Origin of the sequence: uncultured Maribacter sp. (assembly GCF_963975365.1) — a bacterium.
Lineage (GTDB): Bacteria > Bacteroidota > Bacteroidia > Flavobacteriales > Flavobacteriaceae > Maribacter.
This window is the reverse complement of the sequence record NZ_CAXBGF010000018.1, coordinates 1-57671: the sequence shown is the minus strand read 5'-3', so window position 1 is coordinate 57671 and position 57671 is coordinate 1. Positions and strand designations below refer to the sequence as shown.

The window sequence follows — 57671 nt, the reverse complement described above, 5'->3', positions numbered from 1 at the left end:
ATTACCGGTACCTTGGTCGATGTTCGATTGGTAATGAAACAAACTTTAGAACTTGGGGCAGTTGCCATTATTTTAGCACATAACCATCCTTCGGGTACTTTACGCCCTAGTGCTGCGGATAAACAGATAACCCAAAAGATAAAAACAGCTAGTGAAACTTTAGATGTTAAGGTATTGGATCATTTGATTATTACTCAGAAAAGTTATTATAGCTTTGCCGATGAAAAAATTCTATAAATGCTACTGATTTACACGCATAAGATAACACCGCGCCTTACCTATGTCATGAGGCATATCTTTGTGAATATTTTGGGTGTTGAGTTAGATTTTACAACTAAAGTTGAGGAATTTATAAAACATACCGGACCGAAAATAACCTATACTAAACAGCCATTGCATAACGAATTTTTTATACGAAGCAATGAGCTGTTGTTCGAACAGGGTATTAATGATATTCAATTGAGTATCGCAGATTGGGAGGGTACGCCCTGCTTTTTTCCAACAGGTGAGCGCAGTAATCTTCCCTATGATATTTTTGCAGCTAGTTTTTTTCTAATTTCTAGGTACGAGGAGTATTTGCCTCATGTAAAAGATATTCACGGTAGATTCTCACCAAAAGACAGTATCGCTTATCAAAATGGCTTTCTTCAAAAGCCTGTAGTCGATATTTGGGCCTACAAACTATTGGAGGCGTTAAAAGGACGTTTCGATGATTTTGAATATAAAATTAAAGGCTTTGATTTTGTTTCGGTTTTAGATGTAGCTACTTCACATTGTTATGCGAATAGAGGAATAGTGCGTGGCTTGGCTGGGTTGTTAATGGACTTTGGCACTCTTAAATTTAAGCGTGTTGCTGATCGAATATCTGTTGGTCTAAATAGGATGAAGGATCCTTTTGACAATTATGAAGCGTTAATAGCTTTGCATAAAAAGTACAACGTAAAGTGTAATTTCTTTTTTCAGTTTGCAGATTATTCGAAATACGACAAAAACGTTTCTACCAATAGCATGAAATTTAAGTCGTTAATAAAATATGTCGCGGATTATGCACCGGTATCTCTGGCGACTTCTTATAGTTCTTTTACGGACCTTGAATTATTGAGAAAGGAAAAGGCCAATTTAGAAGAGGTGATCAATAGGCCTGTCAATAGTTCTAAAATGCGCTATAATAGGGTAGATGTGCCCGAAACTTACCGAAATTTAATTACGGCAGAATTTACTGATGACTATACCATGGGGTACACCTATGAATTGGGGTTTAGAGCTGGTACATGTACCTCGTTTCAGTTTTATGATATTCCCCTAGAAGTAAAACAACCTATAAAAGTACACCCTTTTGCTATTCATGATTATGCCTTGTCAAAAATTAAGAAAGATGAGGTTATATTACAACAAGTGAAAAAAATAACGGATGAGGTAAACCAAGTTAATGGCACCACGTTTGTAATGTTCTCAAATGAACTTTTAGGGAATAAGGAAGAGAGAGATTGGATGTCTTTGTACGCTAAAATATTAAAAGAGCAACATGTTTAAAAATAAGGTTACCGATATTTTTTTCGATTTAGATCATACGCTCTGGGATTTTGATAAAAACTCGGCATTCACTTTTCAAAAGATTTTTAGTGAGCAGCAAATAAATTTGGAGATTGAAGATTTTTTAGAAGTCTATGTGCCTTCGAATCTGAAATTTTGGAAAATGTATCGTGAGGAAAAAATAACGAAGTCAGAATTGCGATATCAAAGGTTAAAGTCGGTTTTTGATACTATAGGTTATCCTGTTTCAGACCAGCTAATCAATATTTTATCCGATGAATATATAAATAATCTTTCAACATTTAATAATCTTTTTCCCAATGCCATTGAGGTGCTAGACTATTTGCAACCAAATTATAAACTGCATATTATTACCAATGGGTTTCAGGAAATACAAGATAAGAAATTAAGAAATTCAGGTATTCATAGTTATTTTAATCACATTATTGATTCTGAAATGGCAGGGGTAAAAAAACCCAATCCAATCATATTTAATCTTGCTTTGAACCGGGCCAATGCCAAACCTCAGACTTCTTTAATGATTGGCGATAGTTTAGAAGCAGATATTCTTGGTGCAAAAGCCGTTGGTCTGCATACCATTCATTTTAACGCTCATAAAGAAGAAATTCATGATGAAGCTCCCATTATTTACAATTTACAAGAAATAAAATCCTTTTTATAGAGTTAATAGTTCTACAGGGTTCTGTCTTGTAATGTTTAATCTATAAAGTAATAATGAAAGGCTTTCGTATTTTAATATGGGTGGTTTTTGGCCTTCTAATGGTTTTATCTTGTTCTGAAAAGCAAGATTTCGACCAGCTAGATGCTTTAGAGATTACGCCTACTTATGAGACAAGTGTTTTCTATGTTAAGGTTCAAGAAAGCCTTATAAATAGAGTTTCGGGACTCAGTTTTTTTACACAGGATTTTAATTTCGATGCTTTTGAAGAACCTTTTTTTGCAGAAAGAGTACTTTCAGGCGTGATACGTTATGAGCTTGAAAATACGACAAGTAAACCGATAGAAATAAGCCTTGAATTTCTTGATGAAAATGAAAATATTTTAGATACGGAAGAATTTAGAATGGATGCTGCGCCTACTTCTACTTTAATAAGAGATGTTGCTTATGGCCCTACCGGTAAAAGTCTTGATATCATTAGAAATACTTCTAAAATAAGATTGGTTGCCTCTAATTTGGGAGATGGTAGTAGTACTTCAAGTTTTTTAAATCCCGCCATCGTGCTTCGTTCTAGCGCTAAATTTACATTAGAATTAAAATGAGGTTACCCCATTATTTACTGCTTGGGAGTCTAATACTTACCTTGGGTGTTTATGCCCAGAATAAGCAAATACTTTATGATTTTAATGAGATTCCTCAATCACTATCATTAAACCCTGGTATGGAAACAGATTTTAAATGGTATGTTGGAGTGCCACTATTATCGGGTGTTTCAGGATATGTGGGTGCAAATGGAATATCTGTGAACGATATTTTCGCTGAAGATGGTGTTGATATTAATATAAAAGTGCGAGAAAGAGCTTTAGATGTATTAGAGCCACGTGATGAATTTAGTTCTACTGTACAATTAGAATATTTTAATGGAGGATTTAGAAGTAACGATCCTAGTGTGTTTTATTCGTTTGGCGGTTATTTGGAAATAGATAATATTACTTTTTGGCCGCAAGATTATGCCTATTTAGTCTTTGATGGTAATGCAGACCAATTGAATAGAGAATTTGACCTGGGCGACTTAAAGTCTAGAGGTTCTATGGTAAATGTGTTTCATTTTGGAATTAATAAAAAAGTAGATAGAAATGTAACGGTAGGTGCTAGGGGAAAACTGTATTCTGGTATTGTAGATTATAGCACTACCTCGAATAAAGGTTATTTGGTAAATACGGAAGGACAAAATAATCGAATAGCAACAACATTAGATGCAGATTTAATGTTGCATACTTCTGGATTTCAAGCTTTAGATGAAGCCAGTGATTCTGATACGGCTGCAGGTCAATTTGTAAAAAGAGCTTTTTTCGGAGGTGATTTAGGTTTAGGAATTGATGTTGGTTTTACATATCATTTGAATGAAAGAACAACTATAACCGGCAGTGTTCTTGATTTAGGTTTTATATATCATGGTAACGATGCTAAAAGTTATAGTCTAAATGGAAAAGCAACTGTAGAAGGTATAGAGATTGATATTTTAGAAAATTTCGCAAATTTGAATAGAGATTTTTGGCAAGATTTAGTAGATGAGGTAGAAGGTTTAATTCCTTTTGAAACTGACACAGATAGTTATGTCACATTTAGGCCAACAAAGCTATACGCATCTATTCGAAACGATTTTGGAGAGCCTGTTGATAATAGCGGAGGGCAATTGGATTGTAATTGCACCGCAGGATCTTCTGGTGGCGGTGAACTTCGCGTAAAATATAGAAATTCTATCGGTGGACAGTTATATATGATTAATAGACCTAGAGGACCACAAATAGCTCTTACAGGTTTCTATACTCGTAGGTTGGGTAATTTTTTAGCATTAAAAGGAACATATACTATAGATAAATTCAGTTACACGAATTTAGGTCTGGGTATCAACTTACAAGCAGGTCCTGTAAATTTTTACGTAATGGCAGATAATTTGCTTTCTTATAAGAATATAGCTGCAACTAACTATGCTTCATTTCAACTTGGAATGAATATTATTTCTTGGGGACGCAACAAGTAGTTTACCTTCTTCCCTCAATTTTATTTTTTTGGCATGCTTTTTTCATATATTACCTCGAATTTAAAATTATACAAGTTTTGAAAACTATTATCGCATTATTATTTGTTTGTATAGGTTATTCCGCTAATGCTCAAACCAATTTAAATGATTATAAATATATTATCGTTCCTAAAAAGTTCGATTCATTTAAAGAAACGAATGAGTTTCAAACGAGTACATTAATAAAATATATTTTAAAAGGAAAAGGGTTCAATGTCGTTTATGATGATGCTTTGCCTAGCGATTTGAATTCAAATAGATGTTTAGGGCTAATGGTTAATTTGCAAGATGATAGTAGTTTGTTCACTACAAAGACAATCATAGTCTTAAAAGATTGTAATGATAATACCATTTTTACTTCAATGCAGGGTACCAGTAAAGCAAAACAATTTAAGGAGGCCTATACTGAGTCCATTAGAGAGGCAATGCGTTCTTTTAATGGCATTGATTATGCTTATAATGAAAAGAGTGAAAAGAACGAGACTGTTACGGTTAGTTTTAGAAATGATGTTAAAAAGCTTGATAAAGAAAAGATTGACGAAATAAGTAATGTAGAATCGGCAAAAGTGCAAGAAGAAAGTAATTCAAAAATCGTTTCAGAAGAAGCGACGGACACAACTCAATACTATAAAGATAATACGCCAGTAGATTCGAACATTAAAAAAGAGGAAAGGGAAACAACAACTTTTAAGAAGGTAGCATTGAAAAAGCTGAATGTAAATGATATCTGGTATGCCCAAGCAACCAATGTTGGCTTTCAATTGGTTGATAGTACACCTAAAGTAAGAATGAATTTATTAAGGAGCTCAGCCGATAATATATTTTTGGGTAAAACCGATACGAAAAACGGAATTGTATATCAAAAAGAGGGTAGCTGGATTTTTGAGTATTATGAGAACGATAAATTGGTTCAAGAAGAATTGAATATAAAATTCTAAAAATCATACTTCTCTTTCCATCTATTTTTTAAAAAATCGCTTAGTGCTTTTTCACGTGCATTACTGCCTGGTTTATAAAAACTAGTGCCCGAAAGTTCATCGGGTAGAAATTCTGCATCTACAAAATTGTTTTGAAAATCATGGGCATATTTATATTCTTGTCCGTACCCTAAGTCTTTCATTAATTTAGTCGGAGCATTTCGTAGTGGTAATGGTACAGGTAAATTGCCGGTCTGTTTTACAGCCTGCTGTGCTTTACCTATAGCAAGGTAGCTAGCATTGCTTTTGGCGGAAGTCGCTAAATAAATTGCGCATTGGCTAAGTACTATACGAGCTTCAGGATAACCGATGGTTGTCACAGCTTGAAAAGTAGTGTTTGCCATTACCAATGCCGTAGGGTTGGCCAAACCTATATCCTCAGAGGCAGATATTAACATTCTACGCGCAATAAATTTCACATCTTCTCCACCCTCTATCATTCTAGCTAACCAATAAACGGCACCATTGGGATCACTGCCACGTATAGATTTGATAAAGGCAGATATAATATCATAATGTTGCTCGCCTGTTTTGTCGTATAGAACGGTATTTTTTTGAACTTTAGAGTGTACTAGTTCATTGGTTATAACAACTTCATTCCCTTCTTCAGAATTGACCACAAGCTCAAAAATATTGAGCAATTTTCTACCATCACCGCCAGATAAGCGAAGTAAGGCTTCAGTTTCTTTAAGTTCAATGTTTTTAGATTGTAGCATACGGTCTTTCTCCATTGCTCTGGTAATAAGATTTTCTAAATCTTCCTTTCCAAAAGCATTTAAAACATAAACTTGGCAACGAGATAATAGTGCGGGTATAACTTCAAAACTTGGGTTTTCGGTGGTTGCACCGATTAAAGTTACCCATCCTTTTTCTACAGCGGCTAATAGTGAATCTTGTTGAGATTTACTGAACCGGTGAATCTCATCAATAAATAGAATAGGGTTTTTAGAAGTAAATAAGCCACCGGCCTGTTTTGCTTTATCAATTACTTCACGAATATCTTTAACACCACTATTAATAGCACTAAGAACGTAAAATGGGCGTTTGCTTTCTTCGGCGATGATATTGGCCAAGGTAGTTTTACCTGTTCCAGGTGGTCCCCAAAGAATGAGTGATGGAATTATTCCTTTTTTAATTTGATGTGTTAACGAGCCCTTTTCACCTACTAAATGGTGTTGACTAATATATTCGTCCAGTGTTTTAGGGCGTACACGTTCGGCTAAAGGTTCATTCATATTACAAAAGTATGATAATCTTAAAAGAGATGATAATACTAAGTTAGTCAATCGATAACTTTACAAAAGGTGGTGTGACAATATGACCCATTTCAATAATTTGGTCGCATAATTGTAAAATCAATTCAAAAGAAAGCTCATGTCAGAAATGGGACATTTTAAATTTTCAAATAGCGTATTGGTAATTCCACTATTGGCCATGATTATTATTTGGGCAGTATATTGGGTAGAATTGGCTTTGGGAATTAATTTCAATGAAATGGGTGTAATGCCAAGAACACTCCCCGGACTTAAAGGATTGATTTTAAGTCCTTTCATACATGGGTCATTAGGACATTTGTATAATAATACGATTCCGCTAGGCATTCTGCTTACGGCATTGTGGTATTTTTATAAGAATGTGGCATGGAAAATAGTGCTTTATGGAATACTAATATCGGGTTTTCTAACATGGTTAATTGGCCGAACTTCCTATCATATTGGTGCAAGCGGACTTATTTATGTACTCGCTAGTTTTATATTTTTCAAGGGTATTTTCAGTTCTTACTATAGACTTATTGCGCTTTCTTTAATTGTGGTCTTTATTTATGGTAGTTTACTTTGGTACATCTTTCCTGTTAAGGAAGGAATTTCTTGGGAAGGGCACTTAGCTGGTTTTCTTACTGGGTTATTGTTGGCAAGTGTTGTAAATGGGACCCTTCCAAAACCTAAAAAATATGAATGGGAGAAAGAAGATTTTAAAGAGGAGGATGATTTGTTCTTAAAACATTTTGATGAGAACGGGAATTTTAGGGAACTACCTACAATAGAGGAAGTGTCCCAAGATGATAATTTTAAGGTGAATTATATCTACAGGTCTACTGATCAAAATAAAAAGAAAGAATAATGTTTTACAAACGTTGACGTACAGCTTCGTATAGAAATACTGCACATGCGACCGATACATTCAATGATTCAATTTCTCCAAGTAAAGGTAATTTAGCGCGATAATCGGAAGCTTTCAAAATTGAAGGTGTAATGCCTCGGTCTTCAGCTCCCATAACTATTGCAATAGAATCGGTAAAAGGAACATCATAAACAGAATCCTCTGTTTTTTCTGTCGCAGAAACTATTTTAATACCTGAGGCCTGTAAGTAAAAAACGGCATCTTTTAAATGGTCTACTTTTGCAATAGGCACTCTATACGCGGCTCCGGCCGAAGTTTTTATAGTGTCGGCTGTTACTGGGGCGGCACCTTTCTTTTGTACAATAATACCGTCAACACCAGTGCATTCTGCAGTTCTGATTATGGCACCGAAATTACGAACATCAGATAGTTGGTCTAAAAGTAAGAATAGGGCAGGACCCCCTTTTTCGTTAGCTTTTTCAACAAGTTCTTCTAAGGTATGAAATGAAATAGGAGAGATGTTGGCAACAGCACCTTGGTGGTTACTTTTTGTTAAGCGGTTTAGTTTTTCAACTGGTACATACACCATGTTGATTTCATTTCTACGCAATAAACCTTCTAATTCTTTCATAAGGTCTCCTTTAAGACCTTTTTGTAAAAATACCTTATCTATTTCTTCATTTGAATTTACAGCTTCTATAATGGCTCTTAAGCCATAAATCTGAGTGGTTTTTTGCATGGGACAAAGGTAAATAAAAACAGCTCAACAATTGTTGAGCTGTTTTAATATTAAATGGTAAAATAATTTAACTATTTAAAAAATCGAAAACCTTTATTAAGTCTTTCTCGTTTTTAATATTTAGGTCATTATCCTTTAAAAACTGTTTTAGGTCAGCTTTTTTTGAATCATCAATTAGTTTAAGTAATTGACCGTTTTTCAATTTAATTTCGTCCATTCTATCAATACCATCTTTTTGAAAGTAGTATTCTGTAAATTGTGAAAATCTACTTGGTACAGCTTTAACAAAAGAATTCGTAGCAGCTTTCCCTTCTGTATATTTTACGTAATTTCTTTTGTACAAGTCATAATTTTTACCATTAATGATGGTAGTTAAATAGCCATTTACTGTATTGTTTTTAGAAGTGGTAAAAGTTTTAAAGCTCATTTTTTTACCATTGGCTACTATATTTATTTTTTTATCTCTAGATAAACTTTGAATTTGAGCTTCTTCTGAGTTGGATTTTTTGATTTCAATTTCTTCATTTAAAGCATTGTATCTGTAGAAGATGTTCCCCATGTTTTCATCTCCATAAAACATTGTCGTTGGTAAAAACGTATCAGATAAATATGGAGACCCTTGGAATTCTGAATACATATCCGCATTCTTTTTACTGCGCTCACTAATAGGGCCCATTAAATCATAAATTTGGCCTGTAGCACCACCACCACCACCTGCAGACATATTAGTCGATGCTTGACCAGCATATTGGGCATACCCTGATAAAGTTGTGCAAAATATTAGAAGCACATAAATATTCTTTTTCATAAAATAAAATTTTGGGATAAACATACTAAATATAAATTAATACCCCACTTAATGAAAGTTAATTTGATGTGAAATTAAAGGGCTGTAAATAAGTATTATTATTTGTGCAAATTAAGAGCGGCTTGTTTTGGAAATTCGTAATTATCAAATCTTTAGATTCATCAGATAAGTATAGTCCAGCTTTATCATAATCTATGGCCGTATACCCATTTTTATGGTCTGATATCATTACTAAGCCTGATACGGCATCTAATCTTGGTGTTTCTACTTCAGTGCCATAAATATTGCCTATTATGATACAATCTTCAAATCCATCCTTGTTTATGTCATAAAACGCAGTATTCATGATAGGAAATTGTTGAGCCTCGATAGGCAAGTTGCTAATTTTGAAATTACCATTACCTAAATTTATCAGAAGAATTGATTCAAAAACTGTAGCGTTTTTTTTGTAAGATTTCTCTAAATTTTCACCATAGATATCGTTCATGGTAGCATTGGCAAAAGAAGAGTAACTTCCAAATTTTTCTTTTATAAAGGGCATTTGTTGAGATGAACATTCTCTTCCTCTAACAGGAACGTAATTTCCTTTATATTCTTTACTTAAAATAATATCGTTAGTTCCGTTATTGTCAAAATCGTTGGAGTAAATTTTAAAAGGTTTCTTTGTACTAGCCTTAAATTTAATATTAAGACCTACATTGCCAACTATATAATCCTTTAAGCCATCATTATTAATATCGGTCTCATTAACAGAAAACCACCAGCCTTTTTCGTTTAACATACTTCTTTTGTCAAGTTCAAAAGTTCCTTTGTTGTTTTTAAAGAGCCCTATACCAGTCCATTCGCCAACGGCTATTATATCTTCCCACCCATCGTTGTCGTAATCAGTAGCTAGTATGCTATTGATAATGCCGAAATCATTTAAGTCGGGCGCATGTTGAGAAGTGATGTCTACTAATTTTCCATCTCTATTTTCATAAAGTACAGATGAACTATGTTGAGGGTATTTATTAGGTATAGACCTATTGCCAACCAAAATATCTAAGTCCCCATCTTTATCAAAATCTATAACATCTACTGATTTGCCATTCTGAGCAAATGAAACTAAGGCAGCGTCTTTTGATTTGGTGAATTTACCTTGCCCATTATTTAAATAAATACGATCTTGATAGTATGATGAATTCTCAGTATACTCGTTACCGCCACTTACAACATAAATGTCGAGATCATTGTCATTGTCAAAATCGAAAATAATGGACTCCATATCTTCAAAAGATTTATCGATTTCAAAAACTTTTGGAATTTCTTTTTTGTATCCATTTAAGGTTTGAAAATATAGATGGGCTGGTTGATTTGAACTTCCGCCAATGAATAAATCATCAAGCCCGTCACCATTCAAATCGCCTTTAGATATAAAAGGGCCAAATGTAGATTGCTTATATGGAAGTAAAATTTCTGTACTAAAATCGTTAAAATTATTTTCTGTATGTGTATAATCTAAACCTATCGAATTAGGGTTAATTGATTCGAAAAGTGGTCCTTTTATTTTGGTTTTTTTTACCGTTTTATGTGCATTTTTAATGTTAAACTCTACTGTGGTATTTGCTGCAACATTAAATTTTTGTTCGGTTTTACCATTTAGCCAAGTAATCGATACGGTATCTACTTTTAAATTCTCACCAAGTCCAAAATGAAGTTCATTTTCCTGTGATGACATATACCCTCGAACTCTTTTTTGTTCAGCATATTGAGTTTTTCCAGCATATTTTATTTCAACATTACAATAAGGCTCTGAAGTGGCACCTATTGTTTTAATATTTAGATAATTTCCGTTACGATTATCTGAAGTCAAATTTTTATAAAGGAAGGCGTTTTCATCCATATTATTGACGATCAAATCTATATCACCGTCGTTGTCTAAATCTCCTTGCGCTACCCCATTGCTATAAGAAAAATCTCCTAATCCCCAGATATCTGCTTTTTCATTAAAGACAAGTTTACCTTCATTTTCAAATAATACATTTTGTAATTTTTCGGTAGGCATTGTTTCATAAAGTTCTTTCTTTAATTCTATGGGTACATTACGACCAAATTTTTGTTGTGTTGCAAAAACTTTTTTTTGAAGGTCATTGTCTAGTGCATATTTTCTATAGCCATTACTTATGTAAATATCATTGTCCTCGTCATTGTCAAAATCTGACATTAGAACAGACCAGCTCCAATCTGTATTGGCCGTTTTGGTAAGTTGAGCAATGTTGTTATATTTATTATTCCCTAGATTTAGTTGTAAGGAATTAAACATATATTGATAGTGAAAACCTGCGGTGTTTACTAGATAATCAAATCGTTTTGTATTCATCGATGCCATTAGAGTTTTCGCTCTTACATGGTCACTTGAAGACATATCTAATGTAAAAATATCTTCCTTAGAATCTGAATTGATATCGGCAATATCTATGCCCATACCGTAATAAGATATCTGTTGGGTATAACTTTTAATTTTCTCTGAAAAGGTACCATCCTTCTGGTTAATGTATAATGCATCTGGTATATAATAGTCACTTGTAAAATATATATCAAGCCAACCATCTTTATTAATATCACTAATACAAAGGCCTAGGCCATAAATTGGATTTTGAATACCGGAAGTAATGGTTGCATCAACAAATTTGCCATGTTCATTATTGTAAATATGGGAGCTATTGAAATATTTAACTTCTGTATTGTTATCTACTATTTTGTAAAAATTTATAGGATCTACTCCATAAATTTCATTTTCATTCATTACAACGCAGTCTAAATCACCATCATTATCATAATCGAAAAATGCTGATTGAGTTGAAATGCCCATATCTGCTAAACCATATTCCTCTGCTTTTTCAGTAAATGTTAAATCTTTGTTGTTTATGTAAAGCAGATTTTTACGATCGTTTCTGTCTTTTGGTCCTCCTTGTGAAACATAAATATCTTGATAGCCATCATTATTTATATCAACGAAGGTGATACCGTTAGACCAGTTTTTGCCAATATTTATTCCTGAGGATTCTGAAATATCTGTAAATTTCAAATCTCCATTATTGAGATATAATCTATTGGGAACTTGGTTGCCACAGAAAAAAACATCGAGTAGACCATCATTGTTCAGATCTTCTACACCAACACCTGCACCATTATAGAAATAGTCGAAACTAAATAGATTTTCAAGTGTCTCTATATTTTCGGTTATGGTGTTTGAAAATTGTAAATTGCTATATCCGCTATCTACTTTCTTGAAAACTGGAGTAATTTTAAATTCGGTGTTTTCTACTGCCGTTTCTAATGGGGTTTTTGATTCAGTTTTGTTTTTCGAATCACACGATACGATTATAAGAAGAATTAGGAGTATATATTTTTTCATTTTTTTAAGCAAGAGTATTTTTAAAAATGTAAACCATGAGTATAGAGCAGGCTTTATGAAAAAGTTAACTGCGTAGTATTCTATTCCTCATTTAAAAAAAATTGGAATATTGTCATAGCCCCAATAATTTTATTTCAGGCGAGTTCTTAGAATAGCTATATCCTCTCCAAAAAAATCCTTCAGTATTAAATTTCCAAACTACTTCATTTTCACGAGTAACTTCCCAAAATCCAAAATCACCTTCTGTTATCAAAATATTCCCGTTTTCCAAAGGTACTGCACCTGATACTTTTCCGGAATAAAGATTAGGGTCGGTAAAACTCCATGTTACCGTTGGTTCATTGTTGAAATTAGTTTGTAATGAATATGTTGAAGGAAGTTCCAGTTCATAGACCGTAGATTGTTTTATGTCATTTCCATTTGAAAATATAAGTAATTTGCCTTGATTATTATCTTCGAGTAAATTAGGAAAATGGTTGTTGTGAAAAAGACGTGTTCCTTTTGGGTTTTGATACGTGTTTGGGTTACCGAAACGGTAAATCAAATCACCTCCTTTACCGTAATTTCCTCCACTATGAACCTTGGCTTCTTCGGTTGTAGTACTGTGGTCAATTACCCAAACTTCAGAGTAGGCATTTATACTAAGAAAAATAACGTCATTTACTTTATCATAGGCTATCGCATTTGCATGCATAATATCACCTTTTACACCTGGGAGAATCTCATTTTGTGGGGTGTAATTAAGATTTATTAAATTTGGATTTTCAGAAATAACCCCATAATTCGCTTTTGTCTGGTCATAATCCTGTATTATGTGGTCCATGGAATTCCATTCCCATACGATTTCATTAGTTGAAGGATTGATTTCTATTATAGACTCTGGGTAAATATCTTCCTCTAACATAAAACCTTCTGAGATTGCTATAGCGGAGTTTATTCTCTCCCAAACCATGGCAATTATATTACCGTTTGGTAGCATTTGTACATCATGGTGGGTTTCTCCACCTTCAGAAGAGTATATAAATTCCCAAATAGTAGTATTATCAGGTTCAATTATTTGGATTTTGCCTCCTTTTCCTCCTAATGGTATTTTTGGTTCATCAGCTTCTAGCGATGCAAGTAAATTTCCATTTGAAAGTAAATATACATCATTGCCTATATTATTGGAGAAAGACCATTCATAAAGGAGTTTGGCATGTTTATTCATTATATAAACTCGGTTGGCACCTGCATCGTTGACCAGAATAAAATTGTTATCTATTTTATCGATATTTAATATCTCGATAGTTCCAATAGGAGTAAAGTTATTTTCTTCTCCCGTTTGATTGGTAGTGTCTATTTGTACAGGAGTTTCGACAATGATGTCAGAGTTGTCATAACTAGTACATGAAGTAAAAGAATGTATTAAAAATAGTAATGTTATACTATTTTTAATTGGTATAAAATACTTATAACTCACGATTTTTCTTTTTTCAAAAATACAAATTAATACGTTTAAATTTCCCATAAGGATTTCTTATAATGTGAGTAAGTTGATTTAAAAAAGAAGGTTGAATTTTGCATTTTCAGAAAGTTATATAAAAGTAAGTTTATAGATATTGTTACATAAATTTTTATTCATTAAATTTTAATATTTGTTGATGTTATCAATGTAGAGTCATTTGAACATTTTTTTAATACGTTTTATTGCCATAAATAAAAAGCCACCTCTTTATAGAGGTGGCTTTAAATTATTATTAAAAGTTTAAAACTTTTTTATTTCACTTAGTCCTTACAGAAATCTATTGTGATAGCACCAGCATCTACTCCTTGGTAGCCACCAACAATGTTTCCGTTAGGAGTAACGATTTCGAAGTCGATTTCGCCATAGGCATCTCCAGGGAAGTACCAATCAGCAGTTAGTGTGCCAGCAGGTATTGTTATAGTGCCAACTCCGGTTGAACCGTCATTAGGTACACAATCTCCGCTACCTAAAAAGGTTCCTGCGGCACTACCATAAGGAGAACAAAGTCCAACTTCTAAAACAGTACCATCATCTAAAGTAACAGTTATACCATCACCACCGCCTCCGGTGGTTGTTTGCCATCCATCACCGTATGTGTCAACCATGTTAATGGTCCAAACACCTGCAGTTGGAGCCTTAGGTGGGCATACAACCGTTGCAGAATAAAGAAATGGTGATGAGTAATATGAACCAGTCAATGTACCCGAGTTTTGAGCAAATGAATACGTTCTACCGTCAGTTAATACTAGTTCAAAACGAACTCTAAACTGGTCACTACCATCTATTTCAGAAGCGTCTATGCCAGTAGCTGAAAGTAATTCACCAAGTGAAGCAGAAAAGCTATACGTAGGTAAACCACGACTACCCGCACTAAAAGAAGATGAAGGTATAGATGTTAACAATGATTCTGCGACATCACCAGGTCCGTTGCTTGGATCTGCATCTACGAAACTTACATAAGCATCTAATGCACTTACTAAAGTGCCATTTTCTTCACTTTGTATCTCAAGATCTACAGAAAATGCTCCAGTATCAACTCCGATAGGTAATTCGTTAGAGGTAACCTCTATCGTTCTTAAAACTGCACCACGTAATGTATTCGCGGTAACTGTATCTACTACAGCATCACCTTCGTCACATGATGTAAACATCAGCGAAGTCAAAGCTAGTGCTGTAAAAACTTTATAATTTATTTTCATCATTTTAAGTTTTTTAATTAATTAATTCGCTGCTGGAAACGCAGGACCGGCTGGGTTTGTATCCCAAAATACTTGAGTGCTTAGCGACGTTCTTTGCGTTAAGTTAGGATTTGTTATAACCTCATTTTGTGGTAACAAAAATGTTCTTGGAAATGCCCCTGGAGACGGTTCCCAATTAGGAGTCAATGTTGTAGGGTATCCTGTTTTTCTGTAATAATTCCAAGATTCACCACCACCGCCGAAAAGTGCGATCCAGTATTGTTCTGCATAAACATTTTCCTTATCATCTCCTGTAGCTGTATTGTATTCTGCTACAATACCTGAAATATAAGCAGCAACTTCTGTTTCTGATGGAGCAAAAGAAGTGTCAGCACTAGAATCCAATGCACCAAAAGTTTGAACTTTTGAAATAGATTTAGTCATACCAGCTTCCATAAAGGTAGCTTTTAATGCATCACTTGCAGCCATTTCTGCTCTCCAAAAATCAACCCATGATGCTAGTAACATTGGTTCAATTCCAGCGCCAGCGCCACCTTTTCCTAGGCCAACTGTTGGATCATAATTTGGGTCATCCTCATCAACAGCAAAGTCATTATCATCAAATTTTCCACCAGCTGGATAAACTCCTAATGCAGTTCTTGTGAAACTATCTGGAGGTGTACCTTCATCATTTCCATGAGAACGACCCCAGTAACCATTGTCAACACTACAGTACGTATAACCACCATCAATATAATGTTGTGGAGGTACAACCAGTGAACAAGCTAAAGTTTCTTCATTTGGTGCTACTTCGTTACCATCAATATCAAGTGCTCCCGGAGTTCCACCAACCTGACGGTAGAAATAATAACGAATTCTTGGATCATCTTTTAGTAACATGGTTTCCATTAACCAATTTGATTGGTAAATGTTAGCCCCACTAGGCGTGTAGTCAGTCGCATAATCTGGATGACGAGTATCTGGCTGTAATACATTAGTGCCATATTTAAATTCAAGGTCATCTTCTGTACTGCTAATGAAATTATTACCGGCAATTACCGCATTAAAAGCAGAAACGTTACTAGTTTGCTTATAAGCTTTTAAACGTAAAGAGTTGATTACTTTCAACCATTTGTTTGTATCACCGTTATAATAAAAGTCAGTAGCACCTTGGGTAGCAGGTCCACTGCTTAATAATGCTTCTGCTTCAGTTAATAAACCTAGGGCAGCAGTGTAGACTGAAGCACCTTCATCTAAATTAGGTGCAGGAAACTGTATTGGATCTAATGCTTCAGTATATGCTGCATTACCAATCATATCAACTAAGATAAATAAACTATGAGCTTGCATAATTTTACCTAAACCTACGTGGAAATCATAATTAATATCAGATTCGTTATTAATTCTTTCCATTTCTTGTAAGTTGGCGAAAATATTACTGTACGTAGTATTCCAAACACCATTCATAGTTGCTCCAGCGTAGTTGTTAAAGTAATCTCTACCTCCCATAAAATCTATTCTGGTTAACTCACCACCTCTTTGGTTGAAGTTACGAACGTTGTCTTTATAACCTATTTGCATAGTATTAAGCAATAGGTTAATATCACCTGAAGTTAGAATATTGGGATTCTCAGTCAGATTTAAATCAGTGGTATCACAGGAGTTTAGAAAACTACCTGCCATCACTACCACTAGCATGTATTTGATTATTTTTTTCATAATATAAGTCTTGTTTTTTAGCAATTTTTAAAATGTCATCTTAACGCTCATACCATATCTTCTAGTGCTAGGACCGTTCAAGAAGTCAAATCCACGACCATTACCAATACCAACACCAGCAACGTTAGGATCAAAATTAGCTCCTTTTGGCGTATTGTAAGCATCATACCATAAGTTGAAACCTTGTACTGTAAATGTTAAGGTTCCAAAAGGTGTTTTTTCCAAAAACTTTTTTGGTAAAGAGTATCCTAAAGAAACTTCTTGTAAACGTATAACTGAGGCATCATAAATTTTAGCTTCTGCAGGGCCGAATAACAAGTTACTGAAATAGTATGTCGAATTGTTGATTTGAATATCATTAGGCTGACCTGTAGTTTGGTTAACACCAGGTAAGATATACGTATCTAAACGATTATCTGTTTCTGTGATAAGTCCTCTACCAAGTAACGTTCCTATGGTACTAGACATGATGTCACCACCCTTAATATGATTGATTTGGAAACCTAAGCTCCAGTTTTTATAGGATAAACTGTTGATAAAGTTCATTGTATAATCAGGAATTGCATCACCAATAATTGGAACATTACCGTCTAAGTCAGATTCAGTGATAACATAGTTACCAGCATCATTGGTTAATAAATCACCAGCTTCATTTCTTTGAAATGCAGTACCAACAATACTACCTAAAGATTCACCTTTTATAGCCGCATTACCTCCTATAAATAGTGCAGAACTACCGGCATAAATGATAATGTCTTGATCTTGTTCTTCTACAACTTCCTTATTCGCAAAGAAATTCACGCTAGATTTCCAGTTGAAACCATCAGCATTTTTGAAAAAATCAATTCCTAAATCTGCCTCATAACCTTTGTTGCTGATTTGACCAATATTACTTTGTGTAAATTGAAAACCTGTTGAAGGGGATAATGGTTCTGTTACGATCAAATCATCTGTTCTTCTATCATAATAGGTAACATCAAGAGAAATACGATTTTTAATGAATTTACTTTCAAAACCTACTTCAAATTCTTTTAATAATTCTGGTTTTAAATCAGGATTTGCTTTAAAAGAACTGATGCTGTTAAGAGTAATTGGACCAAATGCTCCACCTGGTTGTTGAGTATTTTGGTTAACACCACTAACAGTTGGATAGTCAGTTGGGAAGTTAGCAGAAGTACCCATACTAGCTCTTAATTTAAGGTAGTTAAGACCTCCTTCAGACTTAAGACCGCTAAATGCCGCGGTTGGTAGAAATGATAAACTAGCACCTGGGTATGTTAAACTTCTATTATCCTTTATAAGGTTAGAAACCCAATCCGTACGGCTACTTATGTTTAAAAACAGGAAGTTGTCATAATCAATACTTGCATCTCCAAAAACACCAACAATGTTTCTTTTTCTAGAAAATTGTAAAGGAGATTGGTTTTCATAGTTGAAGTGTCTTCTTACGCCGTAAACAATTTGACCAGTACTTGCAACACCTGAAAGGTCGAACTCATCTGATCTTGCGTTTGCACCAACGTTAAAAGTGAAACCTATTTTGTCTGATATATCATAATTACCGTTAATAGATGCTGTATGATCCCAAATAGTGTTGTTGTTGTCGTAAGTATTCAAGAAACCGAATATATCACTTTCAAATTCTACTCCACCTTTGTCAGAAAATTGAGTGTTTCTTTCGTTGTAGAAATCAAGTCCTGTTCTAAATGTTGCTCCTAAATTATCATTAATAGCGTAGTTTAATGAAGTGTTGAAGTAAAAACGGTTTGTTAATTGATTAAATTTTATGTTCTCACTAACCCATCTTGGGTTAACAATGTCATTACCATTTCTATAATATACACTACCACCTGTAACAGGATTTTCATAAGGAAGACCCATTAAATCAACACTTATAGGTGTAAATAAAACAGCTCCATAAACTGAGTTTGAGCTGATACCACCATTACCTCTACTTGCAGATACTGGAGGAGTGTCATAATCAGTTCTTGAGTAGTTCATACTACCGGCAATAGTAAATTTGTTGCTTAATTTTGAGCGTCCACCTAATGAAAAGTTCACACGTCTTAATTGGTTGCCAGGTGTAAAACCAACGTCATTTAAATGACCTAAGTTAGCATTAAACGTGGTATTTCCATCTTGTGAACCGCCAGCAAAGTTTACCGAAGTGTTAGTTACATTACCAGGTGAAAAGAAATCTTTAACAGAACTATAAGGCTTCCAATCATATCTGGCGCCTTGTAATTCTGGAAAAGCATCTCTAGTTGCAGCAATTGCTGTTGTTGAATAAGGATGTTCTAAAGTACCATTGGCATCAATAGCTGATTGTCCTCCCCAGCCTGCTGTACCATCACGGTCAAAACTTGGTCCCCAGTTACTGAAAAACCATCCGAAAGCTTGGTCAAAACCACCACCATAAGATTGTTGGTAATCTGGTAAAGATGCATATTCATTAACGAAATATGACGTATTTACAGAAATTTCACTCTTCTTAACACCACCGGTATTGGCTGCAGCTTTTGTAGTAACTAAAATTACACCGTTTTTACCTAAAGTACCATAAAGTGTGGTTGCTGCCAAACCTTTAAGGACCTCAATATTCGCAATGTTGTTTGGGTCAATATCCAAAAAACGCGAAGAACCTGTATTACCGGATAAGAAATCACCTCCACTATTGGTATCATTACTAAAAGGAACACCATCAACAATAAATAACGCCTGGTTACTACCGCTGAAAGAACTTAAACCTCTAATAGTAACACTTGTTGCAGATCCAGACATACCACCACCGGCAGTAATTTGAACACCCGCTGCTTTACCTGCTAGTACACGAGCAACATCACCTTCTGCTCTTGACTCTAAAGCTTCTTGGCCTACAGAGCTGGTTGCATAACCTAACGCCTTTTTTTCACGCTTAATTCCCTGAGCGGTAACTACCACTTCTTCTAAGGCTTGAGCGTCTTCTGCCATCGCGACATTTACCGTATCACCGGCACCTACAGTTTGACGAACAGCTTTTTGTCCGATGTAAGTAAACAATAATGTTTGGCCTTGAGCGGCTGAAATTGAATAGTTACCATCAAAATCGGTTTGTGTACCTGTTGTTGTACCTTCGACTACAATGTTAACTCCGGGCAAAGGAAGCCCTTCTTGATCAGTAACCGTACCGGATACCGTTTTTTGTTGTGCAAAAGAAATATGCACAACTAACGCCAATAGTAGCGTTAACAATCCATTTAGTTTTGTTCTCATTTTTAAATTATTTGAATTAGCTAGCTACAAACTTCATAATAAAGAGTTAATAATGCAAGAGAATTTTAATAAAACTTTAAGAAGTTGTTATAAAATTGTGAGTTACAGATAAAACACCGTATGTATTTGTAGGTAAATAATATAACATATGTTTTTTTTGAGATATTCATAATTTTTATAAAAAAATGATTGAAGAATCAAATTTTATAGTATGTGTTCGGTATTAAGGTCTGGAATGGAATGTAGTTTCAGTTTATGGTCAAGTTGTGTAGTTTTTAAATGAAATAAATATTTGCTGATTAAAAAAAACAAAAATAAATTAATTGAGGTTTGATTTATTGTAAAATAACACTACATTTGCCGACCCTTAAAGTAAGGGGTAATTTTTATATATTATTATAGTATGCCAACAATATCACAATTAGTACGAATAGGAAGAGAGACGATTACTAAGAAGAGTAAATCGGCTGCTTTGGATTCGTGTCCTCAAAGAAGGGGTGTTTGTACACGTGTTTATACTACTACGCCAAAGAAACCAAACTCAGCTATGAGAAAAGTAGCAAGGGTAAGGTTGACTAATGGTAAAGAGGTTAATGCGTACATTCCAGGAGAGGGGCACAATTTGCAAGAGCACTCGATAGTATTAGTAAGAGGCGGAAGAGTTAAAGATTTACCAGGGGTAAGGTATCATATTGTACGTGGTGCATTGGACACAGCAGGTGTGGCCGGTAGAACGCAACGTAGATCTAAATATGGTGCAAAACGCCCTAAGAAGTAATTAAACTTGTTTAAAAGGAAGTAATGAGAAAAAGACAGGCAAAGAAAAGACCGCTTTTACCGGATCCAAGATTTCATGATCAATTAGTGACACGTTTCGTTAATATGATGATGTGGGATGGTAAAAAATCAGTTGCGTTTAGTGTGTTTTATGATGCTATAGACATTGTAGATGCAAAGAAAACTGATGATGAGAAAACAGCTTTAGAGTTGTGGAAGGATGCATTGAGTAATGTAATGCCTCATGTTGAAGTGAGAAGTAGAAGGGTTGGTGGAGCTACGTTCCAGATTCCTATGCAAATTAGACCGGACAGAAAAATATCAACCGCTATGAAGTGGTTAATTAGTTATGCAAGAAAGCGTAATGAAAAAGGGATGTCTCAAAAATTAGCAGGTGAGATTTTAGCGGCTGCTAAGGAAGAAGGTGCAGCGGTTAAGAAAAGAGTCGATACGCACAAGATGGCTGAGGCAAACAAAGCATTCTCGCACTTTAGATTCTAGAATAACATGGCAAGAGATTTAAAATTTACAAGAAATATAGGTATTGCCGCTCATATTGATGCCGGTAAAACCACGACTACAGAGCGTATACTTTTTTATACGGGTGTAAGTCATAAGATAGGTGAGGTTCATGATGGTGCGGCCACTATGGATTGGATGGAGCAAGAGCAGGAGAGGGGAATTACGATTACTTCTGCTGCTACAACATGTGAGTGGAACTTTCCAATGAAAAATGGAGAGATTACCGATGATACTAAGCCTTATCATTTTAACATTATAGATACTCCGGGCCACGTTGATTTTACCGTAGAGGTGAATCGTTCTTTGCGTGTATTGGATGGTTTGGTCTTTTTGTTTAGTGCTGTTGATGGTGTTGAGCCTCAATCAGAAACTAACTGGAGATTGGCTGATAACTATAAGGTTCCAAGAATTGGATTTGTGAACAAAATGGACCGTCAAGGTTCTAATTTCCTTATGGTTTGTAAGCAAGTTAAGGAAATGTTGGGTTCAAATGCGGTTCCAATTGTGCTTCCTATCGGTGATGAAGCTGATTTTAGAGGTATAGTTGATTTAGCGAAAAATAGAGCTATTGTATGGCATGAGGAAGGTTTCGGTGCGACCTTTGATGTTATCGATATTCCTGAGGATATGAAAGCTGAGGTTAAGGAGTATAGAGCTGCCTTAATTGAAGCAGTTGCAGAGTATGATGAGCAATTAATGGAGAAATTCTTCGAAGATGAAGATTCTATATCGGAAGAAGAAGTACATGCTGCTTTAAGAGCTGCTGTAATGGATCGTGCGATAATTCCAATGATTTGTGGTTCTTCGTTCAAAAATAAAGGGGTTCAGTTTTTATTGGATGCTGTTTGTAGATATCTTCCTTCGCCTATGGATAAGGAAGCTATCGAAGGGACAAATCCTGATACGGGCGCTGTTGAAAGACGTAAGCCTAGTGTGAAAGAACCGTTTGCTGCCTTAGCTTTTAAGATTGCTACTGATCCTTTCGTTGGTAGATTAGCTTTCTTTAGAACATATTCTGGTCGTTTAGATGCGGGTTCATATATATTGAATAACCGTTCTGGAAAAAAAGAGCGTATTTCACGTATTTATCAAATGCATTCCAATAAGCAAAATGCTATCGATTATATCGAAGCAGGTGATATTGGGGCGGCAGTAGGTTTCAAGGATATTAAGACTGGTGATACCATGTCTGATGAAAAGCATCCAATTGTTTTGGAAAGTATGAATTTCCCAGAACCGGTTATTGGTATTGCTGTTGAGCCTAAAACAAAGGCTGATGTAGATAAGTTAGGAATGGCTTTATCTAAATTGGCTGAAGAGGATCCAACTTTTCAAGTGAAAACAGATGAAGCTTCAGGACAGACTATTATTTCTGGTATGGGCGAGTTGCACTTGGATATTATTGTAGATCGACTTAGAAGAGAGTTTAAGGTAGAGGTTAATCAAGGTGAACCACAAGTTGAATACAAAGAAGCATTGACGAAAACGGCCTCGCACAGAGAAACTTATAAAAAGCAATCTGGTGGTCGTGGTAAGTTTGGTGATATTGTATTTGAAATGGGTCCTGCGGATGACGATTTCGAAGGAGAAGGGCTTCAGTTTGTTGATCAAATAAAAGGTGGGCGTATTCCTAAGGAATTTATTCCAGCTGTAGAAAAAGGTTTTGCTGCTGCTATGCAGAACGGACCTTTGGCAGGTTATGAAATGGATACAATGAAAGTTGTTCTTACAGATGGTTCTTTCCACCCTGTGGATTCCGATGCACTTTCTTTTGAATTGGCTGCAAAGATGGGTTACAAAGCAGCGGGTAAAGCTGCTGGAGCGGTAATTATGGAGCCAATTATGAAGTTAGAAGTTATTACTCCTGAGGAGAATATGGGTGATATCGTTGGAGATTTAAACAGACGTAGAGGAACAATCGGTAACATGAGCGATAGAGCTGGTGCTAAAGTCGTTAAAGGAACTGTTCCATTATCAGAAATGTTTGGATATGTTACTTCGCTTAGAACATTATCTTCAGGTCGTGCAACTTCAACAATGGAATTTTCACATTATGCAGAAACTCCTTCTAATATTTCAGTAGAAGTGATTAAAGCAGCAAAAGGAATAACAGCATAAATTTAGGACATGAGTCAGAAAATTAGAATAAAACTAAAATCTTACGATCACAATTTAGTAGATAAGTCTGCTGAGAAGATTGTAAAAACGGTAAAAACTACTGGTGCTGTAGTAACAGGACCAATTCCATTACCTACACATAAAAAAATATTCACGGTTTTGCGTTCACCTCACGTGAACAAGAAGTCTAGAGAGCAGTTCCAATTAAGTTCTTATAAAAGATTATTGGATATTTATAGTTCTTCATCAAAAACTATTGATGCGCTTATGAAGTTAGAGCTTCCAAGTGGTGTAGAAGTGGAGATTAAGGTGTAAATTTGCTGTCTACCCCAATTATGGGTTAGGCTACATGTCCTAAGCTGCGTGCGAAGGAAAAATGGAAAAATAATTTAGGGTTAAATTATTTTGACCCTATTTTTTTGTAAAGAATTAAATAAGTAATAATTAATATAAATAAGTATGTCTGGGTTAATAGGAAGGAAAATAGGCATGACTAGTATTTTTGACGAGAATGGGAAAAATATCCCATGTACCGTAATAGAAGCTGGGCCATGTGTAGTTACCCAAGTCAGAACCGAAGAGGTTGACGGGTATAGTGCTCTTCAACTTGGTTTCGATGACAAGGCAGAAAGTCGTGCTAATAAGGCTGAATTAGGCCATTTTAAAAAAGCAGGTGCTTCTCCTAAGAAAAAAGTCGTTGAGTTCCAAGATTTTGAAGGTGATTTTAAATTAGGTGACACCGTAGGTGTTGATGTTTTTGTTGAAGGCGAATTTGTAGATGTTATTGGTACATCTAAGGGTAAAGGTTTTCAAGGTGTTGTGAAACGTCACGGTTTTGGTGGAGTTGGTCAAGCAACTCATGGTCAGCATAACAGGCTTAGGGCTCCAGGTTCTATTGGTGCTGCATCATATCCTGCAAGAGTTTTCAAGGGTATGAAAATGGCTGGTAGAATGGGTACGGATCGTGTAACGGTTCAAAACCTAAGAGTTTTAAAAGTAGTTCCAGAAAAGAATCTTTTAGTAGTAAAAGGTTGTGTTCCGGGCCATAAGAATGCTTATGTAACTATACAAAGGTGGATGTAATGAAAATAGCAGTTTTAGATATTAAAGGAAAAGACACAGGTAGAAAGGCAAACCTTTCTGATGATGTTTTCGCTATAGAGCCTAATGATCACGCTGTATATTTGGATGTTAAACAATATTTAGCACACCAAAGACAGGGAACGCATAAGGCTAAGGAGAGAGCCGAAATTGCAGGAAGTACTAGGAAGATTAAAAAACAAAAAGGTACTGGTACGGCTAGAGCTGGTAGTATTAAATCACCAATATTTAGAGGTGGTGGTAGAATTTTTGGACCTAGACCTAAAGATTATACTCAAAAATTGAATAAGAATTTAAAGCGTTTGGCTAGAAAATCCGCCTTGTCTTTAAAGAATAAAGAAAATGCAATTTTAGTTGTTGAGGATTTTGATTTTGACACTCCAAAAACAAAAGATTTTATTCAAGTTTTAAAGACTTTAGGTCTTGAAAACAAAAAATCTTTAATAGTGTTGGGTGATTCAAATAAAGGTGTATATTTGTCTTCGCGTAATTTTAAAGGCTCAGAAGTTATAACTAACTCAGAATTAAGTACTTATAAAATTCTTAATGCTAATAGTGTAGTGTTGTTGGAAAGCTCTTTAGAAGGAATCGAATCGAATTTAAATAAACAATAATATCATGAGTGTGTTGATAAAGCCAATTATAACGGAGAAAATGACTGCTGATAGCGAGTTGAACAACCGTTATGGTTTCGTAGTTAACCCTAAGGCAAATAAATTGCAAATTAAGGACGCGATTGAAGCTACTTATGGTGTTTCAGTAAAGAAGGTTCGTACTATGAATTACGGACCCACCAGAAAATCCAGATATACAAAAACTGGGGTTCAGCATGGTAAGACAAATGCTTTAAAAAAAGCAATTGTTGATGTTGTTGAAGGTGATATTATCGATTTTTACAGTAATCTATAAAGACAAGAAATGTCAGTTAGAAAATTAAAACCAATCACTCCAGGACAGCGTTTTAGAGTAGTAAATGGATTTGACGCCATTACTGCTGATAAGCCGGAGAAGAGCTTGCTTGCTCCGTTAAAAAAGTCCGGAGGTAGAAACAGTCAAGGAAAAATGACCATTCGCCAAAAAGGTGGAGGTCATAAGAGGAGGTATCGTGTAATAGATTTTAAAAGAGATAAGCAAGATGTGCTAGCTTCTGTAAAGTCTATTGAGTATGATCCAAACAGAACAGCTTTTATTGCTCTTTTAGAGTATGCTGATGGTGAAAAGCGATATGTTATTGCTCAAAACGGATTACAAGTAGATCAGCAGATCTCTTCTGGTAGTTCTGTGGCTCCTGAAATAGGAAATGCATTACCGTTAAGTGAAATACCTCTAGGTACAATAATATCATGTATTGAGTTAAGGCCAGGTCAAGGTGCTGTAATGGCAAGAAGTGCTGGTACATTTGCTCAACTTATGGCAAAGGATGGTAAATTTGTTACTGTTAAAATGCCATCTGGTGAAACAAGATTAATTCTTTCTGGTTGTATGGCTACTATAGGTGCCGTGTCTAACTCTGATCATCAATTGCTAGTGTCTGGTAAGGCGGGTAGAAGTAGATGGTTAGGTAGAAGACCAAGAACTAGACCGGTAGCAATGAACCCTGTCGATCACCCAATGGGTGGTGGTGAAGGTAGAGCTTCTGGAGGTCATCCAAGATCGAGAAATGGAATACCTGCTAAAGGATACAGAACTCGTTCTAAGACCAAGAGCACCAATAAGTATATAATAGAACGTAGAAAGAAATAAAAAAGTAGAAAGAAATGGCACGTTCACTAAAAAAAGGACCATACGTTCACTATAGCTTGGAGAAAAAAATCCAACAAAGTGTTTCATCCGGTAAAAAATCGGTAATCAAAACTTGGTCAAGAGCTTCTATGATAACTCCTGATTTTGTTGGGATGACTATAGCGGTTCATAACGGAAAACAATTTGTACCTGTTTTTGTAACAGAAAACATGGTAGGACATAAACTTGGGGAATTTTCGCCAACAAGATCTTTTAGGGGTCATGTAGGTGCAAAAAACAAAGGAAAAAAGTAAGCTATGGGAGTTCGTAAAAAACAGATGGCCGAAAGAATAAAGGCTGAAAAGAAGATGGTGGCTTTCGCTAAGTTGAATAACTGCCCTACTTCACCAAGAAAAATGCGTCTTGTGGCTGACTTGATTAGAGGTGTAAAGGTGGAGAATGCTTTGGCAATATTGAGGTTTAATCCTAAGGAGGCTTCAAGAAAATTGGAAAAGTTATTATTGTCTGCTTTGGCAAACTGGCAAGCTAAAAATGAAGATGCAAATTTAGAAGATGCAGATTTAGTTGTTGCTGAAATTAGAGTAGATGGTGGTGCGATGTTGAAAAGATTGCGTCCTGCTCCACAAGGTAGAGCGCATAGAATTAGAAAACGTTCAAACCATGTAACATTGGTTTTAGGGTCTAAAAATATAACAGAAAACTAGAATGGGACAGAAAACAAATCCAATAGGAAATCGTCTAGGAATCATTAGAGGTTGGGAGTCTAACTGGTATGGTGGAAATGATTATGGTGATAAATTGGCTGAGGATGATAAAATACGTAAGTATATTCATGCCAGACTTTCTAAAGCTAGTGTTTCTAGAGTTATAATAGAACGTACCCTTAAATTAATAACTGTTACGGTAACTACTGCTAGACCTGGTATTATTATCGGTAAAGGGGGTCAAGAGGTTGATAAGTTAAAAGAGGAATTGAAGAAAATCACCAATAAGGAGGTTCAAATCAATATTTTCGAAATAAAAAGACCAGAATTGGATGCGAATCTAGTAGCGGCAAGTGTTGCCCGTCAGATAGAAAGCAGAATTTCTTTTAGAAGGGCTATTAAAATGGCAATCGCTGCAGCAATGCGTATGAATGCTGAAGGTATAAAAATTCAAATTTCTGGAAGATTAAATGGTGCTGAAATGGCTCGTTCAGAATCTTATAAAGATGGTAGAATTCCTTTGTCGACCTTTAGGGCTGATATTGATTATGCCTTGCAGGAAGCTCAAACTACATATGGTAAACTTGGTATTAAAGTTTGGATTATGAAAGGTGAGGTTTATGGTAAGAGAGATTTATCTCCATTAGTAGGAATGCAAAAAAGTGAAACTACTAAAGGAAGTAAGCAAGAAGGTGGAAGAAAACAACGTCGTAGAAAGTAATTTTTTAAAGAACTAAAGTAATGTTACAACCGAAAAGAACGAAGTTCCGTAAGATGCAGAAAGGCCGTATGAAAGGCCTAGCTGGAAGAGGACACCAACTTTCAAATGGTATGTTCGGTATAAAGAATGTTGATGGTGCTACATTTTTGACTTCACGCCAAATTGAAGCTGCTCGTATTGCTGCTACAAGATTTATGAAGAGAGAAGGTCAATTGTGGATCAAAATATTTCCAGATAAGCCGATAACCAAAAAACCTTTAGAGGTACGTATGGGTAAAGGTAAGGGTGCACCTGAATATTTTGTTGCTGTGGTAAAACCTGGTAGAGTAATGTTTGAAGTGGCAGGGGTTCCAATGGAAGTAGCAAAAGAGGCTTTAAGATTAGCGGCGCAAAAACTTCCTGTTAAAACTAAATTTATTGTAGCTCGAGATTACGAGGTAGCAAATTAAACGTAAGTAACGATGAAAAAACAAGAGATTAAAGAAATGTCTGTAGAAGGACTTACGGAGAAATTGGCCGAGTATAAGAAGCAACATGGTGATTTGAAAATGGCACATTTTGTAACTCCGTTAGAAAATCCGCTTCAGATAAGAAAAGTAAGGAGAACGGTGGCAAGATTAGCTACTGAATTAACTAATAGGGAAAACCAATAATTGGTTGTGCTTTATGGAAAAAAGAAACTTAAGAAAAGAGAGAGTAGGAGTAGTCACTAGTGACAAAATGGAGAAATCCATTGTTGTTGCTGAAGTGAAAAGAGTAAAGCATCCTATGTACGGTAAATTCGTTTTGAAGACAAAGAAGTATGTTGCACATGACGAAAAAAATGACTGCAATATTGGTGATACGGTAAAAATCATGGAGACTCGTCCTATGAGTAAAACCAAATGTTGGAGATTAGTAGAAATCTTAGAAAGAGCTAAATAAGTTATGTTACAGCAAGAATCTAGATTAAAGGTTGCGGATAACACAGGAGCAAAGGAAGTTTTAACTATCCGTGTTCTTGGTGGTACTAAAAGAAGATATGCTTCAATAGGTGACAAAATAGTTGTTACGGTTAAAGAGGCAACTCCTAACGGAGGTATTAAAAAAGGAGCGGTATCAACTGCAGTAGTAGTTCGCACTAAGAAAGAGGTGAGAAGGCCTGATGGGTCTTATATCAGATTTGACGATAACGCTTGTGTATTGTTGAACCCTGCAGGAGAAATGAGAGGTACTCGTGTTTTTGGACCTGTTGCAAGAGAGCTTAGGGATAAGCAATTCATGAAGATTGTATCATTGGCCCCAGAGGTATTATAATATAACTGACAAGATGAAAAAGTTAAAGATTAAAACAGGAGATACGGTAAGAATTATTGCTGGTGACCATAAGGGAACTGAAGGTAAGGTGATGCGTGTAAATCTTGAGAAAAATAAAGCCATTGTTGAAGGTGCTAATATGGTATCTAAACATGAGAAGCCTAGTGCTAAAAATCCTCAAGGTGGTATTGTAAAAAAAGAAGCTTTAATCCATATTTCTAACCTTTCTTTAATTGATGGTAAATCCGGAGATACTACAAGAGTTGGTTATGAGATGAAGGATGGTAAAAAAGTAAGGGTTTCCAAAAAATCCAAAGAAGTAATTTAGTTATGGCATACGTTACAAGATTAAAGAAAGAGTATAAGGAGCGGATTATTGCTGCCCTTACCGAAGAATTTGGTTACAGTAATGTAATGCAGGTTCCTAAGTTAGAGAAAATAGTAATGAGTAGAGGGGTAGGTGCTGCTGTTGCTGATAAAAAGCTTATTGATCACGCACTTGATGAAATGACGATGATTACAGGTCAAAAAGCAGTTGCTACATTATCTAAAAAAGATGTTGCTGCATTTAAACTAAGAAAAGGTATGCCAATTGGTGCAAAAGTTACTCTAAGAGGTGAGCGTATGTACGAATTCTTAGATCGTTTAGTAACTTCTGCTTTACCACGAGTAAGAGATTTTCAAGGTATTAAAGCTACTGGCTTTGATGGTCGTGGAAATTATAACCTAGGTATCACTGAACAAATTATTTTTCCAGAAGTTAATATTGATAAAATCAATAGAATTAACGGAATGGATATTACTTTTGTAACCTCAGCAGAAACTGACAAGGAAGCAAAATCTTTATTAACTGAATTAGGATTACCTTTTAAAAAGAATTAGTATGGCTAAGGAATCAATGAAGGCCCGTGAGAGAAAAAGGGAAAGAACTGTAGCAATTTATGCTGAAAGGAGAAAAGCTTTGAAGGAGGCTGGTGACTTTGAAGCTTTACAGAGATTGCCTAAGAATGCATCTCCGGTAAGATTACACAATAGATGTAAGTTAACAGGTAGACCTAAAGGTTACATGAGAACCTTTGGTATTTCTAGGGTAATGTTTAGAGAAATGGCTAACGCTGGTTTAATACCTGGTGTTAAGAAGGCTAGCTGGTAATAAAAAGAATTATTAATGGTTTCAGGTTTGGCTTAGTTGCTGAAAACCGTCTCCGAATTATATATAAATGGTAACAGATACTATTGCAGATTACCTAACGAGAGTTAGAAACGCTAGTAGAGCGGGTCACAGGGTTGTTGAAATTCCTGCGTCGAATCTAAAAAAGGAAATAACTAAAATATTATTCGATCAAGGATATATTTTAAGTTATAAGTTTGAGGACAATAAGGTTCAAGGTGCGATTAAAATAGCTTTAAAATATGACAAGCTTACTAAAGAACCTGTTATTAAGAAAATTCAGCGTATCAGTAAACCGGGTCTTAGAAAGTATGCTGGTAGCGAAGATTTACCACGTGTATTAAATGGTTTAGGTATTGCTATTGTTTCTACATCTCACGGTGTAATGACAAGCAAACAAGCAAAGGCGGAAAAAGTTGGTGGTGAAGTTTTGTGCTACGTTTATTAATTGAATAAAGATTTAGAAGATGTCTAGAATAGGTAATAATCCAATCGCAATTCCTGAAGGAGTTACAATTGAAATCAATGACAGTATCATTTCTGTAAAAGGAAAGTTAGGTGAATTGACTCAAGAGTTTTCTGATGTTGCGGTTAAAGTAGAGGATGGACAGGCTTGGGTAACAAGACCGTCGGATTCTAAGGATCATAAAGCAAAGCACGGTTTGTATAGATCACTGATAACTAACATGGTTGAAGGTGTTTCTAAAGGATGGACCAAAGAGCTGGAATTGGTAGGTGTAGGTTATAGAGCAAGTAATCAAGGTCAAAAACTTGATTTGGCTTTAGGTTTTTCTCATAATATAGTTTTTGATTTAGCACCAGAGGTTCAAGTTGAGACTATTTCTGAAAAAGGTAAAAACCCAATCGTAAAACTAACGTCTCATGACAAACAATTAGTTGGCCATATTGCTGCAAAAATTAGATCTTTCCGTAGACCAGAACCGTACAAAGGGAAAGGAATTAAATTTGTAGGTGAAATATTAAGAAGAAAAGCTGGTAAGTCAGCTTAATATAAGGGTATTATGGGATTATCAAAGACACAAAGAAAATTAAGAATCCGACGTAGAATTCGTAAGGTTTCTTCTGGAACTGCAGCAAGACCAAGGTTATCTGTGTTCAGAAGTAATAGTGAGATTTACGCTCAAATTATAGATGACGTTAAAGGAATCACAATAGTATCTGCTTCTTCTAGAGATAAGGATATTGCTAAAACAAAAGGAAATAAAACAGAGATTGCTGCTTTAGTTGGAAAAACAATTGCTGAGAAATCTGTAAAAGCGGGCCTTGATAAGGTAGCTTTTGATAGAGGAGGTAATTTGTATCACGGAAGAGTAAAATCTTTAGCTGATGGTGCAAGAGAAGCAGGATTAAAATTCTAATATACTAGTATGTTCCAAAAATATAAAAACGTAGAAACTGTTAAGCCTGGCGGTTTAGATTTAAAAGATAAGTTAGTTGGCATTCAACGTGTAACAAAAGTAACGAAAGGTGGTAGAGCATTTGGTTTTTCTGCTATTGTTGTTGTAGGAGATGAAAATGGAGTTGTAGGTCATGGTTTAGGTAAATCTAAAGAAGTTGCGACTGCAATTGCTAAAGCTATTGAAGATGGTAAAAAGAATTTAGTTCGTATTCCTTTAAATAAAGGTACTTTACCACATGAGCAAAAAGGTAAATTTGGTGGTGCAAGGGTTTATATTCAACCTGCATCTCATGGTACCGGTGTTATTGCTGGTGGGGCCGTTAGATCAGTCTTGGAGTCGGTTGGAGTGCATGATGTACTTTCTAAATCTCAGGGTTCATCAAATCCACACAATGTTGTAAAGGCAACTTTTGATGCTTTATTGCAACTTAGGGATGCAAAAACAATTGCAGCACAAAGAGGTGTTTCTTTAGAAAAAGTATTTAAAGGCTAAGCGTAGAATTATGGCAAAGATTAAAGTGACACAAGTAAAAAGTGGAATTAAGAAACCTCAAAACCAGAAAAGGACTTTGGAGGCACTTGGTTTAAAAAGAATAGGACAGGTTGTTGAACATGATGATACACCTAACATTCTTGGAATGATAAATAAAGTTAAACATTTAGTTTCCACAGAGGAGGCTTAAAGATAGAATAGAATGGGTTTACATAGTCTACAGCCTGCAGAAGGTTCAGTGAATAGAGATGGAAAACGTCTTGGTAGAGGTCAAGGTTCTGGAAAAGGTGGAACAGCTGCAAGAGGTCATAAGGGAGCAAAGTCAAGATCTGGTTATTCTAAGAAAATTGGTTTCGAAGGGGGTCAAATGCCATTGCAACGCCGTGTACCTAAGTTTGGCTTTACAAATATTAATCGTAAAGATTATCAGGGTATTAATTTAGAAAAATTACAAGAACTTGTTGATAATAAAATTATCACCAATGAAGTGTCTTTAGATATCTTAATTGAAAACGGTTTAGTTGGTAAAAATGATTTAGTGAAAATTTTAGGGAATGGTGAATTAAAAGCGCCACTAAAAATTTCGGTACATAAATTTACGGTTTCTGCCAAAGCAGCTATTGAGGCAGCAGGTGGTGAGGCAATAAGTTTGTAAGCATAAACGAGAGCATGAAGAATTTTATTGATACAATATCCAATATTTGGAAGATAGAAGAACTAAGAAATAGAATTCTTATTACATTGGGTCTTTTGTTGGTTTATCGTTTTGGTTGTCAAATTGTACTTCCAGGTATAGATTCGACGCAATTAGGTGGATTGACAGATAGCACTGATCAAGGAATATTTGGTCTTTTAAATGCATTTACAGGAGGGGCTTTTGCTAATGCTTCTGTTTTTGCTTTGGGTATTATGCCATATATATCTGCATCTATTGTTGTGCAGTTAATGGGTATTGCAATACCTTATCTTCAAAAATTACAGAAAGAAGGTGAAAGCGGTCGTAAAACAATAAATCAAATTACAAGATGGTTAACCATTGGTATTTGTATTGTTCAAGCACCTGCATATCTTTATGGTTTAGAGGCTTTTGGTGTTAGAGATACTGCATTTTTACTAGGAAAAGGATTGGATTTTATGGTTCCTGCTGTTGTAATATTGGTAACAGGAACTGTATTTGCAATGTGGCTTGGTGAAAAAATAACGGATAAAGGTATTGGTAACGGTATTTCTTTGTTAATTATGATAGGTATCATTGCTACTATGCCACAATCTTTTGTTCAAGAGTTTATTTCAAGGACAACTGATAATAACGGAGGACTAATGTTTATATTAATTGAGGTCATTGTTTGGTTCTTGGTAATATTAGCATGTATTCTTTTAGTAATGGCAACAAGGCAAATTCCTGTACAATATGCTCGACGTACAGCTTCTGGTGGATATGAAAAGAACATAATGGGTTCTAGGCAGTATATACCTTTAAAGTTAAATGCTTCTGGAGTTATGCCAATTATATTTGCACAAGCTATTATGTTTGTTCCTGGTATGATAGGTAGTGCTTTTGATGACACATCTTTTGGACAGTGGATGCAAGTACAGTTTAGTGATATATTCGGATGGGCATATAATTTATTGTTTGCTTTGCTAATTATAATCTTTACTTACTTCTATACTGCAATTACAGTTCCTACCAATAAAATGGCAGATGACTTAAAAAGAAGTGGTGGTTTTATACCGGGAATACGACCTGGAAAAGAAACAGGAGATTATTTAGATAAGATTATGTCTTTAATAACATTACCTGGATCAATTTTCTTAGCTTTGCTGGCTATTTTACCAGCGATTGTAGTTAAGTTGATGGATGTTCAAGCAGGTTGGGCATTATTTTATGGTGGAACATCTCTATTAATTATGGTTGGGGTTGCCATTGATACGGTACAACAAGTAAATTCATATTTGTTAAATAGACATTATGATGGTTTGATGAAAACCGGTAAAAATAGAAAAGTAGCATAATTTATGGCTAAGCAGGCAGCAATAGAACAAGATGGGTCTATCATAGAAGCATTGTCAAATGCAATGTTTCGGGTAGAATTGGAGAATGGGCATGTGGTAACAGCGCATATTTCAGGTAAGATGCGTATGCACTATATTAAGTTATTACCTGGTGATAAGGTTAAATTGGAAATGAGTCCGTATGACCTTACGAAAGCAAGAATTACATATAGATACTAAGATACAAGATGAAAGTAAGAGCATCAGTTAAGAAGAGAAGCGCCGACTGCAAGATTGTTCGCAGAAAAGGCAGGTTGTACGTAATCAACAAAAAGAATCCTAGATTTAAACAAAGACAAGGGTAATTATGGCAAGAATCGCAGGTATAGATATACCAAAACAAAAGAGAGGCGTGATCGCCTTAACCTACATTTTTGGAATTGGCAGAAGTAGGTCACAAGAAATTTTGAGTAAAGCCCAAGTTAGTGAAGATACAAAGGTTTCTGATTGGAATGATGATGAAATTGGTCGTATCAGGGAGGCTGTTTCAGCTTTTGTAATCGAAGGTGAATTACGTTCTGAAACTCAGTTGAACATTAAACGTTTAATGGATATTGGCTGTTATAGAGGTATTCGTCATAGATCAGGGTTACCTTTAAGAGGTCAACGTACTAAGAACAACTCTAGAACTAGAAAAGGAAAGCGTAAAACAGTTGCTAACAAGAAGAAAGCAACTAAATAATAATTAGGTATGGCAAAGGCAAATACTAAAGTTACCAAGAAACGTAAAGTTATAGTTGACTCAGTTGGCGAAGCTCACATTAGTGCTTCTTTCAACAACATCATCATTTCTTTGACTAATAAAAAAGGAGATGTGATTTCTTGGTCATCTGCGGGTAAATTAGGTTTTAGGGGATCTAAGAAAAATACACCTTATGCTGCTCAAGTGGCGGCAGAAGACTGTTCTAAAGTTGCTCATGAAGCAGGATTAAGAAAAGTAAAGGTATATGTGAAAGGACCTGGAAATGGTAGAGAATCTGCAATAAGATCTTTACATAATGCAGGTATTGAAGTAACGGAAATCATAGATGTTACTCCTATGCCTCACAACGGTTGTAGACCTCCGAAGAGAAGAAGAGTTTAATTAATTATTAATATATTTCACCGAAAGTGTAGTTACGATTATCGAAGGATAAGCCTTAATTCATAATCTCACTTTTAAATTTAAAGAAAATGGCAAGATATACAGGACCAAAATCAAAGATTGCTCGTAAATTTGGCGAAGCAATATTCGGAGACGATAAGTCATTCGAAAAGAAAAATTACCCTCCAGGGCAACACGGGAATAACAGACGAAGAGGTAAAAAATCTGAATATTCTGTTCAATTGATGGAAAAGCAAAAGGCTAAATATACTTATGGTATTTTAGAAAAGCAATTCAGAAACTTATTTGCTACTGCGAAAAGAAAAGAAGGTGTTGCGGGTGAGATTTTACTACAATTATGTGAATCACGTTTAGATAACGTTGTTTTCAGAATGGGTATTTCTCCAACAAGAAGTGGAGCTAGACAATTAGTTTCTCACAGACATATTACGGTAAATGGCGAGTTGGTAAACATACCTTCTTATTCATTAAAAGCAGGTGATGTTGTTGGTGTTAGAGAAAAATCAAAATCACTTCAAAGTATACAAGATTCATTAACTGCAAGTAGTGCGGTTTATGAGTGGATTTCTTGGAATAGTGAAAAGAAGGAAGGAACTTATGTTTCTATTCCTGAAAGATTACAGATTCCAGAAAATATCAAAGAACAATTAATCGTGGAGTTATACTCTAAATAAACAACACCGATCCAATTATGGCATTATTTAATTTTCAGAAACCCGATAAAGTAATAATGATCGATTCCTCTGATTTCGAAGGGAAGTTCGAATTTCGCCCTTTGGAACCTGGTTATGGATTAACTGTTGGGAATGCATTAAGACGTGTATTGCTTTCTTCATTAGAAGGGCATGCTATTACGTCCGTTAGGATAGATAAGGTAGAGCACGAATTCTCTGTGATTTCTGGCGTTGTAGAAGATGTAACGGAGATTATTTTGAACTTGAAACAAGTTCGTTTCAAGAAACAAATTGAAGACTCTGAAGCAGAGGTTGTTTCTATTTCTGTGAGTGGCAAAAATCAATTAACTGCTGGTGATTTTCAGAAATTCATTTCTGGATACCAAGTATTGAATCCTGATCTAGTAATATGTAATATGGATGCTAAAGTTAGTATCAATATGGAAATTACTATTGAAAAAGGAAGAGGTTATGTGCCTGCAGAAGAAAATAAGAAATCAGGTACTCCGTTAGGTACTATAGCTATAGATTCTATTTTTACACCTATTAAAAATGTAAAATATAGTATTGAAAACTTTCGTGTCGAACAAAAAACTGATTATGAGAAATTGGTTTTTGAAATTTCTTCTGATGGGTCAATTCATCCAAAAGATGCTTTAACTGAAGCGGCTAAAGTATTAATTCATCACTTTATGCTTTTCTCTGATGAGCGTATTACTTTGGAAGCAGATGAAATAGCTCAAACTGAGACATACGATGAGGAGTCTTTGCATATGAGACAATTATTAAAAACTAAATTAGTGGATATGGACCTTTCTGTTCGTGCTCTAAACTGTTTAAAAGCAGCTGAAGTTGATACTTTGGGAGATTTGGTTTCTTTTAATAAAAATGACTTAATGAAGTTTAGAAACTTCGGTAAAAAATCATTAACTGAGCTTGAAGAACTTGTAATTAATAAGGGATTAAGTTTCGGTATGGATTTGTCAAAATATAAATTAGATAAAGATTAAATAATCATATTTTGCTCCTCGTTCTAACGAGTTTGGTAGCAAGATGATAAAATTGTAAAATGAGACACGGTAAAAAAATCAATCATTTAGGTAGAAAGACTGCACATAGAAAGGCAATGTTAGCTAACATGGCTTGTTCTTTAATTGAGCATAAAAGAATCAACACAACAGTTGCTAAAGCAAAAGCTTTAAAACAATTTATTGAGCCATTGATTACTAAATCAAAAGCTGAAAATAATGTAAGTGCTGATAAGGGAACGCACAATAGACGTATAGTTTTTAAAAATCTTCGTGATAAATATGCAGTAACTGAATTGTTCAGTGTAGTATCTGAAAAAGTTGCTGATAGACCAGGGGGTTATACTAGAATTATCAAGTTAGGTAATCGTTTAGGTGATAACGCTGATATGGCAATGATAGAATTGGTTGATTTCAACGAATTGTATAACGCTGGTAAACCTAAAAAGAAATCTACTAGAAGAAGTAGAAGATCTGGTGGTGGTGATGCTGAGGCTGTTGCTGTTGAGAAAGAGACTAAAGTAAAAGACGAAGTTAAACCTGAAGCACAAGCCGATTCTGAAATTAAGACAGATGATTCTAAGGAATAAAATTGTCGATAAATATTAATAATGAAAAAGGATAAGCTTTCTAGCTTATCCTTTTTTTATGTTTTTTTGTGAACGAATAAATTTTTATAGTAAAATGAAATATCAAGCAAAGAGAAGAGCTTTAATATTACTAGCTGATGGTACAATTTTTCATGGTAAATCTGTAGGCGACAAAGAAGGAACTGCCTTTGGTGAGGTTTGTTTTAATACGGGTATGACTGGTTATCAAGAAATATTTACTGATCCTTCTTATTTTGGACAAATAATGGTGACCACCAATGCACATATTGGTAATTATGGAGTAAACAAGGAAGAGGTGGAATCTGATTCTATAAAAATATCAGGTTTAGTTTGTAGAAATTTTAGTTATGAATATTCTAGACCATTAGCTGATGCTAGTTTGCAAGATTTCTTAAATCAAAATAATCTTTTTGCAATCTCTGATGTTGATACCAGGGCATTGGTTAGCTATATTAGAGATAATGGTGCTATGAATGCTGTTATTTCTACTGATGTTGACAATATTGACAGTCTAAAGAAACAATTAAGCGAGGTGCCAAGCATGGAGGGTCTGGAATTAGCATCTAAAGTTTCTACTAAAGAAGCTTATTTTGTTGGTGATGAAAATGCAACTTATAAAATTGCAGCCTTAGATATTGGTATTAAAAAGAATATTTTGCGTAATCTGGTAAAAAGAGATGCTTATGTAAAAGTGTTTCCATATAATTCTAGTTTTGAGGATATTTCCTTGTGGAATGCAGATGCATTCTTTATTTCTAACGGTCCAGGTGACCCAGAACCTTTGGTTGACGCAATTTCTGCAGTAAAAAAAATGATTCAAACAGATAAACCTTTGTTTGGTATTTGTTTAGGACATCAAGTATTGGCTTTGGCGAACGATGTGTCAACATACAAAATGTACAATGGACATCGGGGAATTAATCATCCTATACTAAATTTATTAACTGGTAAGGGAGAAATAACTTCTCAAAATCATGGTTTTGCTATAAATAGGGAGGAAACAGAGGCTAATGATAATTTGGAAATTACACATGTTCATCTAAATGATAAAACAGTTGCTGGTATTCGAATGAAGAATAGGGATGTGTTTTCTGTTCAATATCATCCAGAAGCTAGTCCGGGACCACATGATGCTGAGTATCTTTTTGATGATTTTTTTAAATTAATTGAGAAAAGTGCTAAACGTAACGAAATAGTTTAAATTAATAGTAATTTATTGGGAAATGTAAGGGTTAAACAATCTTGGAGAAACCTTGGTTTTGTATCTTTACGGCCTAAATGTAACAAACAATAAAAACAATATAAATGAGTATTATTTTAAATGTTCACGCAAGACAAATTCTAGATTCAAGGGGAAATCCAACAGTTGAAGTAGATGTATTTACTGAAAATGGAATTATGGGTAGAGCAGCGGTTCCTTCTGGAGCTTCTACTGGTGAGCATGAGGCTGTTGAACTTCGTGATGGAGGAAAAGCTTTCATGGGTAAAGGTGTAAGTAAAGCTGTAGATAATGTTAATAATATTATTGCAGAGGAGATTTTGGGAATGAATGTTTTTGATCAAAATCTTTTGGATCAAACAATGATCGATTTAGATGGAACTCCAAATAAATCTAAATTAGGTGCAAATGCGATTCTTGGAGTTTCTTTGGCTGCTGCAAAGGCTGCTGCAAATGAATTAGGTCTTTCTCTTTTTAGATATGTTGGTGGTGTTAGTGCTAATACACTTCCAGTACCAATGATGAACATAATTAATGGTGGTTCTCACTCTGATGCCCCTATTGCTTTTCAAGAGTTTATGGTAATGCCTGTTAAAGCTAAGAGCTTTTCTCATGCAATGCAGATGGGGACAGAGATTTTTCACCATTTGAAAAAAGTATTGCATGACCGTGGTCTTAGTACTGCAGTAGGTGATGAAGGTGGTTTTGCTCCTAATTTAGCCGGTGGTACCGAAGATGCTTTGGAGACAATAGCAAAAGCGGTAAAAAATGCTGGGTATTCTTTGGGTGATGATGTAATGATTGCATTAGATTGTGCTGCAGCCGAGTTCTATGTAAATGGGAAATATGATTACACAAAATTTGAAGGAGATAAGGGTGTGATTAGAACATCTGAAGAACAAGCTCAGTATTTAGCAGATTTAAGTGCTAAATATCCTATCATCTCAATTGAGGACGGTATGGATGAAAATGATTGGGACGGTTGGAAATCATTAACAGATAAAATTGGAGATAAAGTTCAATTGGTAGGTGATGATTTGTTTGTAACAAATGTTGAGCGTTTAGCTACTGGTATAGAAAAAGGTATTGCTAATTCTATTTTAATTAAGGTAAATCAAATTGGAACATTGACTGAAACTATTGCGGCAGTGAATATGGCTAAAAATGCAGGGTATACTTGTGTTATGTCTCACCGTTCAGGAGAAACAGAGGATAATACCATTGCAGATTTAGCAGTTGCTTTAAATACTGGTCAGATTAAGACAGGTTCTGCCTCAAGATCAGATCGTATGGCAAAATATAACCAACTACTGCGTATTGAAGAAGAATTAGGAAGTACAGCTTACTATCCTCAGAAAAAAGCCTTTAAAATAGGGTAGTTTTTTGAAAATTTAATTGATTTAAGCCTTTCCTTTTGGAAAGGCTTTTTTTTTTGGCGTACTCCAAAACTTTAACTACCTTTTGAGAATAATCCAATAATAACTTCCTTTTGTTAGCGTATGAATAAATTTCTTTTTGTTTCAGCGGAGAATGATGCCATTCCTGATTGTAAGGCTGGTGGAATGGGCGATGTCGTTAGAGATGTACCAAGAGAGATTTCGAAAAGAGGTGATAAAGCTCATATAGTTGTACCTGCATATTCAAGATTGCATAAAAATGGAATCTTTAAGACTAAGCTAGAGTTTAGTCTTAGGGGTATGCCATATACTGCCGAATTATATGAGGTAATACCTAAGAAGGTCGATGCAAATATAACTCATTATGTTATTCATCATCCTGAAATTCTTGAAGGCGGAATTGCACATATATATCATGATGATCCAACCGAGCCTTTTTTTAATGATTTTATAAAATTTGTAATTTTTTGCGCAGCTACTGCTGAGGCTATAAAAATTGGTGCTTTTGGTGATCTAGATATTGTACATATGCATGATTGGCATGCAGCAGCATTATTGTTCATAAAAAAGTACCATCCAGAGTATGAAGATTTGAAAAAAATGAGGTATGTATATAGTATTCATAATTTGGCAATTCAGGGTATACGTCCATTTTATAATAATTATGCGTCTGTTAATAATTGGTTTCCTGAAATAAAACTAGACCATAAGGCATTAATGGATTACCGATATCAAGATTGTATAAACCTAATGGCAGTGGGTATTAGATTGGCAGATGCTGTTCATACCGTGTCACCATCATATAAGGAAGATGTTCTTTTACCAAGTAGAAGACCCGAGTTTATTGGTGGTGAAAGTTTAGAAATTGATTTGCAGAAAGCGGATAATGAGGGCAGACTTTTCGGTATTCTTAATGCGAGTAATTATGGTAATATTCGAGTAGCTGAAACAGGTTTGTTGTATAGAAATACCGTAAAAGCTTTATTTAGATGGCTACAAGACACTTCAAAAAAATATAAAGCTGATTTTCTAGCGCATACAGGTGAGAAAATCATGCAGTATGTAGGTAATAGACCAAAATTTATTGTGTCTAGTGTGGCACGTTTAACCGAACAAAAATTCTATTTTTTAAAGCGTTCACCCGAAGCATTTGAGAAAATGCTTGGTCGTTTAAATGAAATTGAAGGTATTTTTATGTTGTTAGGTACAGGTGATCCAGATTACGAAGAATTTTTTCGTAAAATGAGTTATAAGCATAAAAATTTTGTGTTCACTAATGGGCAATCTGAAGACTTGATAGATTCAATGTATTTGGAGACCGATTTATATTTTATGCCTAGTTTATTTGAGCCGTGTGGTATTAGCCAAATGTTGGCCATGAGAAATGGTAATCCATGTTTGGTTCATCACACAGGGGGACTTAAAGATACTGTAGAGCATATGAAAACTGGTTTTGCATTTGCAGGTGAAACTTACGATGAGCAAATTAAAAATATGGTAAAGAGTTTTGATGAAGCTTTGACCATTTGGGAAAACGATAAACCTACGTGGAAGAAGATTCAGGCAAACGCTAAAAAGGCTCGTTTTACTTGGGATAAATCTTTAGATGAATACTATAAATCATTATATCTGTTGTAAGTAATGTAGTTAATAGATGTTATTGTTAATTTTAGCCCAAACAGAATGTTGTAATTGTTAAAACGAACCTGTTTTGCTAACTTTACCAGAAGTATTTAAAACGTAAAAATCAAAAATGTCGGATAAAGCTATTTTAGAATATAATGGTGAAAAATATGAGTTTCCAGTAATTAAGGGAACCGAAGATGAACTTGCAATTGATATTAAATCTTTGCGTTCAGATACCAAAGGAATTATTACTATAGATCCTGGTTTTAAGAATACTGGTTCTTGTGAAAGCGCCATTACATTCTTAGATGGTGAAAAGGGAATATTGCGGTATAGGGGATATTCTATTGAAGAACTAGCTGAAAAAGCTGATTTTTTAGAAGTAGCATATTTGTTAATTTTTGGAGAACTCCCAAATAAGGAACAATTAGATGCTTTTCACGTAGATATAAAAAACGAATCTCACGTTGACGAGGAAATGAAAAAGATTCTGGATGCTTTTCCAAAATCTGCGCATCCTATGGGAGTCCTATCTTCTTTGACCAGTGCTCTTATTGCCTTTAACCCAATTTCGGTAAACGTTACTTCAAAGGATGAAATGTACGGGGCTATTGTAAGGATTCTCGCCAAATTCCCTGTTTTAGTTGCCTGGACGCTACGTAAGAAAAAAGGTTTGCCTTTAGATTATGGAGATGATAGCTTAGGATATGTGGAGAACATTCATAAAATGATGTTCAAGAAGCCTACCCAAGAATACAAAAGGAATAAAATTGTAATCGATGCTCTAGATAAGTTATTAATTTTGCACGCGGATCATGAGCAAAATTGCTCTACCTCAACCGTACGTATCGTAGGTTCTTCCCATGCGGGACTATTTGCATCACTTTCGGCAGGTATTTCGGCATTATGGGGTCCATTGCACGGTGGAGCGAATCAAGCCGTATTGGAAATGTTGGAGGCGATTCAAAAGGATGGCGGTGATACTAAAAAATATATGGCCAAAGCTAAGGATAAGAACGATCCTTTTAGATTAATGGGCTTTGGGCATAGAGTATATAAAAATTTTGACCCTAGGGCCAAAATTATCAAACAGGCGGCTGAAGAGGTATTGGCAGATTTAGGGATTGAAGATCCTATTTTAGAAATTGCTAAAGGTTTGGCCAAAGAGGCATTGGAAGATCAGTATTTTGTGGACCGTAAATTATATCCGAATGTTGATTTTTATTCTGGTATTATTTATAGAGCTCTAGGTATACCAACCGAAATGTTTACTGTAATGTTTGCCTTAGGAAGATTGCCAGGATGGATTTCTCAATGGAGAGAAATGAGATTGAACGGTGAACCTATCGGTAGACCGAGACAAATATATATCGGAGAAAAATTAAGATCTTTTGTCGAACTTGACAAGAGGTAGATTGCTACCGTTAATAAAAAAACAAAAAGCTCTTTTAATTTTTAAAGGAGCTTTTTTTTGTGCTATATTTTAATCATATATAAAAAGAATACCCATGCTGCAATTAAATATTAATGACGAAATATCTCCATTAAAGGCTGTTGTTTTAGGTATAGCTAAAAGTTCTGGTCCAACGCCAACAATTGAAGAGGCCTATGATCCAAAATCCATAGAACATATTAAGGCGGGCACCTACCCTGTTGAAAATGATATGATTGCTGAAATGGAAGCGTTTAGAAAGGTGTTCGAGAAATATGATGTTAAAGTTTTTAGACCTGAAGTTTTAGAGAACTGTAATCAAATATTTACAAGGGATATTGCTTTTGTTATTGAGGACAAATTAATAATCTCCAATATTTTGCCAGAACGTGAGAAAGAGGTGGATGCAATCTTACACGTTCTCGAAAAAATTGATAATGAAAATATTCTACATCCACCTGCTGAAGTTCATATTGAAGGTGGTGATGTTATGCCATGGAACGAATATATATTTGTAGGTACATATACCGCAGCAGATTATTCTTCATATATAACAGCACGAACAAATAAAGCGGCCGTAGAATATTTAACGAAGCAGTTTCCACAAAAGATTATTAAATCTTTTGAATTAAGAAAATCTAATACAGTTGCCCAAGATAATGCGCTACACTTAGACTGTTGCTTTCAGCCTTTAGGCAAAGGGAAAGCCATTTTACATAAGAACGGATTCTTGGTAGAGGAAGAATACCAATGGTTGGTAGATTTTTTTGGTAAGGAGAACATATTTGAAATCGATGCTCAAGAAATGTATCATATGTTTAGTAATGTATTTTCAATTTCTCCTGATGTTGTTGTTTCCGAGCGTAATTTTACACGACTAAATAATTGGTTGCGAGATCAAGGCTTTACGGTAGAAGAAATACCATATGCTGAAATTTCAAAACAAGAAGGGCTTTTACGTTGTAGTACATTGCCACTAGTTAGAACATAAAATTTTTTAAAAAAAATAATAGAAAAATTTAATTAGTACCCAGATATGCAAATAACAAATACTATACTCATGATTCGCCCGGTATCATTTAGAATGAATGAACAGACCGCAGTCAATAACTATTTTATGGAAGATATTGATATGAAGAATCAAGAAATTAATCAAAAAGCACAAAAAGAGTTTGATGCATTTGTATCCATATTAAAAAATAAAGGAGTTAATGTTATCGTTATTGAAGATACTAAGGAACAAGATACTCCGGACAGCATTTTTCCAAATAACTGGATATCATTTCACAATAATGGAACGGTAGGAGTTTACCCTATGTTTGCCGAAAATAGAAGAAATGAGCGTAGAGAAGATATATTCGTAACCTTAGAAGAGAACGGTTTTAAAATTAAAGATGTAATTGATTATACTTCAGCTGAAGATGAGGGCCTTTTTCTTGAAGGCACAGGGAGTATTTTATTAGATAGGGTAAATAAAAAAGCATATTGTGCACTTTCTGAGCGTGCAAATGAAGATCTGTTTATTGAGTTTTGTGAAGATTTTGATTTCTTTCCGGTAATTTTTACGGCTAACCAGTCTGTTGATGGTAAAAGGTTGCCTATTTATCATACCAACGTAATGATGGCTTTGGCTGAAAATTTTGTAGTGATCTGTTTAGATTCTATTGATGACAAGAAAGAAAGGAAGAATGTTTTAGATCACCTTAAGAACGATGGTAAGGAAATAATACCGATTACTGAAAAGCAAATGCATCATTTCGCTGGGAATATGTTGCAGGTTTTAGGCAGTGAAGGTCAAAGGTATATGGTGATGAGTACGGCGGCTTTTAATAGCCTAACTCCAAAACAAATTGCGCAAATAGAGAATCATTGCCCTATTCTTCATAGTTCCTTAGAAACTATAGAAACATGTGGTGGCGGTAGTGCACGATGTATGATGGCAGAGGTTTTTCTTCCCCAAAGCTAGATTTAAACAGATTTTTTAAAGGAGTAATTAATTTTATTGGATTAAAATAAGTGTAAAGGTTTCGCTATCTTAACAAGCATATGAATTTGGCAACTATTTTTAATCAACTAAAATGAAGCTTAAAACGTGGTTTATTTTTTTGATGATAAGTACTATAGGTGTGTTGCTTTCCCTAGCGAATGCACCTAAAATCTTTGAATATCACTTGTTGGAAAATCAGCAATCTGAAATAAACAATACAGATGAAGCTTACAACAAGATGATGGATGTATTAACCCATCAACGTTGTATGAATTACCATCCCAACGATAATATTCATAAACAAGGTAATGACCTTCATTCTCATTATTTCGGAATGGAAAGAGGTGAAGATGATAAGGGATTTCAAGCTACGATCTGTAACGCCTGTCATAATTCGGAAAATAATAAATATTCGGGAGTACCTAGAGCTCCACATTGGTCTTTGGCACCAGCTTCAATGGGATGGGAAGGTTTAACTAGATCTCAAATTCCTGAAAGACTTGTAGATAAGAATGTTTATGGGCAAAGAAGTTTTGATGAGCTCGTGAAGCATATGACTGAAGATGAATTGGTTCTTTGGGCTTGGAGTCCCGGGATAGACACAAATGATCAAGAAAGAGAGATTCCACCTGTGTCAAAAGAGGAATTTAAAAATGTTGTCGAATATTGGTTTGATAATGGTGCAGTTATACCCACTAAATAATTAATACTTTATGGAGATTTCCTTTACAGTGAATGATGTTTTGCGAACGGTTAATGTTGAAGATGAAAATACACCGCTTCTTTGGGTCATAAGAGATATTCTTGATTTAAAAGGCACAAAGTTTGGTTGTGGTAAAGCTGCTTGTGGAGCATGTACATTACATGTAGATGGTGAAGCGGTACGTTCTTGTTCGTATGCAGTAAAATTCGTTCAAGATAAAACCGTAACAACAATTGAAGGCTTAGGTAATCGTGATAACCCTCATCCGGTTCAATTGGCTTGGGTTGAAGAGATTGTTCCTCAATGTGGGTATTGTCAACCAGGGTTTATGATGGCAACAGCCGCACTATTAACAAAAGTGCCTAAACCGACCGATGAGGATATTGACAATAATATCATAAACGTATGCCGTTGTGGAACATACTACCGAATGAGAAAAGCAATTCATAAGGCTGCCGAATTACAGGCGGAAAAAGATAGTAGTGAATCTAATTTGGTGTAAGTGATGACAGATAATAAAAGTGATTCAAAAAAAGTATCTAGACGTAAGTTTTTGGTAAGGGGTAGCTTGGGTACCATAGGAGTGGTAGCCATTGGCACCTATATTTTTCGGAATTCTATTCGCCGCGAGATTTTAGGTACGTTAAATTCCTTAGATTTACCGTATACCGACAACACCGATAAGCCTATGGTTTGGTTTGAGGTAACTTCTGAAAATAATATTCTATTACATTCTCCAAAAGTTGAAATGGGGCAGGGAACCTTTACCGGTATAGCGCAAATGGCCGCTGATGAACTTTCGGTTTCCATGAACCAGATTCAAGTGGTACACGCAGCTTCTTCTATCGGAAATATAGATAGTTTTGCAACTGGTGGTAGTACGTCTATATCTGGATTATGGCAACCATTAAGAGAACTTGCTGCACTATTACGGGAAATGCTTCTTAAAGAAGCTTCCGGTAAAATGAATGTTGGTATAGATGAACTTACCATAGAAGACGGAAGGGTATCCGGTAACGGAAAAACAATGACTTATGCACAAATAGCGGAAAATGTAGAAAATTGGAAAGTGCCTGAAACTCCTATTCTAAAAAATTTAAAAGAGTATAAATATATAGGCAAGCCTATTGCTAGGGTAGATTTAGATGCCAAAGTTTTTGGAGATCCAATTTTTGGAATGGATGCCCAAATGTCAGATATGCTATACGGAGCGGTGGTAAGACCCACTAAAATTGGAGCCAAATTTATTAGTGCAGATATTAAGTTGGCTGAAAATATGCCTGGTGTAGTCAAAGTTATTGTTGAAGAAGATTTTGTTGGGGTAGTTGCAAATTCCATGCTCGAAGCAGAAAAAGCAAAGGACGCTATTAATGTTATTTGGGAGGGTTATGAAAACTTAAATACGGATGCAATAGTTAAAATCATGACGGTTGGTAATGGTAAATCTACTATTATTCAGAAGCATGGTGATGCATTAAAAAAACAGAATAGTATAGAAACTTTAGAGTTTAGAACTCCCATTGGGGCGCATGCTCAAATTGAGCCAAATGGTGTTGTCGCCTCTGTTGAAGGTGATAGTGCAGTTATAATAATTTCAACTCAGGTAATAGGGTTGACCAGAAAAGAAGTTGCTAGCCGTTTAGGTTTGGATGTTGAAAAGGTAAATGTGATAGCGACATATTTAGGCGGAGGTTTCGGTCGTAGACTTCATACACCACATGCGGTTCAGGCTGCTTTAATGTCAAAAGCAGTTGGTAAACCAGTCAAATATTTTTTTAGTAGAAAGGAAGAGTTTCAGCATGATATGTTTCGCCCTCCTACGCATCATGTACTAAGGGGTAATTTAAATGCTGATGGTTTACTTGAAGGGCTAGAGCATGAATTTGTAAGCGGAGACGTTGGTAATGACTCTGCTCTTTTACCTGGTTTTTTACCTCCAATAATAGGAGCAGATATTGGCGCGATAAGAGGTGGTTTTATACAATATACTAAGGTTCCTAATTATAGGTCTATTTATTGGCATGTAGATTTACCATTCGCCACAAGCTGGTGGCGTAGCCTTGGTTTGTTAGCGAATACGTTTGCCCTGGAAAGTTTTATGGATGAAATGGCTTTGAAGGCAAATATGAATGCGGTAGACTTTAGACTTGCCCAAATTGGTGATGATGCTATCGGTGTTCGTTTAAAAAATGTAATTAGGGCTGCCGCAGAAGGCGCAGGTTATTCTGAAGAAATAATTGATGGTCGTGCTATGGGGTTTGCTGCCTCCATTGATGCCAATACTCCATGTGCACAAGTGGCAGAGGTTTCAATTGTAGATAACGCAATTGTTGTTCATAGAGTAACCGTTTCTCTAGATCCTGGGTTAGCGGTTAATCCTGATCAAATTCGTGCACAATGCGAAGGTTGTGTTATTATGGGCATGAGCGCAGTACTTTATGAACAAATGTATTTGGAGAATGGGGAATTACAACCCACAATATATGGTCCTTATAAGATGGCATTGATGAAGAATGCACCTAAAGAAATCGATGTGGTTCTGCTTCAAGGCAAAGATACGCCTGGGGCGGTAGGTGAGCCTCCTTTAGGGCCTATCGGTGCAGCGATAGCAAATGCTGTAAGGCGATTGACAGGAGAAAGACTAACGGAGCTTCCTTTAAAACTTTCTAAAACCATGTAGAATACTCTTATTCTACTACTTTTTGATTTGCAATATTCTTAATCATTCCACCAAAAATGAAATAATGGAATGGTACAATGCTATACCAATACAGTCTACCCTTTAAACCACGAGGTCTGAATGTCGCAGTTTGATGAAGTGTATTATCGTCATCTATTCTAAATTCTAACCAAGCTTCGCCTGGTAATTTCATTTCGGCAAATAATAATAATCGTTTGGCTTTTTTATCTGCTAAAAGCACTCTCCAGAAATCGAGAGAATCACCGGTATAAATGCGGTTGGGATGGGTTCGACCACGACGAAGACCGACACCGCCAAAAAGCTTATCTATAAATCCTCGAATTTTCCAAAGCCAATTTCCATAATACCATCCGGTCTCACCACCTATGCTCCAAATACGTTCTAGTACTTCATCAGGATTATTAATTTTTAGTTGTTTAGTATCTTTTAGAACTCCGAATTTAGGTACTTGTATGTGCTTTTCTATATTCTCATTCAACCTGCCGCTTACCATACTATCTTTCCAACTGCTGACCACCAAGTTTTGTTCTATTTTTTTGAAGGCCATGTCTATGGCTTCTAAATAGGTGTGTGGTTTAATATTCAGAATTTCTTGTAGTCTTTTGTCTTTGGCGATTATCTCTATTTTCATGCTATCGACTAAATTCAACGCTAACCTGTAAGAGGTTGAGGTTACAAAATATAACCAATAGGAAGACAATTTAGGGGTCATGATTGGTACTGTTAAAATCCAATTTTTGAAACCTCGAGCTTCAGCATATTTATGAAGCATTTCTTTGTATGTGAAAATATCCGGACCTGCAATATCAAAAGAATCGTTATAAGTCTTCTTATTGCCCAGCACTCCTGTTAGAAAAGAAATAACATCACGTATAGCAATGGGTTGCGTTTTTGTCAATACCCATTTAGGAGTAATCATGAACGGGAGTTTCTCACATAAATCTCGAATAATTTCAAAGGATGAACTACCTGAGCCAACTATAATACCAGCTCTTAAAACTGTTAGGTTAAAACCACCTTCATAGAGTATATCCTCAACATTTTTACGTGACCTTAGATGTTTTGATAAAACGTCATCATTTACAATTCCGCTTAAATAAATAACTTGTTGAATATTTGTGGCGCTTAAATAGGTATTGAAATTATGTGCGGTCTTTGCCTCCATATCATCAAAGTCTTGAGCGGAAGTACTCATGGAGTGTATTAAAAAATAAGCGGCATCAATATCTTTTGGTAGAATGTTCTCTTTTGGTTCTTTTAAAAAATCAATTTCAATCACCTCAATTTGATTTCTTATCTCCTTATCTACCGATAATCTGGTTGCATCACGAACTGCACAAATTATATGATGGCCCATTTCTAAAAGCAAGGGTAACAGACGCATACCAATATATCCGTTAGCACCTGTGATTAATATTTTCATAAATCATGGATAGAGGTTGGTGCATTATCGGCTTTGTAAGTCATAATTTTTTTAAAGAATTTCTGCACCGCTTTGGTGTCAGATGCTACCTTTATAAAGTGGTGATCTCGATAAATGGAATAAACGGAAGCTTCACCTTTATAAAGCGATAATTTATAATACGGAATAACTAAAGCAAATGTTTCTAAGAGCGAGCGAAATCGAACAATGATTCCTTTTGGTCTTAATTCGATATTGCAGGTGTCTCTATTATTATCTAATATCAATAAATTTCTTATCTCGATACTCGTATCGGTGATAATAAGTTTTGGGGAGCCAATACCATCCATTGCCCATCGTTCTTTTAAGATAAACGGTTTACCTAACTGCTCGTCTACCTTTCGGGTGGTCTCTTTATTATTGTAAGATACGTTTATGAGCATGATTGCTTTATTGGGTAGTTTTTACTAAAGTTAACCAAATGACAAATGAATGCCGAATCTGTTTACCTTAAAAGCCTAAAAAATGATTAGTTTTGCAGCCTTAATTAAACGTTTTGATGAATATTCAAGAGGTACTATCACAGAAAGTAAAAGAAGCGGTACAATCTATCTTTGGTCAAGAATTACCATCGGTGGAATTTCAACCTACCCGAAAGGATTTTGAAGGAGATATTACCATTGTGGTATTTCCAATGTTGCGTGTTATTAAAGGAAATCCTGTTCAAATAGGGGAGCAGATAGGCGCTTATTTACAGGAGCATGTAGAAGAGGTTTCTGGCTTTAATGTCATTAAAGGCTTTTTAAACATTGTTATTGATGATATATTTTATTTGAATTTTTTCAATGCTATTAAAGAAACTTATCATTTCGGTTTTGTTGAAGAATTAAAAGATGCTGTCATGGTGGAATATTCTTCACCAAACACAAATAAACCACTTCACTTAGGGCATATTCGTAATAATCTCTTAGGATATTCTGTTGCTGAAATATTGAAGGCTTCCGGTAAAAAAGTATATAAGACACAAATTATCAATGATCGTGGTATCCATATTTGTAAAAGTATGGTGGCTTGGCAAAAGTTCGGAAACGAAGAAACACCTGATTCTACCGGATTGAAAGGTGATAAATTAGTGGGTAATTATTATGTTGCTTTTGATAAAGCCTATAAAGAACAAATAGCACAATTAATAGCTGATGGTATTGACCAAAAAGTAGCTGAAAAAGAAGCGCCTATTTTACGGGAAGCCCAAGAGATGCTTTTAAAGTGGGAGGCTGGTGATCCTGAAACCGTTGCACTTTGGAAAACTATGAACGGTTGGGTCTACAAGGGTTTTGAAGTGACCTATAAGAATTTAGGGGTCGATTTTGATACCCTGTATTATGAAAGTAATACCTACCTGTTAGGAAAAGATGTTGTAGCCGAAGGTCTTAAAAAAGGTGTTTTTTTTAAAAAGGAAGATGGTAGTGTTTGGATAGATTTAACCGAAGACGGATTGGATGAAAAAATAGTACTTCGTTCTGATGGTACAGCTGTTTATATGACACAAGATATTGGGACAGCCATACAACGTGTTAAGGATCATCCAGATGTAAGCGGTATGGTCTACACCGTGGGTAATGAGCAAGATTATCATTTTAAAGTACTGTTCTTGATTCTTAAGAAACTAGGATTTTCTTGGTCAAATAAATTGCATCACCTAAGTTATGGTATGGTCGATTTGCCAAGTGGAAAAATGAAGAGTAGAGAAGGTACTGTAGTGGATGCCGATGATCTTATGGCTGATATGACCCAAACTGCTGCAAACATTTCCGAAGAATTAGGAAAGCTAGAAGAGTATAACGAGGAAGAAAAGCAGTCGCTTTATAAAATGATTGGCTTAGGTGCATTAAAATATTACATTTTAAAAGTTGACCCTAAAAAACGAATTTTATTTGATCCTGAAGAGTCTGTAGATTTTCAAGGGAATACCGGTCCATTTATTCAGTATACCTATGCACGTATTCAATCTATCTTGCGAAAGGCAGAAAGTATGGGTATTGATATTTCTAGTGATGCCAAGGATTCTGAACTTCATGGAAAAGAAAAGGAATTGATAAAACAACTTCAACTATTCCCAGATACCATCCAATTGGCAGCGGAGAATTATAGTCCGGCATTGATTGCTAATTACACATATGATTTGGTAAAAGAGTTCAATTCTTTCTACCAACAAGTTTCAATCTTAGGGGAGGCTGACGATGAGAAAAAGATACTACGCGTGCAGTTATCCAAAAAGGTTGCTGAGGTAATTCAAGATGCATTCAAATTATTAGGTATTGAGGTGCCTGAGCGTATGTGATAAAAAAAGACCGCCGAAGCGATCTTTTTCATAGCAACTTAAATAATTAACCAACTAAATAAGGTTGCAAAGAGGTTATGTAGTTTTCTTGGCGGCAACAGCTGCACCGTATACAACCAGTCCAAATCCTATTTTGTTAATGGCGTCTCCAATGTTATAAATGACATCCATATTAAGACCTAGATTGCCAAGACCTTCATACCAACCAGGTGTGCCAGCCATATATCCTAATGGATAAATTGCCCATCCAACCAGTACGAACCAACAGAGAGTTTTGTGTGCAGTTAAAACAGCGCCACCTGCTTGTTCTGCTAATTTCTTGGCGCTTCCAAACCATATTTCATAAACAATATAGAAATAAGCAAGACCTGAAATTAAACCCCAAACGGCCGGGCCAGTACCTGTATTGTATACTGCTTCTCCAAAATATCCAGTTATAAGCATTACAATAGATGCAGCAATAAGTTTCCACATAAGGGTTTTTTTTGCGCCAGCAACTTTTAGTATAAGGTAAAATTCAACACACATTAATGGAACTGTAAGTACCCAGTCTACATATCTAAAGAAGGTTGGAGATTCGCCTACTGTTGCCCAATAATCTCGCATATACCAATAATGGACCGCAGCAATAAATGTAATAAGACCAGAAACTAGGATAGAGGTTTTCCATTTAGTGTCAAAATCGTTCATTGAAAAGAAAAAGAAGGCAGATGCAGCCATCATGGCCATACATCCAACAAAGAACGTAAAACCTACATAGTCATTAGATAACATTTTAGTTACCAATGAAATTGATGTAAAAAAATTTTCCATAATTAAAGTTTTTTTAAATTGTTTAAGTAAATTTACTAAAAGTTAAACAATAATTGTTTGATAAAATTGTTAAAATATTGAACAAAATAAAAAATAAGCATATAAATTTTTCGAACTTGAACAGTATAATAATTGTAGGGACTTTTTTTTCACTATGGTTAGCAGTCATTTTTGAAGACGTGATAGAACATGTGATGGCTTATTTGGTCATTCTTTCCTTTGGAATTTTACATGGAGCAAATGATCTTACACTTCTTCAAAGGCCTGAAATCAAAAAGAAGTCGACTAGAAATTACTTAAAGATTCTGTTTTTCTATTTAAGTTTTGTTTTAAGTAGTGTATTTGTTTTTTATCTGGTGCCAAGCTTGGCATTAATTGTGTTTGTATTATTTAGTGGATATCATTTTGGAGAACAACATCTAATTTCTAAGACAATTTTAGCTTCCTTTAAAACTAATGTGCTTTTTGTTGCATATGGTACGTTTATTCTCTTTCTTCTTTTTAATTCAAATAATTTGGCAACAGCTAAAATTATTAAAACTATAATAGGTTACTACATTCCTATTTATGTATTTGAATTTGGATTGCTCATAAGTGGAATAATTACAATAATCTTTAGTCTAATATTGGTGTTAAAGAATGAACTGAAAATAAACCCAATAGAAGAAATATTTTTTATGGGAATCTTTTTCGTGGTGTTTAAAACAGCTTCTTTGTTATGGGGATTTGCTATATATTTTGTATTATGGCACTCCATTCCTTCCTTATATGACCAGATACGATATTTGCATGGTCAAGTTAATAAAGGTTCGTTAAGGTCATTTGTGTTAACATCACTCCCATATTGGTTAATTTCTGTTGCTGGACTACTTTTCTTGCTATTTCTTTTTAGGGATAATTCAGAAAAGTCTTTGGCTTTCTTTTTCTCTTTTTTGGCAGCAATAACCTTTCCACATGTATTGGTTATTAAAAGGTTGAATCAAAATCAAAACTGAACTCTAAAACTAGCATTTGGGGTAAAGCCTAATGAGATATGCTCTACAGATTCTATACTATTGTCATCTTGAATTCTATAATAGGTATTTAATGTATTACGTCTATTTGTCAAATTTAATACGGATACTCCTAAGGTTGCTTTCATCTTATCGCTTAATTTTATGTTGTAAATAGCCGAAGCATCTACTCTTATATATTCCGGAAGTCTGCTGCTGTTCGATTCTTCATAATTGATTTCATTTGGAAATACGGTTAAATCTATTGGGTCATTTTCATTTGGTTGGGTAAAGGGTTTACCAGATTTATAATTCAATCCTAATCCTAATTTTAAATTACCAATGGTGTAGTTTCCAGCAAGAGTCACTGAATGTCTAATATCTAGATTATTAGGGAAGGTCGATGGTATTAGTGCTTCAAACGTATACTCATTTTTATTGAAGGTATAACTAAGCCATGCACTATAGTCATTGTTTTTTGTGTTGATTAAAAATTCAGCTCCTTTAATGGTATAGGAACCTATTTCTCCATCAAATTGATTCTGATTTTGAAAACCTTGGGTATACACATTAATACCGTTTACCTCTTTATAAAATCCGTCAATACCAACGTATAATTTATTGGTGTCATAATTGAACCCCAAAGAGCCTTGTTTGCTTTTTGTTATGGGCAGTGCACTACCGTCAGAAAGAATCCAACGTCTTTTTTCAATACCTAAAAAGTTCTGTTCCAAATCGATAATTTGATTGGTGACCTGATTTTTGAATTCACCTAATACTTCGGTTTTAAAATTGGGTAAAAGTTCATAGGTTACATTTATTCGAGGTTCAAAAACGTATTCTTTAAATGTGTTTAAATTTTCGAAATAGTTTAACCTGCTACCAATTATACCGGTTAATCTATCATTTTCAGAATTATACTTTATTTCTGAAAAAAAGGCATGTTGGCGAATTACGCCTTTTATATTGCTTGCAAATGGCGGCTGATTAACGTTCGTTGTATTTTCAATTCCTGTTTCTGTAAACTCGTAACCGTTTATCCAATTTAAATGTTCGCTTGGGTTGTAATTGGTCGAGAGTTTTACATTCGATTCTTTTACCAGATTATTTTGTTTTAGTTGCTGCACATTATTATTGGAAATGGAAAAGGCATCCAAATCGTATTGTGTGTAGTAGAAACTTAATTGCGAAGTAAAGTCATCTGTCCACTCACTCTGCAACTGACTGCCGATTGAAAAATTATCTTGGTTGAGATTACTTCTATTTGGGGTAATGCTGTCGCTTGTAGTTTCAAAGTAATTTAAATTATTGCTCATGTTTATCATACTAACACTTACTTTCTGGTACGGCTTTATCTCATAAATGAGTTTGGCGGTGAAATCATAAAAATAAAATTCACTTTCGTTATCTACCTCAGAATCTTGAAATGCTTTTTCTGAGAATGTGGTGTATGTTGGAGTGTTTAGAAAATCAGTATACGACCTACGGGCAGATACTTGTACTGCCAAATTTTCAGTGATAGAAATTTCGCCATAAATATCACCAGAAATAAGATTCAAACCTGAGCCACCTGCATAGTTTACAGGCAATTCTTCTATGGTGTGCATATTTAAAGTGCCACTAACACCACCACCGAACATGGCAGATGTTCCGTTTTTGATGATTGATACTTTTTGGGTCACATATGGATTGAATGCGGATATCAATCCGAAAAAATGCCCGGTTTGGTACATTTTTATACCATCCCAAAGAATCAAATTTTGGTCATTGGTACCCCCTCTAATATTAATATCCGAAACGGTTTCGTCAACGCTTTTAATGCCAGGTAAGGCTTGAATGGTCTGTAGAATATCAGGTTCACTAACACCTGGTAGAATACCGAATTTTTCGGGGTTCAGTTCAATACTCGCATCGCTCAGTTTATTTAGTCCGGTGGTTAAAAACTGGGTTACTATAACCTCGTCCAATTCTTGATAGCTGAGTGCCATTGCAATGGTTTTACACTTTTCAGTGTTGACAAATTCTTTCGCTTCAATAAAGACAGGTTTGTACCCAAGGTGTTTTATATGAACTAAAGAATTCTCAGGAACGTTATCGAATCTAAATACCCCAGTAGTATCGGTAATTCCCGTTAAGTTAGATTGGTAAATTTCAACTGTGGCACCAGGTATTGTATTCTCTTCAAAGTTGTCCAAAACAAAACCACATATAGAAATGGTTGCCGTTTTGGTTAAGGTGTAGTAACGGTCATTTAGTTTGTCAATGGTAATTCCGGTAACCTTCCTTAGTTCGCTAAGAATTGAGTCAAGTGATTTTGAATCGGGTTTTATAATGTTGATAGCATTTATATCGCTATCGGCATACGAGAATTTTACATTAAACGAGGTTTCTAGTTCAGAAATAAAAACGCGTAATGGTACACTTTTAACAGTTGCGTTTTGGGCGTTACTATTCATGCTGAAACTCAGAAAAAAAAGCGTTACAATAAGATTATTTAGATGCTTTTTCGGCATAGAATCGCACTTTGTTCCCATCTAAGTTAAACTTAATTTGTAAAGGAACGCTTATGCTTTTAAGGGCAAGTTCTAAATTGTTATTGCTAAAAGTCCCTGTGAAAAGTTGAGCGGTATCAATACCTTCTGTTGTAACCTCAATATTATATTGGCGTGCTAGTTCGTCCATCACATAATGAAGAGGAATACTTTTAAAAGAACTCTCTTTAGACAACCAAGATGGTGCGCCGTTAACTATAGCTTTTAGCATAGTACTTGTTCCATCAATGGTCAATATCGAATTTCCGGCAGGTAATTTTGTTTCTTTTCCGTTGATGGTAACGCTTACCAAACCTTCAAAACAAGTGACTTCAAAATAGCTGTCTCGAGTTTCTACATTAAACTGGGTTCCTAATACGGTAACCAACCCTTGGGTAGTTTTTACGGTAAATTTCTTCCCTTTAGCTACTTTAAAATATGCTTCACCCTTTAGGTCAACAATTCTATTCTCATCCCATTTTTTCTCGCTAAAAGCCAATTTAGATTCGGCATTCAAGATAACCTCTGAGGCATCTGGTAATGTGATGGTTTTATTCTCGGCATGATCTGTAGAAAACGATTCATTTAAGGTGCTCAGATAAAAGAATGATCCTGCTAGCAATACTGCTATGATCGCAGCAACACGAAGAAATTTATTAAATGGGGATAATATGTGGACTTTGGTTTCTTTCTTAGTTTTATGTTGCTCAATAGATTCCCATGCTTTGTCCATATCAAATTCTGGAGTTTCTAACTGTAAAGCAGACTCCTTAATTTTTTGATATGTCTCATATGCGTCAGATTTTTTGAATTCTGCCAATTCGGCATCTGTCAATTCATCATTAAGCCATTTTGCTAAGTAATTTTCCTGCATGTTTTTAGCTTTATATAGTATTAACAACTAAGGTTGTAAAAACCCTACTTTTATATTTTTTAATTTATTTTTCATCAACCATCAACCATCAACCATCAACCATCAACCATCAACCATCAACCATCAA

Annotated in this window: 63 protein-coding genes (1 of these 63 running past the window's edge); 50 read left to right on the top strand and 13 right to left on the bottom strand. The window is 35.2% G+C overall.

The genetic code is table 11. The features are described 5' to 3' along the window. The 6 genes from radC to AACZ49_RS16635 form a co-directional block, all read left to right on the top strand. Positions 1-237, top strand: the 3' portion of a protein-coding gene (gene radC / locus AACZ49_RS16660) for a DNA repair protein RadC (RefSeq protein ID WP_339657195.1). It extends 462 nt beyond the left edge of the window; only the last 237 of its 699 coding nucleotides appear in the window; its start codon lies off the left edge, out of view; it ends in the stop codon at positions 235-237. After that, positions 238-1533, top strand: coding sequence for a polysaccharide deacetylase family protein (locus AACZ49_RS16655; protein WP_339657193.1), 1296 nt, complete (start codon positions 238-240; stop codon positions 1531-1533). It abuts the gene before it with no gap. Beyond that, the gene (locus tag AACZ49_RS16650) at positions 1526-2215 is read left to right on the top strand and encodes a YjjG family noncanonical pyrimidine nucleotidase (protein WP_339657191.1); all 690 of its coding nucleotides are present in this window, start codon (positions 1526-1528) and stop codon (positions 2213-2215) included. Before AACZ49_RS16655 ends, AACZ49_RS16650 begins: the two co-directional genes overlap by 8 nt. 53 nt (positions 2216-2268) lie before the next feature. Further along, positions 2269-2814 (top strand): hypothetical protein, encoded by a 546-nt coding sequence (locus AACZ49_RS16645; RefSeq protein ID WP_339657189.1) that lies wholly within the window; start codon positions 2269-2271, stop codon positions 2812-2814. Then, the gene (locus AACZ49_RS16640) at positions 2811-4256 is read left to right on the top strand and encodes a DUF5723 family protein (protein ID WP_339657187.1); all 1446 of its coding nucleotides are present in this window, start codon (positions 2811-2813) and stop codon (positions 4254-4256) included. Before AACZ49_RS16645 ends, AACZ49_RS16640 begins: the two co-directional genes overlap by 4 nt. A 77-nt stretch (positions 4257-4333) precedes the next feature. Continuing rightward, the gene (locus AACZ49_RS16635) at positions 4334-5233 is read left to right on the top strand and encodes a hypothetical protein (protein WP_339657185.1); all 900 of its coding nucleotides are present in this window, start codon (positions 4334-4336) and stop codon (positions 5231-5233) included. On the opposite strand, the gene AACZ49_RS16630 is transcribed toward AACZ49_RS16635, so the two are convergent. Further along, the gene (locus tag AACZ49_RS16630) at positions 5230-6507 is read right to left on the bottom strand and encodes a replication-associated recombination protein A (protein ID WP_339657183.1); all 1278 of its coding nucleotides are present in this window, start codon (positions 6505-6507) and stop codon (positions 5230-5232) included. The two genes, AACZ49_RS16635 and AACZ49_RS16630, sit on opposite strands and share 4 nt — an antisense overlap. Before the next feature lie 139 nt (positions 6508-6646). Between AACZ49_RS16630 and AACZ49_RS16625 the strand changes: the two genes are divergently transcribed. Continuing rightward, positions 6647-7393, top strand: coding sequence for a rhomboid family intramembrane serine protease (locus AACZ49_RS16625; protein WP_339657181.1), 747 nt, complete (start codon positions 6647-6649; stop codon positions 7391-7393). 4 nt (positions 7394-7397) lie between these two features. On the opposite strand, the gene rlmB is transcribed toward AACZ49_RS16625, so the two are convergent. The 7 genes from rlmB to AACZ49_RS16590 form a co-directional block, all read right to left on the bottom strand. Then, on the bottom strand, positions 7398-8132 hold the full coding sequence (rlmB, locus tag AACZ49_RS16620) for a 23S rRNA (guanosine(2251)-2'-O)-methyltransferase RlmB (RefSeq protein ID WP_339657179.1): 735 nt from the start codon (positions 8130-8132) through the stop codon (positions 7398-7400). A gap of 67 nt (positions 8133-8199) precedes the next feature. Beyond that, positions 8200-8940: a hypothetical protein gene (locus tag AACZ49_RS16615; protein WP_339657177.1), complete on the bottom strand. Its 741-nt coding sequence runs from the start codon at positions 8938-8940 to the stop codon at positions 8200-8202. 58 nt (positions 8941-8998) lie between these two features. Beyond that, on the bottom strand, positions 8999-12337 hold the full coding sequence (locus tag AACZ49_RS16610) for a VCBS repeat-containing protein (protein ID WP_339657175.1): 3339 nt from the start codon (positions 12335-12337) through the stop codon (positions 8999-9001). Between the two features lie 112 nt (positions 12338-12449). Continuing rightward, on the bottom strand, positions 12450-13796 hold the full coding sequence (locus tag AACZ49_RS16605) for an aryl-sulfate sulfotransferase (RefSeq protein ID WP_339657173.1): 1347 nt from the start codon (positions 13794-13796) through the stop codon (positions 12450-12452). Between the two features lie 305 nt (positions 13797-14101). After that, positions 14102-15043: a hypothetical protein gene (locus tag AACZ49_RS16600; RefSeq protein ID WP_339657171.1), complete on the bottom strand. Its 942-nt coding sequence runs from the start codon at positions 15041-15043 to the stop codon at positions 14102-14104. 18 nt (positions 15044-15061) lie between these two features. After that, positions 15062-16738 carry a SusD/RagB family nutrient-binding outer membrane lipoprotein gene (locus AACZ49_RS16595; protein ID WP_339657169.1) on the bottom strand — a complete coding sequence of 559 codons (1677 nt, stop codon included), beginning with the start codon at positions 16736-16738 and terminating at the stop codon, positions 15062-15064. Positions 16739-16765: 27 nt separating this feature from the next. Further along, positions 16766-19990 carry a SusC/RagA family TonB-linked outer membrane protein gene (locus tag AACZ49_RS16590; protein ID WP_339657167.1) on the bottom strand — a complete coding sequence of 1075 codons (3225 nt, stop codon included), beginning with the start codon at positions 19988-19990 and terminating at the stop codon, positions 16766-16768. A gap of 403 nt (positions 19991-20393) precedes the next feature. On the opposite strand from AACZ49_RS16590, the gene rpsL reads away from it, so the two are divergent. The 41 genes from rpsL to AACZ49_RS16385 all read left to right on the top strand — a co-directional run bounded on the left by rpsL (position 20394) and on the right by AACZ49_RS16385 (position 48570). Then, positions 20394-20768 (top strand): 30S ribosomal protein S12, encoded by a 375-nt coding sequence (rpsL, locus tag AACZ49_RS16585; RefSeq protein WP_036152127.1) that lies wholly within the window; start codon positions 20394-20396, stop codon positions 20766-20768. 23 nt (positions 20769-20791) lie between these two features. After that, the gene (gene rpsG, locus AACZ49_RS16580) at positions 20792-21268 is read left to right on the top strand and encodes a 30S ribosomal protein S7 (protein ID WP_339628410.1); all 477 of its coding nucleotides are present in this window, start codon (positions 20792-20794) and stop codon (positions 21266-21268) included. Positions 21269-21274: 6 nt separating this feature from the next. Continuing rightward, the gene (gene fusA, locus AACZ49_RS16575) at positions 21275-23407 is read left to right on the top strand and encodes an elongation factor G (protein WP_339657165.1); all 2133 of its coding nucleotides are present in this window, start codon (positions 21275-21277) and stop codon (positions 23405-23407) included. A 9-nt stretch (positions 23408-23416) separates the two neighbouring features. Next, positions 23417-23722: a 30S ribosomal protein S10 gene (gene rpsJ / locus AACZ49_RS16570; protein ID WP_007094989.1), complete on the top strand. Its 306-nt coding sequence runs from the start codon at positions 23417-23419 to the stop codon at positions 23720-23722. Between the two features lie 144 nt (positions 23723-23866). Continuing rightward, positions 23867-24490 carry a 50S ribosomal protein L3 gene (rplC, locus tag AACZ49_RS16565; RefSeq protein ID WP_339657163.1) on the top strand — a complete coding sequence of 208 codons (624 nt, stop codon included), beginning with the start codon at positions 23867-23869 and terminating at the stop codon, positions 24488-24490. Beyond that, positions 24490-25122, top strand: a complete 633-nt coding sequence (rplD, locus tag AACZ49_RS16560; protein ID WP_339657161.1) for a 50S ribosomal protein L4 — start codon at positions 24490-24492, stop codon at positions 25120-25122. The genes rplC and rplD overlap by 1 nt, the downstream gene beginning before the upstream one ends. 4 nt (positions 25123-25126) lie before the next feature. Next, on the top strand, positions 25127-25417 hold the full coding sequence (gene rplW / locus AACZ49_RS16555) for a 50S ribosomal protein L23 (RefSeq protein WP_339657159.1): 291 nt from the start codon (positions 25127-25129) through the stop codon (positions 25415-25417). A 9-nt stretch (positions 25418-25426) separates the two neighbouring features. Further along, the gene (gene rplB / locus AACZ49_RS16550) at positions 25427-26251 is read left to right on the top strand and encodes a 50S ribosomal protein L2 (RefSeq protein ID WP_339657157.1); all 825 of its coding nucleotides are present in this window, start codon (positions 25427-25429) and stop codon (positions 26249-26251) included. A gap of 14 nt (positions 26252-26265) precedes the next feature. Next, positions 26266-26544 carry a 30S ribosomal protein S19 gene (gene rpsS, locus AACZ49_RS16545; RefSeq protein WP_068483643.1) on the top strand — a complete coding sequence of 93 codons (279 nt, stop codon included), beginning with the start codon at positions 26266-26268 and terminating at the stop codon, positions 26542-26544. 3 nt (positions 26545-26547) lie between these two features. Next, positions 26548-26955 carry a 50S ribosomal protein L22 gene (rplV, locus tag AACZ49_RS16540; RefSeq protein WP_079510389.1) on the top strand — a complete coding sequence of 136 codons (408 nt, stop codon included), beginning with the start codon at positions 26548-26550 and terminating at the stop codon, positions 26953-26955. A 1-nt stretch (position 26956) separates the two neighbouring features. Continuing rightward, a complete protein-coding gene (gene rpsC, locus AACZ49_RS16535; protein ID WP_339657153.1) occupies positions 26957-27676 on the top strand; it encodes a 30S ribosomal protein S3 in 720 nt (239 codons plus the stop codon). 20 nt (positions 27677-27696) lie between these two features. Beyond that, the gene (rplP, locus tag AACZ49_RS16530) at positions 27697-28125 is read left to right on the top strand and encodes a 50S ribosomal protein L16 (RefSeq protein ID WP_339657151.1); all 429 of its coding nucleotides are present in this window, start codon (positions 27697-27699) and stop codon (positions 28123-28125) included. A 12-nt stretch (positions 28126-28137) separates the two neighbouring features. Further along, entirely contained in the window at positions 28138-28329 is a 192-nt protein-coding gene (gene rpmC / locus AACZ49_RS16525; protein WP_079510392.1) for a 50S ribosomal protein L29, read from the top strand. A 13-nt stretch (positions 28330-28342) separates the two neighbouring features. After that, entirely contained in the window at positions 28343-28600 is a 258-nt protein-coding gene (rpsQ, locus tag AACZ49_RS16520; protein ID WP_079510393.1) for a 30S ribosomal protein S17, read from the top strand. Between the two features lie 3 nt (positions 28601-28603). After that, a complete protein-coding gene (rplN, locus tag AACZ49_RS16515) occupies positions 28604-28972 on the top strand; it encodes a 50S ribosomal protein L14 (RefSeq protein ID WP_027064819.1) in 369 nt (122 codons plus the stop codon). A 13-nt stretch (positions 28973-28985) separates the two neighbouring features. Then, complete coding sequence (rplX, locus tag AACZ49_RS16510) at positions 28986-29300, top strand: 50S ribosomal protein L24 (RefSeq protein ID WP_339657147.1); 315 nt, start codon at positions 28986-28988, stop codon at positions 29298-29300. 2 nt (positions 29301-29302) lie between these two features. After that, a complete protein-coding gene (gene rplE, locus AACZ49_RS16505; RefSeq protein ID WP_091621977.1) occupies positions 29303-29854 on the top strand; it encodes a 50S ribosomal protein L5 in 552 nt (183 codons plus the stop codon). A 1-nt stretch (position 29855) separates the two neighbouring features. After that, positions 29856-30125: a 30S ribosomal protein S14 gene (gene rpsN / locus AACZ49_RS16500; protein WP_339657143.1), complete on the top strand. Its 270-nt coding sequence runs from the start codon at positions 29856-29858 to the stop codon at positions 30123-30125. 67 nt (positions 30126-30192) lie between these two features. Then, positions 30193-30591 (top strand): 30S ribosomal protein S8, encoded by a 399-nt coding sequence (gene rpsH / locus AACZ49_RS16495; protein WP_339657142.1) that lies wholly within the window; start codon positions 30193-30195, stop codon positions 30589-30591. Between the two features lie 19 nt (positions 30592-30610). Beyond that, positions 30611-31153 carry a 50S ribosomal protein L6 gene (gene rplF / locus AACZ49_RS16490; RefSeq protein ID WP_339657141.1) on the top strand — a complete coding sequence of 181 codons (543 nt, stop codon included), beginning with the start codon at positions 30611-30613 and terminating at the stop codon, positions 31151-31153. A 12-nt stretch (positions 31154-31165) separates the two neighbouring features. Further along, a complete protein-coding gene (gene rplR, locus AACZ49_RS16485; RefSeq protein ID WP_339657139.1) occupies positions 31166-31522 on the top strand; it encodes a 50S ribosomal protein L18 in 357 nt (118 codons plus the stop codon). Between the two features lie 9 nt (positions 31523-31531). Continuing rightward, complete coding sequence (gene rpsE, locus AACZ49_RS16480; protein WP_091621991.1) at positions 31532-32056, top strand: 30S ribosomal protein S5; 525 nt, start codon at positions 31532-31534, stop codon at positions 32054-32056. Between the two features lie 10 nt (positions 32057-32066). Further along, positions 32067-32246 carry a 50S ribosomal protein L30 gene (gene rpmD / locus AACZ49_RS16475; RefSeq protein WP_027064811.1) on the top strand — a complete coding sequence of 60 codons (180 nt, stop codon included), beginning with the start codon at positions 32067-32069 and terminating at the stop codon, positions 32244-32246. A gap of 12 nt (positions 32247-32258) precedes the next feature. Then, the gene (rplO, locus tag AACZ49_RS16470; RefSeq protein ID WP_339657137.1) at positions 32259-32711 is read left to right on the top strand and encodes a 50S ribosomal protein L15; all 453 of its coding nucleotides are present in this window, start codon (positions 32259-32261) and stop codon (positions 32709-32711) included. A gap of 14 nt (positions 32712-32725) precedes the next feature. Continuing rightward, entirely contained in the window at positions 32726-34069 is a 1344-nt protein-coding gene (secY, locus tag AACZ49_RS16465) for a preprotein translocase subunit SecY (protein ID WP_339657135.1), read from the top strand. Positions 34070-34072: 3 nt separating this feature from the next. Beyond that, positions 34073-34288 (top strand): translation initiation factor IF-1, encoded by a 216-nt coding sequence (infA, locus tag AACZ49_RS16460; RefSeq protein ID WP_013305172.1) that lies wholly within the window; start codon positions 34073-34075, stop codon positions 34286-34288. 8 nt (positions 34289-34296) lie between these two features. Beyond that, positions 34297-34413, top strand: a complete 117-nt coding sequence (gene ykgO / locus AACZ49_RS16455) for a type B 50S ribosomal protein L36 (protein WP_013305171.1) — start codon at positions 34297-34299, stop codon at positions 34411-34413. Positions 34414-34415: 2 nt separating this feature from the next. Then, entirely contained in the window at positions 34416-34790 is a 375-nt protein-coding gene (rpsM, locus tag AACZ49_RS16450) for a 30S ribosomal protein S13 (RefSeq protein WP_091622003.1), read from the top strand. A gap of 9 nt (positions 34791-34799) precedes the next feature. Then, positions 34800-35192 (top strand): 30S ribosomal protein S11, encoded by a 393-nt coding sequence (rpsK, locus tag AACZ49_RS16445; protein WP_036152169.1) that lies wholly within the window; start codon positions 34800-34802, stop codon positions 35190-35192. An 89-nt stretch (positions 35193-35281) separates the two neighbouring features. After that, complete coding sequence (rpsD, locus tag AACZ49_RS16440) at positions 35282-35887, top strand: 30S ribosomal protein S4 (protein WP_339657133.1); 606 nt, start codon at positions 35282-35284, stop codon at positions 35885-35887. A gap of 17 nt (positions 35888-35904) precedes the next feature. Then, on the top strand, positions 35905-36897 hold the full coding sequence (locus AACZ49_RS16435) for a DNA-directed RNA polymerase subunit alpha (protein ID WP_091622009.1): 993 nt from the start codon (positions 35905-35907) through the stop codon (positions 36895-36897). 59 nt (positions 36898-36956) lie between these two features. After that, entirely contained in the window at positions 36957-37505 is a 549-nt protein-coding gene (gene rplQ, locus AACZ49_RS16430) for a 50S ribosomal protein L17 (protein WP_339657131.1), read from the top strand. A 94-nt stretch (positions 37506-37599) separates the two neighbouring features. Then, a complete protein-coding gene (carA, locus tag AACZ49_RS16425) occupies positions 37600-38727 on the top strand; it encodes a glutamine-hydrolyzing carbamoyl-phosphate synthase small subunit (RefSeq protein ID WP_339657129.1) in 1128 nt (375 codons plus the stop codon). 104 nt (positions 38728-38831) lie between these two features. Next, positions 38832-40124 (top strand): phosphopyruvate hydratase, encoded by a 1293-nt coding sequence (gene eno / locus AACZ49_RS16420; RefSeq protein ID WP_339657127.1) that lies wholly within the window; start codon positions 38832-38834, stop codon positions 40122-40124. 120 nt (positions 40125-40244) lie between these two features. After that, positions 40245-41780, top strand: coding sequence for a glycogen/starch synthase (locus AACZ49_RS16415; RefSeq protein WP_339657125.1), 1536 nt, complete (start codon positions 40245-40247; stop codon positions 41778-41780). A 115-nt stretch (positions 41781-41895) separates the two neighbouring features. Beyond that, positions 41896-43182 (top strand): citrate synthase, encoded by a 1287-nt coding sequence (locus AACZ49_RS16410; RefSeq protein WP_339657123.1) that lies wholly within the window; start codon positions 41896-41898, stop codon positions 43180-43182. Between the two features lie 94 nt (positions 43183-43276). Next, positions 43277-44191, top strand: a complete 915-nt coding sequence (locus tag AACZ49_RS16405) for an arginine deiminase family protein (protein ID WP_339657121.1) — start codon at positions 43277-43279, stop codon at positions 44189-44191. A 45-nt stretch (positions 44192-44236) separates the two neighbouring features. Further along, on the top strand, positions 44237-45166 hold the full coding sequence (locus AACZ49_RS16400) for an arginine deiminase-related protein (RefSeq protein ID WP_339657119.1): 930 nt from the start codon (positions 44237-44239) through the stop codon (positions 45164-45166). Between the two features lie 112 nt (positions 45167-45278). Further along, a complete protein-coding gene (locus tag AACZ49_RS16395; protein WP_339657117.1) occupies positions 45279-45890 on the top strand; it encodes a hypothetical protein in 612 nt (203 codons plus the stop codon). Between the two features lie 10 nt (positions 45891-45900). Beyond that, positions 45901-46392, top strand: coding sequence for a (2Fe-2S)-binding protein (locus AACZ49_RS16390; protein ID WP_339657115.1), 492 nt, complete (start codon positions 45901-45903; stop codon positions 46390-46392). A gap of 3 nt (positions 46393-46395) precedes the next feature. Beyond that, complete coding sequence (locus AACZ49_RS16385; RefSeq protein ID WP_339657113.1) at positions 46396-48570, top strand: molybdopterin cofactor-binding domain-containing protein; 2175 nt, start codon at positions 46396-46398, stop codon at positions 48568-48570. Positions 48571-48577: 7 nt separating this feature from the next. Here the strand turns inward: AACZ49_RS16385 and AACZ49_RS16380 are convergent, their stop codons facing one another. Both AACZ49_RS16380 and AACZ49_RS16375 read right to left on the bottom strand, forming a co-directional pair. Next, positions 48578-50014: an SDR family oxidoreductase gene (locus AACZ49_RS16380; protein ID WP_339657111.1), complete on the bottom strand. Its 1437-nt coding sequence runs from the start codon at positions 50012-50014 to the stop codon at positions 48578-48580. Then, positions 50011-50436, bottom strand: a complete 426-nt coding sequence (locus AACZ49_RS16375; RefSeq protein WP_339657110.1) for a hypothetical protein — start codon at positions 50434-50436, stop codon at positions 50011-50013. Before AACZ49_RS16375 ends, AACZ49_RS16380 begins: the two co-directional genes overlap by 4 nt. A gap of 116 nt (positions 50437-50552) precedes the next feature. Between AACZ49_RS16375 and argS the strand changes: the two genes are divergently transcribed. After that, on the top strand, positions 50553-52334 hold the full coding sequence (gene argS / locus AACZ49_RS16370) for an arginine--tRNA ligase (RefSeq protein WP_339657108.1): 1782 nt from the start codon (positions 50553-50555) through the stop codon (positions 52332-52334). A 75-nt stretch (positions 52335-52409) separates the two neighbouring features. Here the strand turns inward: argS and AACZ49_RS16365 are convergent, their stop codons facing one another. Further along, positions 52410-53147 carry a bacteriorhodopsin-like gene (locus AACZ49_RS16365; protein WP_339657106.1) on the bottom strand — a complete coding sequence of 246 codons (738 nt, stop codon included), beginning with the start codon at positions 53145-53147 and terminating at the stop codon, positions 52410-52412. A 116-nt stretch (positions 53148-53263) separates the two neighbouring features. Between AACZ49_RS16365 and AACZ49_RS16360 the strand changes: the two genes are divergently transcribed. Then, positions 53264-54142, top strand: coding sequence for a Brp/Blh family beta-carotene 15,15'-dioxygenase (locus AACZ49_RS16360; protein ID WP_339657104.1), 879 nt, complete (start codon positions 53264-53266; stop codon positions 54140-54142). Here the strand turns inward: AACZ49_RS16360 and AACZ49_RS16355 are convergent. Both AACZ49_RS16355 and AACZ49_RS16350 read right to left on the bottom strand, forming a co-directional pair. After that, on the bottom strand, positions 54133-56673 hold the full coding sequence (locus tag AACZ49_RS16355; protein WP_339657102.1) for a carboxypeptidase-like regulatory domain-containing protein: 2541 nt from the start codon (positions 56671-56673) through the stop codon (positions 54133-54135). The two genes, AACZ49_RS16360 and AACZ49_RS16355, sit on opposite strands and share 10 nt — an antisense overlap. Further along, complete coding sequence (locus AACZ49_RS16350; RefSeq protein WP_339657100.1) at positions 56630-57544, bottom strand: FecR domain-containing protein; 915 nt, start codon at positions 57542-57544, stop codon at positions 56630-56632. Before AACZ49_RS16350 ends, AACZ49_RS16355 begins: the two co-directional genes overlap by 44 nt. Between the last annotated feature and the right edge of the window lie 127 nt (positions 57545-57671).

What these genes read in the sequence shown, in the direction of transcription:
- AACZ49_RS16655 (WP_339657193.1), top strand. Translation starts at nt 238, where the DNA reads ATGCTACTGATTTACACGCATAAGATAACACCGCGCCTTACCTATGTC.
- AACZ49_RS16650 (WP_339657191.1), top strand. Translation starts at nt 1,526, where the DNA reads ATGTTTAAAAATAAGGTTACCGATATTTTTTTCGATTTAGATCATACG.
- AACZ49_RS16645 (WP_339657189.1), top strand. Translation starts at nt 2,269, where the DNA reads ATGAAAGGCTTTCGTATTTTAATATGGGTGGTTTTTGGCCTTCTAATG.
- AACZ49_RS16640 (WP_339657187.1), top strand. Translation starts at nt 2,811, where the DNA reads ATGAGGTTACCCCATTATTTACTGCTTGGGAGTCTAATACTTACCTTG.
- AACZ49_RS16630 (WP_339657183.1), bottom strand. Translation starts at nt 6,507, where the DNA reads ATGAATGAACCTTTAGCCGAACGTGTACGCCCTAAAACACTGGACGAA.
- AACZ49_RS16625 (WP_339657181.1), top strand. Translation starts at nt 6,647, where the DNA reads ATGTCAGAAATGGGACATTTTAAATTTTCAAATAGCGTATTGGTAATT.
- rlmB (WP_339657179.1), bottom strand. Translation starts at nt 8,132, where the DNA reads ATGCAAAAAACCACTCAGATTTATGGCTTAAGAGCCATTATAGAAGCT.
- AACZ49_RS16615 (WP_339657177.1), bottom strand. Translation starts at nt 8,940, where the DNA reads ATGAAAAAGAATATTTATGTGCTTCTAATATTTTGCACAACTTTATCA.
- AACZ49_RS16610 (WP_339657175.1), bottom strand. Translation starts at nt 12,337, where the DNA reads ATGAAAAAATATATACTCCTAATTCTTCTTATAATCGTATCGTGTGAT.
- AACZ49_RS16600 (WP_339657171.1), bottom strand. Translation starts at nt 15,043, where the DNA reads ATGATGAAAATAAATTATAAAGTTTTTACAGCACTAGCTTTGACTTCG.
- AACZ49_RS16595 (WP_339657169.1), bottom strand. Translation starts at nt 16,738, where the DNA reads ATGAAAAAAATAATCAAATACATGCTAGTGGTAGTGATGGCAGGTAGT.
- AACZ49_RS16590 (WP_339657167.1), bottom strand. Translation starts at nt 19,990, where the DNA reads ATGAGAACAAAACTAAATGGATTGTTAACGCTACTATTGGCGTTAGTT.
- rpsL (WP_036152127.1), top strand. Translation starts at nt 20,394, where the DNA reads ATGCCAACAATATCACAATTAGTACGAATAGGAAGAGAGACGATTACT.
- rpsG (WP_339628410.1), top strand. Translation starts at nt 20,792, where the DNA reads ATGAGAAAAAGACAGGCAAAGAAAAGACCGCTTTTACCGGATCCAAGA.
- fusA (WP_339657165.1), top strand. Translation starts at nt 21,275, where the DNA reads ATGGCAAGAGATTTAAAATTTACAAGAAATATAGGTATTGCCGCTCAT.
- rpsJ (WP_007094989.1), top strand. Translation starts at nt 23,417, where the DNA reads ATGAGTCAGAAAATTAGAATAAAACTAAAATCTTACGATCACAATTTA.
- rplC (WP_339657163.1), top strand. Translation starts at nt 23,867, where the DNA reads ATGTCTGGGTTAATAGGAAGGAAAATAGGCATGACTAGTATTTTTGAC.
- rplD (WP_339657161.1), top strand. Translation starts at nt 24,490, where the DNA reads ATGAAAATAGCAGTTTTAGATATTAAAGGAAAAGACACAGGTAGAAAG.
- rplW (WP_339657159.1), top strand. Translation starts at nt 25,127, where the DNA reads ATGAGTGTGTTGATAAAGCCAATTATAACGGAGAAAATGACTGCTGAT.
- rplB (WP_339657157.1), top strand. Translation starts at nt 25,427, where the DNA reads ATGTCAGTTAGAAAATTAAAACCAATCACTCCAGGACAGCGTTTTAGA.
- rpsS (WP_068483643.1), top strand. Translation starts at nt 26,266, where the DNA reads ATGGCACGTTCACTAAAAAAAGGACCATACGTTCACTATAGCTTGGAG.
- rplV (WP_079510389.1), top strand. Translation starts at nt 26,548, where the DNA reads ATGGGAGTTCGTAAAAAACAGATGGCCGAAAGAATAAAGGCTGAAAAG.
- rpsC (WP_339657153.1), top strand. Translation starts at nt 26,957, where the DNA reads ATGGGACAGAAAACAAATCCAATAGGAAATCGTCTAGGAATCATTAGA.
- rplP (WP_339657151.1), top strand. Translation starts at nt 27,697, where the DNA reads ATGTTACAACCGAAAAGAACGAAGTTCCGTAAGATGCAGAAAGGCCGT.
- rpmC (WP_079510392.1), top strand. Translation starts at nt 28,138, where the DNA reads ATGAAAAAACAAGAGATTAAAGAAATGTCTGTAGAAGGACTTACGGAG.
- rpsQ (WP_079510393.1), top strand. Translation starts at nt 28,343, where the DNA reads ATGGAAAAAAGAAACTTAAGAAAAGAGAGAGTAGGAGTAGTCACTAGT.
- rplN (WP_027064819.1), top strand. Translation starts at nt 28,604, where the DNA reads ATGTTACAGCAAGAATCTAGATTAAAGGTTGCGGATAACACAGGAGCA.
- rplX (WP_339657147.1), top strand. Translation starts at nt 28,986, where the DNA reads ATGAAAAAGTTAAAGATTAAAACAGGAGATACGGTAAGAATTATTGCT.
- rplE (WP_091621977.1), top strand. Translation starts at nt 29,303, where the DNA reads ATGGCATACGTTACAAGATTAAAGAAAGAGTATAAGGAGCGGATTATT.
- rpsN (WP_339657143.1), top strand. Translation starts at nt 29,856, where the DNA reads ATGGCTAAGGAATCAATGAAGGCCCGTGAGAGAAAAAGGGAAAGAACT.
- rpsH (WP_339657142.1), top strand. Translation starts at nt 30,193, where the DNA reads ATGGTAACAGATACTATTGCAGATTACCTAACGAGAGTTAGAAACGCT.
- rplF (WP_339657141.1), top strand. Translation starts at nt 30,611, where the DNA reads ATGTCTAGAATAGGTAATAATCCAATCGCAATTCCTGAAGGAGTTACA.
- rplR (WP_339657139.1), top strand. Translation starts at nt 31,166, where the DNA reads ATGGGATTATCAAAGACACAAAGAAAATTAAGAATCCGACGTAGAATT.
- rpsE (WP_091621991.1), top strand. Translation starts at nt 31,532, where the DNA reads ATGTTCCAAAAATATAAAAACGTAGAAACTGTTAAGCCTGGCGGTTTA.
- rpmD (WP_027064811.1), top strand. Translation starts at nt 32,067, where the DNA reads ATGGCAAAGATTAAAGTGACACAAGTAAAAAGTGGAATTAAGAAACCT.
- rplO (WP_339657137.1), top strand. Translation starts at nt 32,259, where the DNA reads ATGGGTTTACATAGTCTACAGCCTGCAGAAGGTTCAGTGAATAGAGAT.
- secY (WP_339657135.1), top strand. Translation starts at nt 32,726, where the DNA reads ATGAAGAATTTTATTGATACAATATCCAATATTTGGAAGATAGAAGAA.
- infA (WP_013305172.1), top strand. Translation starts at nt 34,073, where the DNA reads ATGGCTAAGCAGGCAGCAATAGAACAAGATGGGTCTATCATAGAAGCA.
- ykgO (WP_013305171.1), top strand. Translation starts at nt 34,297, where the DNA reads ATGAAAGTAAGAGCATCAGTTAAGAAGAGAAGCGCCGACTGCAAGATT.
- rpsM (WP_091622003.1), top strand. Translation starts at nt 34,416, where the DNA reads ATGGCAAGAATCGCAGGTATAGATATACCAAAACAAAAGAGAGGCGTG.
- rpsK (WP_036152169.1), top strand. Translation starts at nt 34,800, where the DNA reads ATGGCAAAGGCAAATACTAAAGTTACCAAGAAACGTAAAGTTATAGTT.
- rpsD (WP_339657133.1), top strand. Translation starts at nt 35,282, where the DNA reads ATGGCAAGATATACAGGACCAAAATCAAAGATTGCTCGTAAATTTGGC.
- AACZ49_RS16435 (WP_091622009.1), top strand. Translation starts at nt 35,905, where the DNA reads ATGGCATTATTTAATTTTCAGAAACCCGATAAAGTAATAATGATCGAT.
- rplQ (WP_339657131.1), top strand. Translation starts at nt 36,957, where the DNA reads ATGAGACACGGTAAAAAAATCAATCATTTAGGTAGAAAGACTGCACAT.
- carA (WP_339657129.1), top strand. Translation starts at nt 37,600, where the DNA reads ATGAAATATCAAGCAAAGAGAAGAGCTTTAATATTACTAGCTGATGGT.
- eno (WP_339657127.1), top strand. Translation starts at nt 38,832, where the DNA reads ATGAGTATTATTTTAAATGTTCACGCAAGACAAATTCTAGATTCAAGG.
- AACZ49_RS16415 (WP_339657125.1), top strand. Translation starts at nt 40,245, where the DNA reads ATGAATAAATTTCTTTTTGTTTCAGCGGAGAATGATGCCATTCCTGAT.
- AACZ49_RS16410 (WP_339657123.1), top strand. Translation starts at nt 41,896, where the DNA reads ATGTCGGATAAAGCTATTTTAGAATATAATGGTGAAAAATATGAGTTT.
- AACZ49_RS16405 (WP_339657121.1), top strand. Translation starts at nt 43,277, where the DNA reads ATGCTGCAATTAAATATTAATGACGAAATATCTCCATTAAAGGCTGTT.
- AACZ49_RS16400 (WP_339657119.1), top strand. Translation starts at nt 44,237, where the DNA reads ATGCAAATAACAAATACTATACTCATGATTCGCCCGGTATCATTTAGA.
- AACZ49_RS16395 (WP_339657117.1), top strand. Translation starts at nt 45,279, where the DNA reads ATGAAGCTTAAAACGTGGTTTATTTTTTTGATGATAAGTACTATAGGT.
- AACZ49_RS16390 (WP_339657115.1), top strand. Translation starts at nt 45,901, where the DNA reads ATGGAGATTTCCTTTACAGTGAATGATGTTTTGCGAACGGTTAATGTT.
- AACZ49_RS16385 (WP_339657113.1), top strand. Translation starts at nt 46,396, where the DNA reads ATGACAGATAATAAAAGTGATTCAAAAAAAGTATCTAGACGTAAGTTT.
- AACZ49_RS16380 (WP_339657111.1), bottom strand. Translation starts at nt 50,014, where the DNA reads ATGAAAATATTAATCACAGGTGCTAACGGATATATTGGTATGCGTCTG.
- AACZ49_RS16375 (WP_339657110.1), bottom strand. Translation starts at nt 50,436, where the DNA reads ATGCTCATAAACGTATCTTACAATAATAAAGAGACCACCCGAAAGGTA.
- argS (WP_339657108.1), top strand. Translation starts at nt 50,553, where the DNA reads ATGAATATTCAAGAGGTACTATCACAGAAAGTAAAAGAAGCGGTACAA.
- AACZ49_RS16365 (WP_339657106.1), bottom strand. Translation starts at nt 53,147, where the DNA reads ATGGAAAATTTTTTTACATCAATTTCATTGGTAACTAAAATGTTATCT.
- AACZ49_RS16355 (WP_339657102.1), bottom strand. Translation starts at nt 56,673, where the DNA reads ATGGGAACAAAGTGCGATTCTATGCCGAAAAAGCATCTAAATAATCTT.
- AACZ49_RS16350 (WP_339657100.1), bottom strand. Translation starts at nt 57,544, where the DNA reads ATGCAGGAAAATTACTTAGCAAAATGGCTTAATGATGAATTGACAGAT.